Source organism: Pseudomonas sp. G5001, from assembly GCF_013385475.1.
Taxonomy (GTDB): domain Bacteria; phylum Pseudomonadota; class Gammaproteobacteria; order Pseudomonadales; family Pseudomonadaceae; genus Aquipseudomonas.
The window spans coordinates 1-56,363 of the sequence record NZ_JACAPZ010000017.1 but is presented as its reverse complement, the minus strand read 5'-3'; the positions used below and the strand labels follow the sequence as shown (position 1 = coordinate 56,363).

At 62.3% G+C, this 56,363-nt stretch carries 53 protein-coding genes (1 of these 53 running past the window's edge); 20 read left to right on the top strand and 33 right to left on the bottom strand.

Annotated elements, in window-relative coordinates; translation table 11 throughout:
* Positions 1–196, top strand: the 3' end of a protein-coding gene (locus HX805_RS15150) for a glycerate kinase (RefSeq protein WP_134326579.1). 947 nt of this gene lie to the left of the window's left edge; the window shows 196 of its 1,143 coding nt (coding positions 948–1,143); the start codon falls outside the window, past its left edge; the stop codon is at positions 194–196.
* Here HX805_RS15150 and HX805_RS15145 read toward each other — a convergent pair.
* From HX805_RS15145 to HX805_RS15130, 4 genes are all read right to left on the bottom strand, one after another.
* A complete protein-coding gene (locus HX805_RS15145) occupies positions 193–1,305 on the bottom strand; it encodes a class II histone deacetylase (RefSeq protein ID WP_087693886.1) in 1,113 nt (370 codons plus the stop codon). The two genes, HX805_RS15150 and HX805_RS15145, sit on opposite strands and share 4 nt — an antisense overlap.
* Before the next feature lie 13 nt (positions 1,306–1,318).
* The gene (locus tag HX805_RS15140; protein ID WP_177117006.1) at positions 1,319–2,494 is read right to left on the bottom strand and encodes an MFS transporter; all 1,176 of its coding nucleotides are present in this window, start codon (positions 2,492–2,494) and stop codon (positions 1,319–1,321) included.
* Positions 2,495–2,516: 22 nt separating this feature from the next.
* Positions 2,517–3,362 carry a transporter gene (locus HX805_RS15135; protein ID WP_371317077.1) on the bottom strand — a complete coding sequence of 282 codons (846 nt, stop codon included), beginning with the start codon at positions 3,360–3,362 and terminating at the stop codon, positions 2,517–2,519.
* Positions 3,363–3,500: 138 nt separating this feature from the next.
* A complete protein-coding gene (locus HX805_RS15130; protein WP_087693883.1) occupies positions 3,501–4,472 on the bottom strand; it encodes a helix-turn-helix transcriptional regulator in 972 nt (323 codons plus the stop codon).
* A gap of 204 nt (positions 4,473–4,676) precedes the next feature.
* Between HX805_RS15130 and HX805_RS15125 the strand changes: the two genes are divergently transcribed.
* A complete protein-coding gene (locus HX805_RS15125; protein ID WP_177117005.1) occupies positions 4,677–5,189 on the top strand; it encodes a GNAT family N-acetyltransferase in 513 nt (170 codons plus the stop codon).
* Here HX805_RS15125 and HX805_RS15120 read toward each other — a convergent pair.
* Positions 5,186–5,881 carry an aspartate/glutamate racemase family protein gene (locus HX805_RS15120; protein WP_177117004.1) on the bottom strand — a complete coding sequence of 232 codons (696 nt, stop codon included), beginning with the start codon at positions 5,879–5,881 and terminating at the stop codon, positions 5,186–5,188. The two genes, HX805_RS15125 and HX805_RS15120, sit on opposite strands and share 4 nt — an antisense overlap.
* Positions 5,882–6,007: 126 nt before the next feature.
* On the opposite strand from HX805_RS15120, the gene HX805_RS15115 reads away from it, so the two are divergent.
* Positions 6,008–6,502 carry a hypothetical protein gene (locus tag HX805_RS15115; RefSeq protein ID WP_003212554.1) on the top strand — a complete coding sequence of 165 codons (495 nt, stop codon included), beginning with the start codon at positions 6,008–6,010 and terminating at the stop codon, positions 6,500–6,502.
* Positions 6,503–6,612: 110 nt separating this feature from the next.
* Here the strand turns inward: HX805_RS15115 and HX805_RS15110 are convergent, their stop codons facing one another.
* Together HX805_RS15110 and ccoN are read right to left on the bottom strand one after the other, a co-directional pair.
* Positions 6,613–6,834, bottom strand: coding sequence for a CcoQ/FixQ family Cbb3-type cytochrome c oxidase assembly chaperone (locus HX805_RS15110; RefSeq protein ID WP_102369024.1), 222 nt, complete (start codon positions 6,832–6,834; stop codon positions 6,613–6,615).
* On the bottom strand, positions 6,834–8,261 hold the full coding sequence (gene ccoN, locus HX805_RS15105; RefSeq protein ID WP_008432550.1) for a cytochrome-c oxidase, cbb3-type subunit I: 1,428 nt from the start codon (positions 8,259–8,261) through the stop codon (positions 6,834–6,836). Before ccoN ends, HX805_RS15110 begins: the two co-directional genes overlap by 1 nt.
* A gap of 208 nt (positions 8,262–8,469) precedes the next feature.
* On the opposite strand from ccoN, the gene aldA (HX805_RS15100) reads away from it, so the two are divergent.
* The 4 genes from aldA (HX805_RS15100) to HX805_RS15085 all read left to right on the top strand — a co-directional run bounded on the left by aldA (HX805_RS15100) (position 8,470) and on the right by HX805_RS15085 (position 14,138).
* A complete protein-coding gene (aldA, locus tag HX805_RS15100) occupies positions 8,470–9,894 on the top strand; it encodes an aldehyde dehydrogenase (RefSeq protein ID WP_003212551.1) in 1,425 nt (474 codons plus the stop codon).
* A 76-nt stretch (positions 9,895–9,970) separates the two neighbouring features.
* Positions 9,971–11,281, top strand: coding sequence for a nitrate/nitrite transporter (locus HX805_RS15095; RefSeq protein ID WP_177117003.1), 1,311 nt, complete (start codon positions 9,971–9,973; stop codon positions 11,279–11,281).
* Position 11,282: 1 nt separating this feature from the next.
* A complete protein-coding gene (locus HX805_RS15090; RefSeq protein ID WP_008432553.1) occupies positions 11,283–12,500 on the top strand; it encodes a mandelate racemase/muconate lactonizing enzyme family protein in 1,218 nt (405 codons plus the stop codon).
* A gap of 27 nt (positions 12,501–12,527) precedes the next feature.
* Positions 12,528–14,138, top strand: a complete 1,611-nt coding sequence (locus HX805_RS15085; RefSeq protein WP_003212548.1) for a GMC family oxidoreductase — start codon at positions 12,528–12,530, stop codon at positions 14,136–14,138.
* A 114-nt stretch (positions 14,139–14,252) separates the two neighbouring features.
* Here the strand turns inward: HX805_RS15085 and HX805_RS15080 are convergent, their stop codons facing one another.
* From HX805_RS15080 to HX805_RS15070, 3 genes are all read right to left on the bottom strand, one after another.
* Entirely contained in the window at positions 14,253–15,179 is a 927-nt protein-coding gene (locus tag HX805_RS15080) for a pyridoxal-phosphate dependent enzyme (protein WP_177117002.1), read from the bottom strand.
* A 37-nt stretch (positions 15,180–15,216) separates the two neighbouring features.
* A complete protein-coding gene (locus HX805_RS15075; RefSeq protein WP_008432557.1) occupies positions 15,217–16,620 on the bottom strand; it encodes a sodium:solute symporter family protein in 1,404 nt (467 codons plus the stop codon).
* Positions 16,621–17,103: 483 nt separating this feature from the next.
* The gene (locus HX805_RS15070) at positions 17,104–18,213 is read right to left on the bottom strand and encodes a DSD1 family PLP-dependent enzyme (RefSeq protein ID WP_177008511.1); all 1,110 of its coding nucleotides are present in this window, start codon (positions 18,211–18,213) and stop codon (positions 17,104–17,106) included.
* A 57-nt stretch (positions 18,214–18,270) separates the two neighbouring features.
* Here HX805_RS15070 and HX805_RS15065 point away from each other — a divergent pair, with 57 nt between their 5' ends.
* Positions 18,271–18,897, top strand: a complete 627-nt coding sequence (locus tag HX805_RS15065) for a transcriptional regulator (RefSeq protein ID WP_003212543.1) — start codon at positions 18,271–18,273, stop codon at positions 18,895–18,897.
* A 1-nt stretch (position 18,898) separates the two neighbouring features.
* On the opposite strand, the gene HX805_RS15060 is transcribed toward HX805_RS15065, so the two are convergent.
* Positions 18,899–19,276 (bottom strand): RidA family protein, encoded by a 378-nt coding sequence (locus HX805_RS15060; RefSeq protein ID WP_177117001.1) that lies wholly within the window; start codon positions 19,274–19,276, stop codon positions 18,899–18,901.
* Positions 19,273–20,238, bottom strand: coding sequence for a threo-3-hydroxy-L-aspartate ammonia-lyase (locus tag HX805_RS15055; protein WP_177117000.1), 966 nt, complete (start codon positions 20,236–20,238; stop codon positions 19,273–19,275). The genes HX805_RS15060 and HX805_RS15055 overlap by 4 nt, the downstream gene beginning before the upstream one ends.
* 112 nt (positions 20,239–20,350) lie before the next feature.
* Here HX805_RS15055 and HX805_RS15050 point away from each other — a divergent pair, with 112 nt between their 5' ends.
* Positions 20,351–20,962: an LpxA family transferase gene (locus HX805_RS15050; RefSeq protein ID WP_087693858.1), complete on the top strand. Its 612-nt coding sequence runs from the start codon at positions 20,351–20,353 to the stop codon at positions 20,960–20,962.
* A 505-nt stretch (positions 20,963–21,467) separates the two neighbouring features.
* On the opposite strand, the gene HX805_RS15045 is transcribed toward HX805_RS15050, so the two are convergent.
* From HX805_RS15045 to HX805_RS15010, 8 genes are all read right to left on the bottom strand, one after another.
* Positions 21,468–22,238, bottom strand: coding sequence for an SDR family NAD(P)-dependent oxidoreductase (locus HX805_RS15045; protein WP_008431301.1), 771 nt, complete (start codon positions 22,236–22,238; stop codon positions 21,468–21,470).
* Positions 22,239–22,264: 26 nt separating this feature from the next.
* Positions 22,265–23,323, bottom strand: a complete 1,059-nt coding sequence (gene rhaT, locus HX805_RS15040) for an L-rhamnose/proton symporter RhaT (protein ID WP_102605252.1) — start codon at positions 23,321–23,323, stop codon at positions 22,265–22,267.
* A gap of 40 nt (positions 23,324–23,363) precedes the next feature.
* Positions 23,364–23,684, bottom strand: a complete 321-nt coding sequence (rhaM, locus tag HX805_RS15035; protein ID WP_102605251.1) for an L-rhamnose mutarotase — start codon at positions 23,682–23,684, stop codon at positions 23,364–23,366.
* On the bottom strand, positions 23,684–24,565 hold the full coding sequence (locus HX805_RS15030) for an amidohydrolase (RefSeq protein WP_177116999.1): 882 nt from the start codon (positions 24,563–24,565) through the stop codon (positions 23,684–23,686). Before HX805_RS15030 ends, rhaM begins: the two co-directional genes overlap by 1 nt.
* 70 nt (positions 24,566–24,635) lie before the next feature.
* Complete coding sequence (gene aldA, locus HX805_RS15025) at positions 24,636–26,069, bottom strand: aldehyde dehydrogenase (protein ID WP_177116998.1); 1,434 nt, start codon at positions 26,067–26,069, stop codon at positions 24,636–24,638.
* Between the two features lie 10 nt (positions 26,070–26,079).
* Positions 26,080–26,880, bottom strand: a complete 801-nt coding sequence (locus HX805_RS15020; RefSeq protein ID WP_177116997.1) for an HpcH/HpaI aldolase/citrate lyase family protein — start codon at positions 26,878–26,880, stop codon at positions 26,080–26,082.
* 11 nt (positions 26,881–26,891) lie between these two features.
* Positions 26,892–28,076 (bottom strand): L-rhamnonate dehydratase, encoded by a 1,185-nt coding sequence (rhmD, locus tag HX805_RS15015; RefSeq protein ID WP_102605248.1) that lies wholly within the window; start codon positions 28,074–28,076, stop codon positions 26,892–26,894.
* Positions 28,077–28,091: 15 nt separating this feature from the next.
* Complete coding sequence (locus tag HX805_RS15010) at positions 28,092–29,387, bottom strand: MFS transporter (RefSeq protein ID WP_177051389.1); 1,296 nt, start codon at positions 29,385–29,387, stop codon at positions 28,092–28,094.
* A gap of 117 nt (positions 29,388–29,504) precedes the next feature.
* On the opposite strand from HX805_RS15010, the gene HX805_RS15005 reads away from it, so the two are divergent.
* The 3 genes from HX805_RS15005 to HX805_RS14995 all read left to right on the top strand — a co-directional run bounded on the left by HX805_RS15005 (position 29,505) and on the right by HX805_RS14995 (position 31,989).
* On the top strand, positions 29,505–30,446 hold the full coding sequence (locus HX805_RS15005) for a LysR family transcriptional regulator (protein WP_177116996.1): 942 nt from the start codon (positions 29,505–29,507) through the stop codon (positions 30,444–30,446).
* Between the two features lie 92 nt (positions 30,447–30,538).
* The gene (locus HX805_RS15000) at positions 30,539–31,057 is read left to right on the top strand and encodes a sigma-70 family RNA polymerase sigma factor (protein WP_087693848.1); all 519 of its coding nucleotides are present in this window, start codon (positions 30,539–30,541) and stop codon (positions 31,055–31,057) included.
* Positions 31,054–31,989: a FecR domain-containing protein gene (locus HX805_RS14995; RefSeq protein ID WP_177116995.1), complete on the top strand. Its 936-nt coding sequence runs from the start codon at positions 31,054–31,056 to the stop codon at positions 31,987–31,989. Before HX805_RS15000 ends, HX805_RS14995 begins: the two co-directional genes overlap by 4 nt.
* A 163-nt stretch (positions 31,990–32,152) precedes the next feature.
* Here HX805_RS14995 and HX805_RS14990 read toward each other — a convergent pair whose 3' ends face one another.
* Genes HX805_RS14990 through HX805_RS14980 form a run of 3 tightly spaced genes read right to left on the bottom strand, consistent with a single transcriptional unit; the run spans position 32,153 to position 34,684 of the window.
* Positions 32,153–32,866, bottom strand: coding sequence for an ABC transporter ATP-binding protein (locus HX805_RS14990; RefSeq protein WP_177019626.1), 714 nt, complete (start codon positions 32,864–32,866; stop codon positions 32,153–32,155).
* 2 nt (positions 32,867–32,868) lie between these two features.
* Positions 32,869–33,702, bottom strand: coding sequence for an ABC transporter permease (locus HX805_RS14985; protein WP_177116994.1), 834 nt, complete (start codon positions 33,700–33,702; stop codon positions 32,869–32,871).
* Positions 33,703–33,712: 10 nt separating this feature from the next.
* Complete coding sequence (locus HX805_RS14980; RefSeq protein ID WP_087693845.1) at positions 33,713–34,684, bottom strand: aliphatic sulfonate ABC transporter substrate-binding protein; 972 nt, start codon at positions 34,682–34,684, stop codon at positions 33,713–33,715.
* 413 nt (positions 34,685–35,097) lie between these two features.
* On the opposite strand from HX805_RS14980, the gene HX805_RS14975 reads away from it, so the two are divergent.
* Positions 35,098–35,313 (top strand): molybdopterin-binding protein, encoded by a 216-nt coding sequence (locus HX805_RS14975; protein WP_003217010.1) that lies wholly within the window; start codon positions 35,098–35,100, stop codon positions 35,311–35,313.
* A gap of 148 nt (positions 35,314–35,461) precedes the next feature.
* Here HX805_RS14975 and HX805_RS14970 read toward each other — a convergent pair whose 3' ends face one another.
* The 5 genes from HX805_RS14970 to HX805_RS14950 form a co-directional block, all read right to left on the bottom strand.
* Positions 35,462–38,809, bottom strand: a complete 3,348-nt coding sequence (locus HX805_RS14970; RefSeq protein WP_134326606.1) for a hypothetical protein — start codon at positions 38,807–38,809, stop codon at positions 35,462–35,464.
* Positions 38,810–38,903: 94 nt separating this feature from the next.
* The gene (locus HX805_RS14965; RefSeq protein WP_087693843.1) at positions 38,904–40,052 is read right to left on the bottom strand and encodes a MalY/PatB family protein; all 1,149 of its coding nucleotides are present in this window, start codon (positions 40,050–40,052) and stop codon (positions 38,904–38,906) included.
* Between the two features lie 59 nt (positions 40,053–40,111).
* Positions 40,112–40,735, bottom strand: coding sequence for an FMN-dependent NADH-azoreductase (locus HX805_RS14960; protein WP_177027880.1), 624 nt, complete (start codon positions 40,733–40,735; stop codon positions 40,112–40,114).
* Positions 40,732–41,172, bottom strand: a complete 441-nt coding sequence (locus HX805_RS14955; protein WP_177044556.1) for a GNAT family N-acetyltransferase — start codon at positions 41,170–41,172, stop codon at positions 40,732–40,734. Before HX805_RS14955 ends, HX805_RS14960 begins: the two co-directional genes overlap by 4 nt.
* Positions 41,165–41,641 (bottom strand): carboxymuconolactone decarboxylase family protein, encoded by a 477-nt coding sequence (locus HX805_RS14950; RefSeq protein WP_177021461.1) that lies wholly within the window; start codon positions 41,639–41,641, stop codon positions 41,165–41,167. The genes HX805_RS14955 and HX805_RS14950 overlap by 8 nt, the downstream gene beginning before the upstream one ends.
* Before the next feature lie 133 nt (positions 41,642–41,774).
* Between HX805_RS14950 and HX805_RS14945 the strand changes: the two genes are divergently transcribed.
* The 3 genes from HX805_RS14945 (at position 41,775) to HX805_RS14935 (ending at position 46,075) form a co-directional block, all read left to right on the top strand.
* Positions 41,775–43,148, top strand: a complete 1,374-nt coding sequence (locus HX805_RS14945) for a PLP-dependent aminotransferase family protein (protein WP_177116993.1) — start codon at positions 41,775–41,777, stop codon at positions 43,146–43,148.
* Between the two features lie 81 nt (positions 43,149–43,229).
* A complete protein-coding gene (locus tag HX805_RS14940) occupies positions 43,230–45,485 on the top strand; it encodes an arginine/lysine/ornithine decarboxylase (protein WP_177116992.1) in 2,256 nt (751 codons plus the stop codon).
* Between the two features lie 20 nt (positions 45,486–45,505).
* Complete coding sequence (locus HX805_RS14935) at positions 45,506–46,075, top strand: GNAT family N-acetyltransferase (RefSeq protein ID WP_003217028.1); 570 nt, start codon at positions 45,506–45,508, stop codon at positions 46,073–46,075.
* Between the two features lie 474 nt (positions 46,076–46,549).
* Here the strand turns inward: HX805_RS14935 and HX805_RS14930 are convergent, their stop codons facing one another.
* On the bottom strand, positions 46,550–47,452 hold the full coding sequence (locus tag HX805_RS14930; RefSeq protein ID WP_003209251.1) for a LysR substrate-binding domain-containing protein: 903 nt from the start codon (positions 47,450–47,452) through the stop codon (positions 46,550–46,552).
* A gap of 176 nt (positions 47,453–47,628) precedes the next feature.
* Between HX805_RS14930 and gspG the strand changes: the two genes are divergently transcribed.
* Positions 47,629–48,057: a type II secretion system major pseudopilin GspG gene (gspG, locus tag HX805_RS14925; protein ID WP_177116991.1), complete on the top strand. Its 429-nt coding sequence runs from the start codon at positions 47,629–47,631 to the stop codon at positions 48,055–48,057.
* Between the two features lie 4 nt (positions 48,058–48,061).
* On the opposite strand, the gene HX805_RS14920 is transcribed toward gspG, so the two are convergent.
* Positions 48,062–48,298 (bottom strand): hypothetical protein, encoded by a 237-nt coding sequence (locus HX805_RS14920; RefSeq protein WP_003209248.1) that lies wholly within the window; start codon positions 48,296–48,298, stop codon positions 48,062–48,064.
* A gap of 228 nt (positions 48,299–48,526) precedes the next feature.
* Between HX805_RS14920 and HX805_RS14915 the strand changes: the two genes are divergently transcribed.
* Entirely contained in the window at positions 48,527–49,084 is a 558-nt protein-coding gene (locus tag HX805_RS14915) for an NADPH-dependent FMN reductase (RefSeq protein ID WP_177116990.1), read from the top strand.
* 116 nt (positions 49,085–49,200) lie between these two features.
* Here the strand turns inward: HX805_RS14915 and poxB are convergent, their stop codons facing one another.
* Positions 49,201–50,925, bottom strand: a complete 1,725-nt coding sequence (gene poxB / locus HX805_RS14910) for a ubiquinone-dependent pyruvate dehydrogenase (RefSeq protein WP_008431335.1) — start codon at positions 50,923–50,925, stop codon at positions 49,201–49,203.
* A 78-nt stretch (positions 50,926–51,003) separates the two neighbouring features.
* Positions 51,004–52,236 (bottom strand): NADH:flavin oxidoreductase/NADH oxidase family protein, encoded by a 1,233-nt coding sequence (locus HX805_RS14905; RefSeq protein WP_177116989.1) that lies wholly within the window; start codon positions 52,234–52,236, stop codon positions 51,004–51,006.
* Between the two features lie 69 nt (positions 52,237–52,305).
* Between HX805_RS14905 and HX805_RS14900 the strand changes: the two genes are divergently transcribed.
* The gene (locus HX805_RS14900) at positions 52,306–52,728 is read left to right on the top strand and encodes a MerR family transcriptional regulator (RefSeq protein ID WP_087693749.1); all 423 of its coding nucleotides are present in this window, start codon (positions 52,306–52,308) and stop codon (positions 52,726–52,728) included.
* 33 nt (positions 52,729–52,761) lie between these two features.
* On the opposite strand, the gene acnB is transcribed toward HX805_RS14900, so the two are convergent.
* A complete protein-coding gene (acnB, locus tag HX805_RS14895; RefSeq protein ID WP_003209239.1) occupies positions 52,762–55,362 on the bottom strand; it encodes a bifunctional aconitate hydratase 2/2-methylisocitrate dehydratase in 2,601 nt (866 codons plus the stop codon).
* 394 nt (positions 55,363–55,756) lie between these two features.
* On the opposite strand from acnB, the gene HX805_RS14890 reads away from it, so the two are divergent.
* Positions 55,757–56,227 (top strand): DUF1289 domain-containing protein, encoded by a 471-nt coding sequence (locus HX805_RS14890; protein WP_093197112.1) that lies wholly within the window; start codon positions 55,757–55,759, stop codon positions 56,225–56,227.
* Positions 56,228–56,363 lie beyond the last annotated feature (136 nt).

The following is a 56,363-nucleotide window of genomic DNA, read 5'->3' as shown; positions in this document are numbered from 1 at the left end:
CGTGCCGGTGATCGTGATCGCCGGCACCCTGGGGGATGGCTACGAGCAAATGTACGCCCACGGCGTGGATGCCGCGTTCGCCTTGCCGTCCGGCCCGACTACCCTGGAACAGGCCTGCAGCGAGGCACCGCGCCTGTTGCGCGAGCGCGCCTCGGACATTGCCCGGGTTTGGCGTGTGGCCGCCCTGGCGGTCTAAGCCTCAAAGCCCTGCGCCAGTCGGTCGATCCACTGGCGCTGAAATCCCAGCAGTACGTCCTTGGGCTGCTGCAACTGGACAAACTCCAGCATCGGGTCTTCCACCGCCGTGCGCACGCCGGCCAACTCCTCCAGCGCCGCCAGCCCGCAAAACGGCACATAGGCTTCGCTGTAACCACCTTCATGCACCAGCACCAGGCGCCCTTGGCACAGGCGCTCGGCGGCTTGGCGTACTGTGCGGGTCATCAGGCGGAACGACTCGCTGTGCAGCAGCATGCGCGCCAGCGGGTCCACGGCGTTGGCGTCATAGCCGCAGGCGACGATGATCAGTTCCGGCTCGAAGCGCTCCAGGGCCGGTACCACGATGCGCTCCATCGCGTGCAGATAGGCTTCGTGGCCGCTGCCTGGCGGCAACGGGATATTGATATTGGCGCCCAGGCCGGCGCCACGGCCACGGTCCTGTTCACCGCTGTAGCCCGGCGGATAGCAACCGTCCTGGTGCAGGGAGATCGTCAATACATCGCCACGTGTTTCGAAGATGGACTGGGTGCCGTTGCCATGGTGCACGTCCCAGTCGATCACGGCGACCTTGCCCAGCCCGCGGCGCGCCTTGGCGGCCTCGATGGCGATGGCGATATTAGCCAGGAAGCAAAAGCCCATGGCGCCGTCCGCCAGGCAGTGATGCCCCGGGGGCCGCGACAGTGAGTAGGCATTCTCGACCTGCCCGCTCAGCACTGCGTCCACTGCAGCGATGGCCAGCCCGGCGGAGAGTCGGGCGATCTCGTAACTGCCCGGACCGATCGGTGCCTGTGGGCCCAGTTCGCCACCGCCAGCATCGCTCAGGGCCTTGAAGCGTTGCAGGTAGTCGGCACCGTGTACCCGTCGCAAGTCCTCGTCAGTGGCCGGAACTGCGCTGTGCTGTTGCAGGTGACGGCTCAGCCCGGATACGTCCAGCAGGCTTTTCAAGCGCCGCTTGGTCTCCGGCGACTCGGCATGCCCGCTGCTGGCAGGCGGCTGCACCCAACCGCCCACCGGCAAGGTCAGTGCGTGGGCGCCGGCGCTGTGCCAGAGGCTTAGTTCATCAAAGAAAAACGCGGTGGTTCGGTTCATCAGAGTCTCCAGTTCAGCGGGTTAAAACAGCGTCAGGCGTGGCGCGGCTGCCGAGCATCAGCGCCAGGGACAACAGGGTGACGGCGGCGCCGCCCACCAGCAGCGAGGCAAACCCGCCGCTGGCTTCGATGAGCTGCCCGGCAATGGCCGGCCCGATGGCCAGGCCCGCACCGATCACCAGGTTGGAGGTGTTCATCAGCTTGCCGCTGCGGTCGAGGTCGGCGAGGCAGGCGAGAATCAGCGGCAGGATGAAGGTCCAGGTGAATTTGAACAGCAGCGCTGCCAGGGCAAAGCGCAGCAGTGTTGGCGTACCGCTCAGCAACAGCACCGCACCGGCCATCAGGGCGTAGCCCACCAGCAACAGCAGCAGGCGTGGCAGGCGCGTACCGATCAGCGAGGCACAGCCGGCGCCGACGATGCCCATCACGGTGGCCAGGGCCAGCACTTCACCGCTGTGTTGCGCGGAGATTGCGGCGCCACTGCTGATGGCGCCGATAAAGGTCCAGACACCGCCGAGGCTGACGTAGAAGGCCAGGATCCCGGCGATGCCTAGCGCAGCCTTCACCCGGGAGACAGGTATCGGCGCTGCATCGGTTTGCTCGCGCGGCGGGCTGCCGGACGGGAAACACCGGGCGAGTGGCAACAGCAGCGTCATCAGTCCCGCAAGAATCAGGTAGCAGGCGCCGAGGCCATAGCGCGCAAACAGTCCGGGCAGCACGCCAAGGCCGACCGCTCCGACCACCAGTTGCCCCATCACCCACAAGCCGTAGACCCGGCTTGGATTGGCAGTGGCAGCCGCGCTGGCCAGGCAGATGATCATCAACGAACCGCCCGCCAAGGCACTCATAAAACGCAAGGCAAGCAAGGTGGCGTAGGTGTCGGCGAGCATCGACAACAGGTTGGCGGCAATGAATGCCACGGCGGCGACCAGGGCTGCCAGGCGCCAGTCCACCCGTTTCAGCCACCAGAAGGCGGGCAGGGTGGCCAGGCTCATCGCCCCCAGCTCGGTGGAGAACAGGTCGCCGATGTGGGACGGGCTCAACTGCCATTGGCTGGCCAGTTGCGCGGCCACCGCCGGTGCGGTCATCAGGATGGTCGGGGTGATGGCGGCGAACAGAATGATCGCCGCCAGCAACGGCCATGACCGTGCTGAAAGGCCGGCGGTTGCAGCGTGGGTCTGAGTGTTCATGGGCAAGCTCCGGGAAAGTGATTCAGAACACATGGACCAGCCGCAACAGGGCGTCGGTGCCTGCGTAGCCGTTGGATGCCGCGACGTTTTGCGAAAGGCTGAACATCACTTGGTTCTGCCGGTCGAGCCAATGCCCTACCTCGAAACCCACCTGGGTGTAGCGCTTGTGGGTGTCGTCGATGCGCTGGTCGTTGATGCGCAGCTCGCCGCCATCGGCGTGGATCAAACGCAGGGCGCCGTAGGTGGCCGGGCTGAAGTCGTAGGAGGCGAAGGCTTGCAGGCGGTACAGCGGGTCTTGCTTGAGGTCGCTGCCGAAATAGTCGTCATTGGTGCCGTACAACTGGGCTTCGAGGTTGGCTTCCAGCACCCATTTCTCGCCAATGCCCTGGGTGTAGTTGTAAACGAAGGTCGCGCCCCAGCGATTGGCCCCGGGGGACACGTCGGGGTTTTTACTGTGGTACTCGCCCACCGGCACGGTGATCAGGCTCAACAGCCCGCTGTAGGTGCGTGAGGCCGGGTCGTTGATGAAAAACAGCGTGCCGCCCACCTGCGGGTCACCAAAGCCGCTCTCGCCGGTGTGCTGGCTGGCGCCGGGCAAGCGCGCATTGATGTCGGCGAAGGGCAGGATAAATTGCGGGGTGCACAGCGTGCCGCAGACGTCAGTGAAAAACACCTGGCGGTACGCCACGGCGTTGACCTTCAAGTCGGCCTTGCCGGTGGTGTCGGCCGGGCCGTGGAAATCATCGTAGCGCGTCGCCGGCAAGTACAGCACGCCGAGGCTGGTACCGGACGGCGCGCCGAAAAAGTCCCGGGCGTTGAGGTCGGCGGCCTGGCTGTCGAGGCTCAGTAGGGTGCCGCCCAGCAGCATGGCCAGGTGACGCAAGGTGGAGTGATTCATCGCAAGGCATCTCTTATGGAATGTGATGGATGGCAGCGGAAAATGGGCAAAGGGCGCCCGAGGCCGTCAAAACGACAGCGCAAAAAAGCAACGAATTAAGGGGTGAGGTCAGTCGGGCGGGGCGTGCAGCAAGTGCGCGATGCGCGCCTTGTCCTTGACCCCGAGCTTGCTGTAGATGGCGCGGATGTGATGGCGCACGGTGTTCGGCGACAAGCCCAGGTCGCGGGCGACTTCCTTGTAGGTCTTGCCTTCGCCAAAGCCCTGGGCCACGTCGTTCTCTCTGGGACTGAGCTGGGGCAGGGCGCGGTTGAGGCGCGCGGCCAACAGAAACTGATCGCCCACGGCCGAGGCTTCGATATGGATGTGCTTGCCCTCATGCCCGCGCTGATTCAACGGCACCGGCAGGGCGGGGCCGCTCCATTGCGGCCACTCACTGAGCAGCAGGTCGACAAACCCGCGTTCGGCACACTGCAACACCCCGCGCTGGTCGCAGACCGCCAGGGCCAGGTTGCGCGGGCTGGTAAGGGTTTCGCGCATGGCCACCAGGGTGCGGATCTGGTTCGCCGAGACGGCCGCCACCAGGTGCAGCATCAGGTTGTTCAGCAGTTGGCAGTCGTCCTGGTTGAACCGTGGCGCTCCCGGTTTGCGGTACAGGCTCAAGTGGTCACTGAGGCGGGTTTGCGGGTCGACGTGGATCACACACAACAACTCGCCAATGTCATGGCGCTGACCCAACCAATTCTGGCCCGGGCCGTTGGCGGGGTCGAGCATGTCGACAATCACTGCCTGGCCGGGTGCTTCGTGCACCAGCCCGACCGTCACGTCCACATGGCGGATCGACTGCCAGTCGGCCAAGTACGTGTCTGGCAGGTGATGCAGGTAGCTGCTGTGTTCTTCCGGCAGGCCATCGATGATCGCGGCACGCCCCCACCATGCGCTGTCGAAGGGCAGCAGTTGACTGATGCGCGACAGGGCATGGCCATGAAACTGTTCGATGTCCTGATGCTGGGCCAGGCGTTGCAGATCAAGCGTCAGGGTGCTGAAAGCCTGTAACAGGCCGGGGGGATCAAGACGGCTCATGGGCGTTCCTCTGTGGGACTTTTTTATTGTTCTAGTCACAGGGTTTAAAGGCCGAAACGGGGCAGGGCCTGGGTGAAGTATCGGCGCTGCAGGGGCTGATCGCTATCCTACAGATGCATGATGTGCGGCAGGATTTGTACTCGCCAAAAAACCGCCTTGCCGCCTACACTGGTCGGCCACGTGTTTTTCAAAGGACGAAACACCATGCACACACCTGAACCCAAGATCGTTATCACGCGCTTCACCGAGGCCCATCTTGAAGGCGTCACTGCGCTCTACAACGACCCGGCTGTCTGCCGTCAGGTGCTGCAAATGCCTTTCCAGTCAGTCGAGGCCTGGCGCAAACGCCTGGTGCAGGACAACGAGCGGCGGCTACAGCTGGTGGCGCTGCATGCCGGTGAAGTGATCGGCCAGCTGGGTTTGGAACAGTATTTGCGCGTGCGCCAAAGCCACGTCGGCTCATTCGGCATGGGCGTCGCCACCGCCTGGCAGGGCAAGGGCGTGGGCTCCCGGCTGCTGGGCGCGGCGCTGGAGGTGGCGGATAACTGGATGAACCTGCACCGGGTGGAACTCACGGTGTACGCCGACAACGAAGCCGCCCACCGCCTGTACCACAAGTTCGGCTTCGAGACCGAAGGCCGGCTGCGCGACTACGCCGTGCGTGACGGCGCATTCGTCGACACGCTGACCATGGCGCGCATCCGCAAGCCGGCCTAGTCGTCCTGCAACGCAAACGCCACCGCAGCCTGCGCATGCAGCTCGGTGGTGTCCAGCAAGGGCAGGTCGCTGTGCTGCGGCTTGATCAACAGGCTGATTTCCGTACAGCCGAGGATGATGGCCTGGGCGCCACGGGCGGCCAAAGACTCGATCACCCGCTGGTACACCTCGCGCGATGCGTCGCTGATCACCCCGACGCACAACTCTTCGTAAATGATCCGGTGCACGGCCTGGCGCTCTTCAGCGTCCGGCACCAGCACGGCCAGCCCCTGCGCCGCCAGGCGTGACTTGAGAAACTCCTGCTCCATGGTAAATGCGGTACCCAGCAGGCCAACGCTCAGGGTGCCAGCTTCCACGGCCGCCGCGCCGGCAGCGTCTGCAATATGCAGAAACGGTATCGACACCGCCGCTTCAATCTGCGGCGCTACCAAGTGCATGGTGTTGGTACACAGCACGATGCATTCGGCGCCACCGGCTTGCAGGCGGCGGGCGGCGTCTTCGAGGATCAGCGCCGCATCGTCCCAGCGCCCGGCGTGCTGGGCCTGCTCCACCGGGCCGAAGTCGACGCTGTACATCAACAGTTGTGCCGAGCGCAGCGGCCCGAGCTGGTCGCGCACGTTCTGGTTGATGATGCGGTAATACTCGGCGCTGGACTCCCAGCTCATGCCGCCGATAAGGCCGATGGTGCGCATGCGATGCTCCTGAATTGGACGGGCGAGGGCACCACATTACCCGCGCGCTGCGCTTTAGTCATACGCCGGTGTGCGGCATCTGCCATGATCAAGGCTCGCAACATGGGTCACCCAAGGAACACGGCAATGGACGATGTACAACAACTGGGCGAGATGCTGCGTCATTACGCCGACAGCGAAGCCCACAAGAAACAGCAGTTCGAAGTGCAGTCGGCCCATTGGGCGCAGAAGATCGGCGAGTTGTTCGGCCAGATCGAGCAGTGGCTTGCGCCTGTGAAGACGGTCGGTTTGCTGGAAGTGCAGCGCGAGGCGTACGTGGCTTCCGGCCCCAGCGTGCCGGTGGAGACCTCCACCTTCAAGACCGAGAAACTGACCATCCATATCGCCGGCAAACCGGTGGAGTTCGTGCCGGATGTGATGGGCGCCGGCGGTTTGATTTCGCTGTCGGTGATGGGCTTGACCGCCGCCCGCTACGGCAGCATTTCCCTGGTATTGCTGCCGGGGAAAAACGACTGGCTGTGGAAGAAAACCAACGGTTTGAAAGACCCGGATACGTTCGGCTTCGATGCCAACTTCCTGGCGTTGCAGTTGCAGAGCCTGATTCCCCGCGAACGCGGCTAGTCGCTCAATGTGGTGCTTGTGTGGGAGCGGGCTTGCTCGCGAAAGCGGTGTGTCAGTCGCTGTATATGTTGACTGAACCACCGCATTCGCGAGCAAGCCCGCTCCCACAATTAGATCTCTATATTGCCCCAGTCCTGCTTTGTTTCCTCAGGCGCCACCGCGTTGACCCGCTTGCCCGTGGCCAGCTCCACCCGCCGTGCCACTTCCGGGTCATCGGCGAACGGCGTCAGGCTGGCCTCATCCAGGCTCTCCTTCGACTGGCCCCGCAGGCAATACTCCACCGCGCCATACAGGCCGATCACCGCCGCCAGGTTCAGCGCTATCTCCCACATCAGGCGATCTGCGCGTCAAGCTGCGCTACCTTCAAATCCGCCACACGCACGGTGCGCCAGGTGTTGTACGCCATCAGCAACATGCCGCTGAGGAAGAACACCCCGCCGACGAATCGCACCACAAATCCCGGATGGCTGGCCTGTAACGCTTCCACAAACGAGTAGGTGAGGGTGCCGTCATCGTTCACCGCCCGCCACATCAGGCCCTGGGTGATGCCGTTGACCCACATCGACGCGATGTACAGCACCGTGCCGATGGTCGCCAGCCAGAAGTGCATATTGATCAGCCCCACACTGTGCATCTGCGCGCGCCCGAAGATTTTCGGGATCATGTGGTACAGCGAGCCAAACGTGATCATCGCCACCCAGCCCAGGGCGCCGGCGTGGACGTGGCCGATGGTCCAGTCGGTGTAATGGGAGAGGGCGTTGACGGTCTTGATCGCCATCATCGGCCCTTCAAAGGTCGACATCCCGTAGAACGCCAGCGACAGCACCAGGAAGCGCAGGATCGGGTCGGTGCGCAATTTATGCCAGGCCCCGGAAAGCGTCATCATGCCGTTGATCATCCCGCCCCAGCTCGGCGCCAGCAGGATCAGCGACATCGCCATCCCCAGCGACTGCGCCCAGTCCGGCAGCGCGGTGTAGTGCAGGTGGTGCGGACCGGCCCAGATGTACAGGGTGATCAGCGCCCAGAAGTGCACGATGGACAGGCGATAGGAATACACCGGCCGCCCGACCTGCTTCGGCACGAAGTAGTACATCATCCCCAGGAAACCGGTGGTCAGGAAGAACCCCACGGCGTTGTGCCCGTACCACCACTGCACCATCGCGTCGGTGGCCCCGGAATACACCGGGTAGGACTTGAACCAGTCCACCGGGATCGACAGGTGATTGACCACGTGCAGCATCGCGATCACCACGATAAATGCACCGAAGAACCAGTTGCCGACGTAGATGTGCTGGGTCTTGCGCTGCACCACAGTGGTGAAAAACACGATCGCATAGGCCACCCACACCACGGTCATCCACACCGCGCCGCTGAACTCGATCTCGGCGTATTCCTTGGTGGTGGTGTAACCCAGTGGCAGGCTGACCAGCATGATCACGATCACCGACTGCCAGCCCCAAAAGGTAAAGGCAGCGAGCTTGTCCGAGTACAGCCGTACCTGGCAGGTGCGCTGTACTGCGTAGTAGCTGGCGGCGAATTGCGCGCTGCCGGCAAAGCCGAAAATCACCAGGCTGGTGTGCAGCGGGCGCAGGCGCCCGAAGGTGGTCCACGGCAGGTCGAGGTTCATCTCGGGCCACACCAGTTGCGAGGCGATCCACACGCCCATGGCCATGCCGACCACGCCCCAGACGATGGTTGCAATGACGAATTGACGCACGACCTTGTAGTTGTAGGCCTGTGCGGTTGATGGTGGTTGCATGCTTAGTCCTCCCACGGTTCCAAGTGGGCGGCACTGTAGGAAGTATGGGTAGAACAATACAGACTCAGACCCGGGTCATTAATACGGATCAGCCACTAACCTGCATTTTTCGCACGTTACCCCCGTCAATAAATCGTTTGTCCAACCCCCGCCCAATGACAAAACTGCAAGTCACTCGCAAAACAACAACGATTGGGCAAAAAACCATATGCAAATCGAGCGCAACTTTTACAACGGCCACTTCGCCGAACCTGCCAGCACCGCCCAAATCGCGGTCTACAACCCCGCGACCGAGGCCCAGGTAGGCCGGGTGTCCGCCGCCACCCCTGATGAAGCCATTGCGGCCGTCGATGCCGCCGCCAGCGCACAGAAAACCTGGGGCAAGCTCACCAGCATCCAGCGCGCCGAACACCTGCGGGCTTTCGCCGCCGCCCTCGAAACCTGCGCTGAAAGCATAGGCCGGGCGCTGGCCAGCGAATCCGGCAAAAGCCTCGACGACGCCAGCAACGAAGCGCGCTACGCCGCCCAGATCACCCGCTACCACGCCGAATGGGCACGCCGCATCGAAGGCGAAATCATCCCCAGCGACACCCCGGACGAAAACCTGTTCCTGCAACGCGAGCCCATTGGCGTCGTGGCTTGCCTGATTCCGTTCAACTACCCGGTCTATACCCTGCTGCGCAAAATCGCCCCGGCGCTGATTGCCGGCAACACCGTGGTGGTGCGCCCAAGCAACAACACGCCGTTGTCCGCCTTTGAAATCGCCCGTGCCGTCGAGCAGTCGGGCATGCCGGCCGGCGTGATCAACATCCTGACCATGGACCACGCCACCGCCGCCGCCCTGTGCACCCACAAGGCCGTGGGCCTGATCACCCTGACCGGCAGCGTCAACGCCGGGCGCATCGTGCTCGACTACTGCAAGGCCAACATCGCCAAGCCGTCCCTGGAGCTGGGCGGCAAGACCCCGGCGATCATCGAGGCCGACGCCGACCTGGAAAAAGCCGCCAGCGACATCATCGCTTCCAAGACCACCCACTGCGGCCAACTGTGCACGGCCGTCGAGCGGGTGTATGTGCAGGAAAGCGTCTATGACCGATTCCTGGCCCTGCTCAAGGCCAAGATCGGCGCCGTCAAATTCGGTGACCGTGCCACGGATGCGGGCCTGATGGGCCCACTGGTCAACGCCAGCTCCCGGCAGAATATTCACGCCATGGTCGAGCGCGCCATCGCCGACGGTGCTGTACTGGAAACAGGCGGCGTACTCCCCGAAGGTCCGGGCCATTTCTACCCGCCGACGCTGCTCAGCGCCTGCCGCCAGGACATGGAAATCATCCAGGAAGAAATCTTCGGCCCGGTGCTGCCGGTGCTCAAGTACCGCGATATCGACGAAGCGCTGGCCATGGCCAACGATCACCAGTTCGGCCTGTCGTCGGTGCTCTATACCGAGAACTACCGCACGGCCATGAAAGTCGCCAACGCCATCGAGGCCGGCGAGTTGTACGTCAATCGCACCCCGGCCGACCCTTACCAGGGTTTCCACGCCGGCTGGAAACGCTCAGGGCTGGGCGGCGATGACGGCAAGCACGGGATGCTTGAATTCACCCAGACCCGTTTGGTGGTCATGAAGTACTGATTCACCGACCACCGGCTTCACCTCAATAAAAACAATTATCGGGGCACCTGCACAGTGGGTGCCCGAGGTCTACAAGATGTCCAAGCCTGCACCCGTTGCCCAGGGTTTCGATGCCGTGTCCGCGGCTAAAAGCGACAAAGCCAGTCGCTACTTCCAATTGATGTTGCTGGTATTGGCTGCCGGGGCGATCTACCCGATCCTCTACCTGCGCCAGGTCTACCAGACCACCATGCTCGAGGTGTTCCAGATCAACCACAGCCAGCTGGGTTATCTGTACTCGATGCTCGGTACGATCTTCCTGCTCAGCTACCTGCCGAGCGGCTGGTTGGCCGATCGCCTGCCGCCACGCTTCCTGATCTTCTTTTCGTTGGTGGCCACCGGGGCCCTGGGTATCTGGTACTCCACTGTGCCGTCGATGACCGGCCTGATGATCATCTTCGGCTGCTGGGGCCTGACCACCGGCCTGACCTTCTGGGCTTCGGTGCTCAAGCGGGTGAAGATGATCGCCCATCACAGTGAGCAGGGCCGTTTCTTCGGCATCCTCGACGGCGGCCGTGGCCTGGTGGAAGCCTTGCTGGCGACCGTGGCCCTGGGGCTGTTCGCCTACGCCACCGAGACCCGCAGCCAAACTGCGGCCGAAGGCTTCAAGCACGTGGTCTACCTGTATTCGTTCGTGTGTATCGCCATTGGTTGTGTGCTGGTTCTGCTCAAGGACCCCAAGTCCATGGCCGAAACTGCGGCGGTCGAGAAGGGCAAGTTCAACCTGATCGCCGACCTCACCACCCTGGTGAAAATCCCCGAGCTGTGGCTGGTGACCGCCATCGTATTCTGCGGTTACCACATGTTCTGGGCCACCTACAGCTTCTCCGATTACCTGCAAGGCAGCGGCATGACCGCCGTGATGGCCGGCACCATCACCACCATCAAGCTGTGGATGCGGCCCATCGGCGGGATCGGCGGCGGCTGGCTGGGGGACAAGTTTTCGAACATCTCGGTGCTGATCGTCGCGCTGCTGCTGGTGACCCTGGCGATGGTCGGCCTGATCGTGTTCCCGGCCATTGGCAGCCTCGGCTTGCTGATCGGCACGGTGATCTTTATCGGCCTGATGACCTACGCGATTCGCGGCCTGTATTGGGCGATCCTCGACAGCTGCGACATCCCGCTGCGCATCACCGGCCTGGCCATCGGCATCGTCTCGGTGGTGGGTTACCTGCCGGACACCTTTATCCCGCTGATCAATGGCTACCTCACCGACACATACCCGGGGCAGGTCGGCTACAACCTGTACTTCGGCTACATCGCCTTCATCGGCGGGCTCGGGACCCTCGCGGCCCTGACCTTGCGCGCCCGGATCAATCGTAAAAAATTCAACCAGACAGGTGCCTGAGATGAAAATCGTCGCCCTTGAAACCCATATTGTCGCCGTACCACCACCGCACATCGGCGGCATGTACTGGCTGTTCGTCAAACTGAAAACCGACTGCGGCATCGAAGGCGTGGGCGAGATCTACGCCGCCACCTTCGGCCCCAAGGCCATGCTGCCGATCATCGAGGACGTGTTCGAGCGCTACCTGCTCAACCACGACCCGCACCATATCGAGCGCTTCTTCCGCCAGGCGTACTCCAGCGGCTTCACCCAGCGTCCCGACCTGACCATGATGGGCGTGGTCAGCGGCCTGGAAATGGCCTGCTGGGACATCATCGGCAAGGCCGCCAACAAACCGGTCTATGAGTTGCTGGGGGGCAAGGTCAACGAACGCCTGCGTTCCTACACCTACCTGTACCCGGTCAACAGCAAGGGCGAGTACGACTACGACGACCCGGACCTGGCCGCCGAATGCGCGATCGAGAACATGAACAAGGGCTTCACCGCCGTGAAGTTCGACCCGGCAGGCCCGTACACCGCGTACTCCGGCCACCAGATCTCCCTGGAAGTGCTGGAACGCTGCGAAACCTTCTGCCGCAAGATTCGCGAGGCGGTGGGCGACAAGTGCGACCTGCTGTTCGGCACCCACGGGCAGATGGTGCCGTCGTCGGCGATTCGCCTGGCCAAGCGCCTGGAGAAATACGACCCGCTGTGGTTCGAAGAACCGGTGCCACCAGGCCAGGAAGAGGCCATGGCCCAGGTCGCGGCGAAGACCAGCATTCCCATCGCCACCGGCGAGCGCCTGACCACCAAGTACGAGTTCTTCAAGCTCTTGCAGGCCGGTGGTGCATCGATCCTGCAAATGAACGTGGCCCGCTGCGGCGGCCTGCTGGAAGCCAAGAAAATCGCGAGCATGGCCGAGGCCTACTACGCGCAGATCGCCCCGCACCTGTACAACGGACCGATCGGCGCAGCGGCGAGTTTCCAGTTGGCCACGTGCACGCCGAACTTCCTGATCCAGGAAAGCATCATGACCTGGGGCGGCTTCCATGCCGAAGTGCTGACCAAGCCGCTGCAATGGGAGGACGGCTACATCATCCCGTCCACCGAGCCGGGCCTTGGGGTGGAGCTGAACATGGACGTGGTGCGCAAGCACACGCCGTACACCGGCGAGCGGCTGCACCTGCAAATGGCGCCCACGCCTGCTGACGTGAAAGACACTTCGCCCGCCAAGGGCTAAAAAAAACGACTTATGCGGTAACCGTGAATGACATACGACTACATCATCGCCGGCGCCGGCGCCGCAGGTTGCGTCCTGGCCAACCGACTCTCCGCCTCGGGCGAGCATTCGGTATTGCTGCTGGAAGCCGGCGGCAAGGACAGCTCCTGGTGGTTCAAGATCCCGGTCGGTTTCGCCAAGATGTACTACAACCCGACCTTCAACTGGATGTACTACAGCCAGCCGCAAAAACAGCTGGCCGACCGTGCCATCTATGCCCCGCGGGGGAAGGTGCAGGGCGGTTCCGGCTCGATCAACGCCATGATCTACGTGCGCGGCCAGGCCCATGATTTCGATGACTGGGCGGCTAATGGCAACGACGGCTGGGGCTTCAAGGACGTGCTGCCGTACTTCCGCAAGCTGGAAAATCACCCCCTGGGCGACACCGAATACCACGGCAGCAGCGGCCCCATCAGCATCACCCCGATGAAGGGCCAGACTCACGCCATCTGCGATGTATTTCTCAAGGGCTGCGAGCAATTGGGCTATGGCCTGAGCGATGACTTCAACGGGCCGAACTTCGAAGGTGCGGGCCTCTACGACGTCAACACCCGCAACGGTGAGCGCTGCTCCAGCAGCTTTGCGCACCTGCACCCGGCGTTGGGTAGGCCGAACCTGACCGTGGAGTTGCATGCGCTGGTAGACCGCGTGCTGTTCGACGATCAGCAGCGCGCCACCGGCATCAGCGTGACCCAGCACGGCGTGGTTCGCACCTTTACCGCGCGCAAGGAGGTGATCCTGTGCGCCGGGGCGGTGGATACGCCGAAGATCCTGCAACTGTCGGGTGTGGCGGACAAGCAATTGCTCGCCGAACACAACATCCCGCTGGTCAAGGACCTGCCTGCAGTGGGGCAGAACCTGCAGGACCACCTCTGCGCCAGTTATTACTACAAGGCCAATATCCCGACCCTGAACGACCAGCTCAGTTCGCTGTTTGGCCAGTTCAAACTCGGCCTCAAATACCTGCTGACCCGCAAGGGCGCGCTGGCCATGAGCGTCAACCAGGCCGGCGGGTTCTTTCGCGGCAACGAAGGGCAGGCGCACCCCAATCTGCAGCTGTACTTCAACCCGCTGTCGTACCAGATCCCGAAAAACAACAAGGCCAGCCTCAAGCCCGAGCCGTATTCAGGCTTCCTGCTGTGCTTCAACCCGTGCCGGCCTACCAGCCGCGGGACGATCCGCATCGCCTCGAAAAACCCACGGGACGCGGCCTTGATCGACCCCAACTACCTGAGCACCCAAAAGGACATCGACGAGGTGATCCAGGGCAGCCGGCTGATGCGCAAGATCATGCAGGCGCCGGCGCTCAAGGGCGTTACTGTGGCCGAGGTATTGCCGGGGCCGGCGGTGCAAACCGATGAGCAGATGCTGCAGTACTTCCGCGAGAACAGCGGCTCGATCTATCACCTGTGTGGCTCATGCGCCATGGGCTCGGACCCGCTGGTGTCGGTGGTGGACAAGCGCCTGAAGGTGCACGGGATGCAAGGACTGCGGATTGTCGATGCGTCGATTTTCCCCAACGTGACCTCGGGCAATACCCATGCGGCGGTGTTGATGGTGGCGGAGAAGGGCGCGGATCTGATCCTGCAGGATGCCTGAGGCCACCACCGATAAAATGTGGGAGCGGGCTTGCTCGCGAAGGCGGTGTGTCAGGCGCTGGATATGTCGACTGAACCACCGCCTTCGCGAGCAAGCCCGCTCCCACAGGGGGATTTAATTCGGTAGAGAGACCGTGTTCTGCCACTGAGCAACCGTTTCCGCACTGATGCTCACCCCACCACACACAATCACCACCACATCCTCAATCCCGGCAATCGCCCCATGCTCCAGATACGCCACGGCCAACGAAACCCCACATGCCGGTTCCACCAACTGGCGTAAATCATCGGCGTACCGCGCCACGCCCATCATCGCGTCGGCATCACTCAACACCACGCATTGATGGGCAAACCTGCCGATATGCTGCACCGGCCACGCCGCCACCTGGGTCGCGGCCAACGACTTGGCCACGGTATCGATCTTCGCCAGCCGCACGGGCTTTTCAGCCTCTACGGCAGCAGCAAACGAAGCCGCGCCCGCCGTTTCACACGCAATCACCTTGCAGCCGAACCGCCCATGACGCTCCAGGCCCGTCAGAACGCCCGCGAGCAGTCCACCGCCGCCCACCGAGGTCACGATGGCGCCCACCTGAGGGCAGTCCTCAAGAATCTCGTCGATCATGCTGCTGTGGCCTTCCCACAACAGCGGGTGATCAAAGGCCGGCACATACAGTGCCTCAGGTGATTCGGAGAGTTGCAGCGCCAGCTCATTGGATTGATCCCACAGATCACCGTGCACCACCACCTCGGCCCCGGCCTGGCGGATGCGTGCGCGGGTGGCTTCGGGGGTGGTGGTCGGCACCACGATCCGCGCCTGTAACCCCAGGCCGCGCGCCGCGAAGGCCGTGGCCAGCCCGGCATTGCCGCCGGAGGGGCATACCACCGTGGTCTTGCCCTGGCTCGCCGCGTAGGCGCACAGCGTGGTCATGCCGCGCAACTTGAACGAGCCACAGGGTTGCAGGTTCTCGAGCTTCAGCCAGACCCGCCGGGTAGCGGTGGACAAGCCGGGGTGCAGGATCAACGGGGTGCGAATCGGCAGCATTTCACAAGTTCCTTTTGGCTGAGGCTGCCATCCTACCTCAGCTCGTGGCTGCCACCAGGGGTTCGGCCGGTGTCCTGCGGCGCGTCACATGGCTGATGCCCATGATGATCAAAGGCGTGAACAGGGCGATGTAGGCGTTGTCGATGCCCCACGGATTACCGGCGAGGAACCAGCCCACGGTCGCGAGCAACGAGGCAATGATGCTCAGGAATGCCCCGGCCGCCGTGCCGAATTTCGGCGCGTAGAACACCATCAACACCAGCACGGCCAGGGAGGCGCGCAACGCCTTGCCGAGGAAGGCGATCATCAGCACCTTGTCCGAGGTCAGTGCCAGGGCAATCGGCAACAGGCCGACAGCGATGGTCGCCAGGCGCACGAAGCGCAGGGACTTGGCGTCGCTTTTTTCCGGGTTGAACCATGGCTCGTAGAAGTCCCGCAGCAACAACGTCGCCGAGCCCATGCTCACCGCCGAAATGGTGCCGAACAGCGAGCCGGCAAGGCCTGCCACCACCAGCCCGGCCGTCAGTTGGTCCATGCTGGCGATCAGGGTGGGGAAGGCTTGCAGGGAGTCGACATGGGGGAACAGCACCGCGCTGCACATACCGATCAGTGCTGCGCCGATGCCGAACGGCACCATCAGCACCGCCACGTAGAAACAGGCGCGCTGGGCCTTGCCTGCATGGCTGACGGTGTTCACCGCCTGGATTACGTATTGGGTGGAGAAGATCGAACCGATCCCGGCGATCATCCAGGCGATGATCTGGCCCCAACCCACGGCGGTCCAGTCAAACATGCTGGCGGGCAATTGCGCTTGCAGCTGGCCGATGCCGCCCACCTGCTTCAAGCCGAACCACAAGGCCAGGCCGACGCCCAGGTATTTCAGGGCGGCGTGGACGAAGTTGGTGTAGATCACTGAGCGCATGCCGCCGATGCTGACGTATGCCACCGAGACTACGCCGACGATCACGATCGCCAGGGTTCGGTCTACTTGCATCACGCTGGCCAATACGGCGCCGCCGCTGGCGTAGATCGAGACGGCGACGATCTCCAGGGCAAAGATGGTGATGATCGACGTGGCGAAGCGGGTGCGTTGGCCGTAGTTGCGCGCGAGTACGCCGGAGATGGTGTTGTCGCCCAGGTCCTTGTATTTGCGCGCCAGTAGCCAGGCGAAGAGTACGAAGCCCAGGGCCAGGGCGAACAGGTTCCAAGCGGCGGAGATGCCGACCTTGAAGCCGGTTTGGGCGGTGCCGATGCTGACTGCGGTGCCGATAAATTCCGAGAGCATCAGGAAGCCGATCAGGAACGCCGGGAAGTGGCCGCCGCCGGTGGTGTAGTTGTTGGCGCTGCGGGAGTGGCGGCGCACGCCGTAGCTGATCAGTGCCAGGCTGAGCATGTACAGGCCGGTGATGGACAGTACGATCCATGAGGAGTGGGTCGGCATTTTTTATACTCTTTAGGTATTTTTGTAATTGTGGGTAGTTTCCTCTGCTGGTTTTGCTTTCGTCTAATATCGGGTTGGTATGGTTTGATACTCTTTTGGTATGGGTGTATATCCGTTATCTGGGTAACGGCTACCTATGGTTTCGCTCTTACAGCGAGGGCCGCCGCCGCGCAATACCTGCGTTCGGCCTCGAGCTTATTGGGGCAGTCAGATCAAGATCAAAAGCAAGAACACGGCGGCCCGAAAGCCGACCTGAGTGTTAAAAGCCAAGCGCTTTTCTGTAGGAGCTGGCTTGCCGGCGATGCAGACACCTCGGTGCATCAGGCACACCCAGTTGATGCCATCGCCGGCAAGCCAGCTCCTACAGTGGACCGTGCCCGCTTTAGCTTTTGATTTGGCTTTTAACACTCAAGCCGGCTTTCAGGCCGCTGTAAGAGCGGAACCAATATCGGCCATCACCCAAATAACGGATATGCCCCCGATCTACCACCCCCGCAACCGCTCCCAAACCTGCACCTCACCATTCTCCAGCAGCGCGCCATAGCTGCCGAACTGCGTCCCCGTAGCACACGCATGGTTAGGCAAAACCCTCAGCCGCGTCCCCAGCGGAAACCGCTCAACCACATCCACCGCCACCCCGTCGAACCAAGCCACCCCATGCTCCTGATTCGCGCTGCCCACCAGCAACCCCTCAATCACCTCACCACCCTCGGTACACACCTGCCCATAACCAAAATCCCGCTTCTGCGACTGCGTCCCACGATCCCGACTCATCGCCATCCACCCCGCGTCGGTAATGATCCAGCCCTTTTCCACCTGATGCCCGATCACCGTAGTCAGCACACTCAACGCCAGCTCATCAATGCGGCACACCCCAACGTTATGCATCACCAAATCAAAAAACGCATAAACCCCAGCCCGCAGCTCAGTCACACCCTCCAGGCTCACCGCCGACAGCGCCGTGGGCGTCGAACCCACACTCACCTGCAAGCAAGGCAACCCCGCCCCCCGAATCACCTCGGCCGCTGCAACACAGCGCGCCCGTTCCTGCTCGGCAATCGCCCGCAACGCCTCAGGCGTATCCAGCCCGTAACTTTCCCCGGCATGAGTCAACACCCCGGCAAGCATCCCGCCGCCATACAGCAGCCTGGCGATCTCCAGCAACAGCGGATCCTGAGGCTTCACCCCGGACCGGTGCCCATCACAGTCAATCTCAATCAGCACCGCAAAAACCTCACCCTGCAGCGCACCAAACTCGACAATCGCCCGGGCCCCGGCAAGGCTGTCGGTGATCAGCGTCAGCGCACACCCCTGACGACGCAACGCCAACGCCTGAGGCAATTTATGCGGCGCCATCGCCACCGCATACAGAACGTCCCGAATGCCGAGGTCGAAAAAATACTCGGCCTCCTTCAACGTCGAAACCGTAATCCCCGTGGCCCCGGCGGCGATTTGTGCCGCCACCACCTCGGCACATTTATGGGTCTTCACATGGGGCCGCAAGCTCACACCCAAGTCATCGGCACGCTGCTGCATACGCAGGATATTGCGCTGCATCCGGGTCACATCCAGCAAAGCTGTCGGGGTTTCCATCGTGCACACTCCAAAAGGTAAATTGACGGTCTATCCAGTACTGGATATGTTGTCTGAATGAAAAAACACACTCCCGAACAAGCGGCCTTGATCAGCCAACTCGAACAGATTGCCGAAGGCCTGAGCAAGACCTTCAGCCCGTTTTGCGAGGTCGTGCTGCACGACCTGCGCGACCCGCAGCACGCAATCATGGCCATCCACAACAACCTCTCCGGGCGCCAGCCGGGTGACCCGGCCACCGAGCTGGGCCTGGCGCGGATTGCCGATCCCGAGTACCCGCAGGTGATCGCCAACTACCAGAACCAGTTCGCCGACGGGCGTCAGGTCAAGAGCACTTCCATCGGCATCAAGGATTCCACCGGCAAGTACGTGGCGGCCTTGTGCATGAACGTCGACCTCTCGTTGTTCCGTGGCTTGCAGGGCATGCTGGAACAGTTCGGCTCGGTCAGCGGCGACCGGCCCGCCGAGTCTCTCGACCCGTCCGGTGCCGACGCCATTCGTGCACGCATCGACCAGTTCGCCGCACGCCTGGCGACCACCCCACGTGCCCTCAAGGCCGCCGACCGGCGCCTGCTGATGCAAGAGCTGAAAGAAGCCGGCGTGATGGACATCCGGCGTGCCATGGAAACGGTTGCCTCACACCTTGGGGTCTCGCGGGCGGCGGTCTACACCTACGCCAAATGACCTATGCCGAGCGCGCCACGGCTTCGATTTCAATCAGATAGCCGTGGTGCAGTTCCGGCACCGGCACCACCGCGCGGGCGGGGCGGTGATCTCCCAGCGCAGCGGCGTACAAGCCATCAAATTCAGGCCAGTGTTTTACCCCCACCACGTACACCGTGACTTTCACCAGGTCTGCGGGTGAGCCGCCTGCGGCCTTCAAAATCGCCATCAGATTGTCCAGGGCCACTTGAGCCTGTTCGGCAAACGAAGCCTCGAGGTTATGACGCCCGTCAGGGCTCACCGGCAATTGACCGGAGATGTACAGCGTGCCCTGGTGGCTTACGGCCTGGGAGTAGTGACCGGCAGGCGCCGAGGCCGCGGGGGTGTGGATGAAGTTCATTGTGGAGCGCTCAGCAATTGCGCATACGTTTGGAGGTCGACGTTGCCGCCGGTCACGATGACGCCCACGCGCTGGCCCCGGAACTGATGCTTGAGGTTTCGCAGGGCCGCGAGGCCAAGGCCGCCGGTGGGCTCCACGACCATCTTCATGCGCTGCATGAAGAACTTCATCGAGGCCACCAATTCGGCGTCCGAGACAGTGAAAATGTCAGTGACCTGCTCGCGAATGATCGGGAAGGTGTGCTGACCCAAATGCTGGGTCTGGGCGCCGTCGGCGATGGTGACGGGCGTGTCGATGTGCACGATGCTGCCGCTCTGGAAGGAGCGCTGGCCGTCGTTCCCGGCTTCGGGCTCGACCCCGTACACGAGGCAATCGGGCGCCAGCGCACGGGTGGCCAGCGCGGTGCCGGAGAGCATGCCGCCACCACCCAGGCCGACAAACAGCGCGTCCAGCGGGCCGGTGAACTCCAGCAGCTCCTTCGCGGCAGTGCCCTGGCCGGCCAGCACGTCCGGGTGGTCGAAGGAGGGGATCAGGGTCATGCCGTGTTGCTCGGCGAGTGTGCGACCAATCTGCTCGCGGTCTTCGGTGATGCGGTCATAGAACACCACCCTTGCACCGTATTCCCGGGTAGCGGCGACCTTCGCGGCGGGGGCGTCGGTGGGCATCACGATGGTTGCCGGCATCTGCAACAACCGCGCGGCCAGCGCGATGCCTTGCGCATGATTACCCGAGGAAAACGCCACGACGCCAGCCTTGCGCTGCTGCTCATCAAAACGCGACAGCGCATTGAAGGCGCCGCGAAACTTGAACGAGCCGGTGCGTTGCAGGTTTTCGCACTTGATAAACACCTGGGCGCCGGTCTCGGCATCGAGGGTACGCGAGGTGAACACCGGCGTGCGGTGGGCGAAGCCTTCCAGGCGCTCGGCGGCTTTGATTACGTCATGGTAGGAAGACGGTGGCATGGGAGGGACCTCTCGAATGTCGTTAGGTGGATAAAATATCCATATCTATACAAACTGTAAAGTTGCATTTCATGCTAGCGTTTCGGGCTTCTCTGATCTGGAGGGCTCGACGTTGATTCGACTGACCGATTACATCGCTGATTTTTCCCGTTCGCCGCTGGCACCCTGGGTGGATCTTGCGCCGTGGGAGTTGGTGACCCAGGCGCCGGAAATCGTTCGCAAATTGCTGGCGGGGCTTTCTGATGATGACTATGAGATTCATGACGAGATTGCCGTGCACCGTACTGCGGTCGTGGAGGCGGGCGCTGTTTTGAAAGCGCCGCTGATCATCGGCGCCCACTGTTTTATCGCTGCCGGTGCCTACCTTCGCGGCGGTTGCTGGGTGGATGAATATTGCATCTTCGGACCGGGTGCCGAGCTCAAGACGTCCTTTGTCTTCAGCGGCAGCAAGTTGGCGCATTTCAACTTTGTCGGTGATTCGGTATTGGGCCGCGGGGTTAACCTGGAAGCCGGCAGTATCGTGGCCAACTACCGGAACGAGCGTGACGACAAGGAAGTGCAGGTGCGCATTGACGGGCAGTTGCAGCGCACCGGCTGTGACAAGTTTGGCGCGCTGCTTGGGGATCAGTCGCGGGTTGGAGCCAATGGTGTGTTGGCACCGGGAGCGGTGCTTGCGGCGGGTAGTGTGGTTAGGCGTGGGGAGGTTTTCGATTGTGAGGGGTAGGGGGTTTTTGGTGTACATATCCGTTAGTTGAGTAACGGCTGCTTATGGTTTCGCTCTTACAGCGACTCGCTTTGGAAAAGCCGGAATGCCGGCCCAGCCCAAAGTAAGCACAGGGCTCTGCCCCGCCTGTCGGNNCTCGGGCTTATTGGGGCAGTCAGAGCCAGATCAAAATCAAAAGCAAGAGCACAGCGGCCTACAGGCCGGCTTGAGTGGTAGAAGCCAGAGCAAGATCAAGGGCGCACACGGTCCAAATGTGGGAGCGGGCTTGCTCGCGAATGCAGTCTGTCAGTTGATGCATTGGGTGACGGACACACCGCATTCGCGAGCAAGCCCGCTCCCACATTTTTTGACCGTGCTCGCTTTAGATTTTGATTTTGCTCTTCAACACTCAAGTCGGCTTTCAGGCCGCTGTGCTCTTGATCTGAGGCGCCCCGTTAAACCACGCTGGCCGAACGCAGGTAGCACGGGGCAGGGACGCCCCGTCGCGGCGGCCCGCTTCCCAACGCTACTGCAAGTTGACAAACAATCCCCCGTCTACCAACAGCGAAGCTCCGGTCACATACCGCGCCATGTCCGAGGCTAGGAACACGATGGGCCCCGCGACGTCGTCGGGTTCACCCAGGCGCCCCAACGGCGTGCGCGAAGTCATGTACGCCAGCTTCTCCTCGTCGGCCAAGTCTTCCTTGTTGATATCGGTGGCAATCGTTCCCGGCAGCACCGAGTTGCAGCGAATACCATACGGCCCCAACGCAATCGCACAGGACTGCATCAACGAGTGCAGCCCGGCCTTGGTCGGCGTGTAGTGCGTCTGCATCCCGCCACCCACCAGCGCACTGATGGAACTGACGGCGATGATCGCGCCGCCCTTGCCCTGGTTTTTCATCTGGTTTGCCGCCGCTTGCACGGCGAAGTAGGCGCCGTTGAGGTTGGTGTTGACCGTCTTCAGGTACACCTCACGCGGCATGTCGAGAAACGAGTGGAACGGACAGATCCCGGCGTTGTTGACGAACACATCCACACTGCCGAATGCCTTGAGCGCGCCGGCCACCAGTTTGTCGCCGGTGTCCGGATCAGCCGCATCGCCGCCCACCTCCACCGCTTGGCCGCCGAACGCCTTGATTTCCTCGATCAACGAAAACGCCGCTTCAGTGCCTTGGCCGCTACCACTGTGGCCGATGACCACACGGGCACCCTGGCGTGCACATTCCCTGGCGGCGGCGCGGCCGATTCCACGGGAGGCGCCAGTAATAATCACGGTTTTGTCTGCAAGTAACATAAGTGAACTCCTGAAAAAAAGCGGCCTCAGCCGAGATAGTTGCCGTAACCGACCATGGCAATGGCACCGAGAATCACCGCGATACCCGCGGCCAATACGCCTTTGTTGGTGGCGCTGGTGCCCTGCCATTCGCGGAAATACAGGCCCCAGCAGTTGGATACGATGATGATGAAAGACATGTGCAACACCCACGAACTGGCGTCGTTCTGCAGGCGGCTTTCGCCCATGCCGTAGAAGAAAAACTGCAGGAACCACAGGGTGCCGGCACACGCCACCAACAGGTAGTTGCCAAGCAGCGGAGTGCTGCGGTCGGTGTAGTTGTGGAACGTGCGGTTGCGCCAGTTCAGCCACAGGCACCAGAGGCCGTTGGTGGTCAGGCCACCCCACATGATCACCATGAAGGTCACGTTGTTCTGGAACAGGCTGTTGGCGCCATGCTCGACAGCCGCGGCAGCCAGTGGGCGCCCGGCTGAAATACCGTAGCTGAAGCACGCGCTCAGCACCCCGGAGATCACCGCAACCAGCATGCCCTTGGCCACCGAGAACTCGCTGATGCTGGCGAATTTCACCGCTTCCGGCACTTCTCGTTCCTTGATCAGCCCGGCCTTGCCGCACACGGCGATGCCCACCAGCGATACCGCCACGCCCCACAGCACCCAATGCCCGCCCTGGGAGGCGAGCATTGAGGTCAGGGTGCCTTCGGTGGCGTCGGTGAACAGGTCGCGATACAGCGCCGGCATCAAGGCGCCAAGGGCCGAGGTCAGGCCCAGTACCAGCGACATGCCCAGGGACAGCCCGAGGTAGCGCATGGTCAGGCCGAAGGTCAGCCCGCCGATGCCCCAGAGCACGCCGAACAGGTAGGTCCAGAGCAAGGTGCTGCTGTCGGCCTGGCGCAGGATGTCGGCCCAGCCGGGCACGGTCAGTTGCGCGGCAATCAGCGGCACGATCAGCCATGACACCAGGCCGCCGGTGATCCAGTAGCTTTCCCAGGCCCAGCCGCGGACTTTCTTGTAGGGGATGTAGAAGCTGCCGGAGGCGAAGCCGCCGATGAAGTGCAGAATCACACCGAAGAGAATGATTTCCACGTAGTCGAATCCTTTTTTATTGTTGTGGTAGCGCGCTGTTTCAGCCTGGGGTAAGGCTGAACATCGGGATTAAATCCACGCTGACGGGCGAGGCGTCCGGCTGGCTGGGCATGATGTCTTGCATGTACTGCCACCACCGTTGCATAAGCTCGGTGCCCGGCAGTGCGTCGAGCCCGTGCCGCTCTTCGTGGGTCATCACGGCGAACAAGGCGTTGCTGGCCTCGTCGAGGAAGATCCGGTAGTCCACCACGCCGGCATCACGCAGGGCCTGGGCCAGTTCGGGCCAGATCTCATCGTGGCGTCGACGGTACTCGGCGTGCTGACCGGGGTTGAGGTTCATGCGAAAGGCTCGGGTCTGCATTACTTGCCTCCGTGGGGTGGCGTAGGACTGTAGATGCGCACCGCGTTGTGCAGGAAAAACTTGCCCTGTACGTCCTCGGGTTTGCCCGCCATGCAGGCTTTCACCAGGCCCAGGGTGGTGGCGAAACTGGCCAGGTGATCGCTGTTGGGCCAGTCGCTGCCGAAGAAGCAACGGTCTTCGCCAAAGGCTTCCCACAGCACGGCCAGGCGGTCGTTGTAGAACGCCGGGTCAAGGATCAGACCCTGCGGGCCGACCTGGGGGATTTCCGCCAGTTTGGCAAATACATTCGGCCGCTCTGCCAGGCGCATCAGGTCGGCGTGATACGCGGATTCTTCGCCGGCGGGCACGCTGGCATTGGGCAGGTGATCGACGATGATGCGCAGCTCGGGCAAGGCATCGCTCAAATGCAGCAGCCCTTTGATCAAGCGCGGATTGGGGTTGGCGCTGTCCAGGCCACGCCCGTATTCGGCGAGGCGGCGCAGGCCTTCGATAAAGCCGGGGCGCTTCTGGTCGTCTGGCAAATCGCGGTCCCACAGGTTGCCGTAGCGCAAACCGAGGAACAGCGGTTCATGGGCCAAGGCATCGAAGTCTGCCGCAAAGTCGCCGTGCAGCGGGTCAAGGTTGCCGACGAAACCGAGCATGCGCAGGTCGCTGCGCAGGGTCTCCAGCAACCAGCGGTTGTCGTCGCGCCACGGGCTGGCTTCCACGGCAATCGCGCCGATCACGTTATGTTCGCCTGCCAGCGGCCAATAATCCGCCGGCAAATGTGCGGCATACAGCGCGTTTCCCGGCTCGGGCCAGGGAATACCCTGGGGGCGGCGCGGGTCGAACAGGTGCAAATGGCTGTCGATGATCGGCCCGCTGTAAGGGGTAAGGGGCATAGCGCAATCCTTCGGAACAATGGATGGGGAAGGGCCCGCACGCTACCGCGCCAAGGCCCGTTGCACCACTTCAGCTCTGCAAGTACACCGCATGGGTGTGGGTGTACTCGTACAGGCCGTGCTTGCCATCGGCGCCGCCGATCCCGGATTTACGCACGCCGGCATGAAAGCCTTGCATCGCCTCGAAGTTCTCGCGGTTGACGTAGGTTTCGCCGAACGACAATTCGCGCACCGCCTGCATCGCCTTGCCCAGGTCGCGGGTGTAGATCGAAGAGGTCAGGCCGTAGTCGCAGTCGTTGGCCATGGCGATGGCCTCATCCAGGTCGTCGACAATCTGGATCGGCAGCACGGGGCCAAAAATTTCTTCGCGCATGATTTCCATGTCGGCGTGGCAACCGGCCAATACCGTCGGCTGGAAGTGAAAGCCCTGGCCCAGGTCGGCGATCTGTCCACCGGTGACCAGCGATGCACCCTGGCTCAAGGCGGTGCGTACCTTGCGATTGACGCTGTCCAGGCCTTGGCGGTTGATCAGCGGGCCCATCTCCACATCGGCCTGGGCGATGGGATCGCCGTAGCGGGTGGCAGCCATCGCGGCGCTGATGCGCTCGATGAACTGGTCAGCCACCTTGCGCTCCACGTACACCCGTTCGGCGCAGTTGCACACCTGGCCGCTGTTGATGATCCGCGAGTCGCGAATGGCGTTTACCGCGAGGTCCAGGTCGGCATCGGCGAGGACGATGGCAGGTGCCTTGCCACCCAGCTCGAGGTTGAGCTTGGTGATATGGGGGGCGGCGGCAGCCATGATCCGCGAGCCGGTGGCGACGCTGCCGGTGAAGCTGATCATGTCCACGCCCTTATGGGCGGTGAGGGCGCCACCGACGCGGCCATCGCCGCAGACCACATTGAATACCCCGGCCGGCAGGTCGGTCTCGGCCACCAGTTTGGCGAACTCGAAGCAGTTGTTCGGCGTTTCTTCGCTGGGTTTGATCACGATGGTGTTGCCGGTGAGCAACGCCGGGGCCATCTTGCGGGCGATCAAAAAGAACGGGAAGTTCCACGGCAGGATGCCGGCCACCACACCCAGGGGTTTGCGGAACAGGAAGATATTTTCATTGGGGCGGTCGCTGGTGATGATCTCGCCTTCAATGCGGCGCGCCCACTCGGCCATGTAGTCGAGGTAGTCGGCGGTGAAGTTGACTTCCACTTCCGCCAGGCCGCTGACTTTGCCTTGCTCCAGGGTAATGGTGCGCGCCAGGTGGGCGACGTTTTCCCGCAGCTTGGCGGCGATGCGGCGCAAGTGCCCGGCACGTTCGATCGCCGGTTTGCGCGCCCAGTCTTTTTGCGCATGATGTGCGGCAGCCAAGGCTTGGTCGATGTCTTCGGAGGTGGACGCCGGGACCTTCGACAACAGGGCGCCGGTGGCCGGGTTCAATACATCCAGGTGCGCATCGCTGGAGGTAAAGCGGCCGTTGATGAAGTTCTGGTAGACCGGTACGGATGACATGCTTGGCTCCTCAGTAAGTACGTGACGGTGCTTTGGCGTCGGCGGCGGGGCGATAGCGGGCCAGGGTCGACATGGCACCCTGGCGCAGCAGGCTGATGTCGATGGCCACCGCAATGAACTGGCAGCCCCAGGCTTGATAGCGGCGGGCGTCGTCTTCGTTGGGCGCGAGAATGCCGCAGGCCTTGCCGGCCGCCAGCGTGGCATTGACTGCGTACTGGATGCGCTCCTGTACCTCGGGGTGCCCGGGATTGCCGGGGTGACCGAGGCCGATGGACAGGTCGGCGGGGCCGATAAACACCGCGTCCACGCCTTCCACCGCCGCAATCGCCGCGACGTTTTCAACGCCGCGACGCGACTCCACCTGCACGATCAGGCACAGCTGTTCATGGGCGGTGTTGAGGTAATCCGACACGCCGTCCCAGCGGGTGGCGCGGGTCAAGCCGCCACCAACGCCACGAATACCGTGGGGCGGATAACGCATCGCACGCACCAGGGCCTTGGCTTGCTCGGCGGTTTCGACCATCGGGATCATCAGCGTCTGGGCGCCGACGTCCAGCAGTTGCTTGATCAGGTTGGCGTCGCTGCTTACCGCACGCACCACCGGCGCAGTGGCGTAGGGCGCCACGGCCTGGAGCTGGTTGAGCACGCTGGGCACGGTGTTGGGGGCGTGTTCGCCGTCAATCAGCATCCAGTCGTAACCGGTGCTGGCGACGATCTCGGCGGCGTAGGCGGTGGCGAAGCCGGCCCAGATCCCGTATTGCGCAGCGTCTTTACGCAGCGCAGCCTTGAAAGCGTTGTGGGGCATGTTCATGGCAGGAATCCTCAGCGGTTATACGGACGATGCAGTTGGCAATCGGGGTTGAGGTCCACGCCAAACCCGGGCTTGTCGAGCACCGACAGGCGCATGCGGCCATTCACCGGCACCGGCTCACCGAGCAGTTGCGGGTGGAACATCGGCACCACCTCATCGGCCTTGGGCGCCATCATCAGGAACTCGGCGAACGGGCTGTTATGGCGGGTGGCGACGAAGTGGTAGCTGTAGACCGACGAGCCGTGAGGCACCACCAGCGCATTATGGGCGTCGGCCAGGGCGGAGATTTTCACCAGCTCGGTGAGGCCGCCGCACCAGCCCACATCCGGCTGGATAATGTCGCAGCAACCCATCTCCAGCAGCATGCGAAAGCCCCAACGGGTAGCCTCGTGTTCGCCGGTGGTGACCAACATGCCTTTGGGCACGTTGTTGCGCAGGGCGGCATAGCCCCAGTAGTCGTCGGGCGACAGCGCTTCTTCAATCCATTTCAGGCCGTATTCATGGGCGCCGGTTGCCAGTTTGGTGGCGTAGTTCAGGTCCAGGCTCATCCAGCAGTCGAGCATCAGCCAGAAGTCCGGGCCGACCCGTTCGCGCATGGTGGCCAGTTCCTCGAGGTTTTTGCGCAGGCCTTCTTCGCCTTCCGATGGGCTGTAGTGCAAGGGCATCTTGCCGCCGATAAAGCCCATCTTCTGTGCGAGGTCCGGGCGGGCGCCGGTGGCGTAGAACTGCAATTCGTCACGCACCGCGCCGCCGAGCAACTGGTGCACCGGTTCCTGGCGGATTTTGCCGAGCAGGTCCCACAGCGCCAGGTCGACACCGGAGATCGTGTTGATCACCAGGCCCTTGCGGCCGTAGTACAGGGTGGACTGGTACATCTGGTCCCAGATTTTTTCGATATCGGTGACGCGGGCGCCTTCCAGGAAGCGCGCCAGGTGCTTCTCGACGATATAGGCGGCGGGCTCGCCACCGGTGGTCACGGCGAACCCGACGGTGCCGTCGCTGGCCTCGATTTCGACCACGAGCGTGCCGAGTACGTTGATCCCGAAACTGCGGCGACTCTGGCGGTACTCGGGGTATTTGCTCATGGGGGTGCTGATGTGATCGTCGATCCAGTGGCCGTCTGCCTGGTCGTGGTAGTCCGCGCCGCCGCCGCGCAGCACAAAGGCGCGCACGTGCTTGATTGTGAGATTGCCCATGGTGTGACTCCTTGATTAAACAGTGGCCGGCGTGTTCGTCGCTTTATGGCCTGGGGAATGGATACCGAGTACCAGCAAGGCTGCGACTACAGTGGTGGCGGACAGCAGGTAAAGGCCGGCCGCAGGGGAGTGAAAGGCGGTTTCTGCCCAGTTCTTCAGCACCGGGGCGATAAAACCGCCGAGGGCGCCGAAGGAGTTGATCAGGGCGATGCTGGCGGCCGCTGCGCTGCCGGCCAGGTAGCTGGACGGGAAGGTCCAGAACACCGGTTGCACGGCGATAAAGCCCGAGGCGGCAAAGCACAGGGCGAGCATGCCCAGCAGCGGGTTGGCAAAGGTCACCGAGCAGGCGATCCCGGCGGCGGCCATCAACAGGGTCAGGGACGCGGCTTTGCGGCGTTCACCGGTGCGGTCGGAGTAGCCGGGAATCCACCACGCGGCGAACAGCGCGCAGACCCAGGGAATCGCCGAGACCAGGCCCACCATCAAGCCGACCCTGGTCCCCAGCAGCCCACCGACCTGGGTTGGCAAGTAGAACACCACGCCGTAAACGCTGGCCTGGATCAGCATGTACACCAGGCACAGGTACAGCACGCTGGGCTGGCACAGCACAGTGAGCAGGCTACGGCCGTGAGAGGTTTTGTGCTGGTCTTCGCGGTCGAGCAGGTCCTGGATCTGGCGGCGCTCTGCAACGCTCAGCCATTTGGCATCGGCGGGGCGGTTGTCCAGGTACCAGTAGGCCCAGATGCCAACCGCGGTGGCCATCAGGCCTTCCACCGCGAACAGCCATTGCCAGCCGTGCAGCCCAGAGAACCCGTCCAGCTCCAACAACAGGCCCGAGAGCGGGCTGCCGAAGATGAAGGCCAGGGGCGCGCCAAAGTAAAAGAAACCCATGGCCTTGCCGCGCACGGCAGAGGGGAACCAGTAGGTGAGGTAGAGAATCACCCCGGGGAAGAATCCGGCTTCGGCCACGCCCAGCAGGAAGCGCAACAGGTAGAAGCTGGTTTCGTTATGGGCAAACATCATGGCGGCGGACACCAGGCCCCAACTGACCATGATCCGGCACATCCACAGGCGGGCACCGACGCGATGCATGATCAGGTTGCTCGGCACTTCCAGCAGCGCATAGCCGACAAAAAACACCCCGGCGCCAAAGGCGAAGGCGGCATCACTGAGGCCGGTGTCGGCCTGGAAGGCTTGCTTGGCGAACCCGACGTTGGCGCGGTCGAGGAAGGCCATGATGTACATCAACAGCAGAAAGGGCAGCAGCCGCCAGGAAATCTTGGCGAGCAAGGACGCAGGCAGGGTCTTCATTGTTCAGTCCAGTTGTTTTGTTCTTATGGGAAGGACTGTACGGCGCTCCATCTATACGCTACAAATCGAATCTCGCTTACAACTGATAACCTCAGGGTATCGATAACAAGGAAAAAAATGAGTAGTCCCGCAATCTCCCGCAGCCTGTTCAACCGCCTGCGCTACAAGCATCTGCATATGCTGGTGGCCTTGAGTTCCAGCCAGAACCTGCACCGTGCGTCCCAAAGCCTGAACATGTCGCAGCCGGCGGCGACGCGCATGTTGCGCGAGATCGAGGATATGTTTGCCTGTGACCTGTTCGAGCGCCTGCCCCGGGGCATGCGCCCGACGGCACTGGGAAAGGAATTGATCCGCTTTGCCGAGTCGGCGCTGAGTGGCCTCGACCGCTGCGCCGAGGAACTGATGATGCGCCAGCAGGGCGGCTACGGGTATTTGTCGATCGGCACCATCATGGGCGCGGCGCCGGACCTTGTGATGGACTCCATTGCGCAGATCAAAACCCTCAACCCGCAGATGCGCATTCGCATCATGGGCGATACCAGCGACCAGGTGATCCAGTTGCTGGAGCAAGGCCGCATCGACCTGGCCATCGCCCGGCGCAACGCCGCCACCGACAGTGAGCATTACACCTTTGAGCCCCTGGGCAACGAACGCATGCTGGTGGTGGTGCACGCCGGCCACACCCTGGCCCAGCGCGAGCATCTGCCGCTGGCGGAACTGGTCAGTGACTGGCCGTGGATTCTGCAACCGCAAACCAGCCCGGCGCGCATTGGTTTTGATGAAGCATTGCAACACCTGGCCTTGCCGCAGCCGGCGGACATTATCGAGTGCAGTTCGGTGTATTCCATGCAGCAACTGATTCAACTCACCGACGCGATCATGGTGCTCTCGGAAAGCGCCCTGCGGGATTACTTGAAAATGGGCCTCGTGGTGGCCTTGCCGGTGGTGCTGGAGGTGCAACTGGCACCGTTCGGGATGCTGCTGCGCAAGGGCGACCCGGTGAGCCGCGAGTTGGGGTTGTTTATCGACATGCTCAGGCAAAAGGCCGCAATGCTTTAAACATCGTGTGCAAAAGAACGTGGTACGCCGGCAGGTTATTAAATAGAATGAATCTCATTTGAGACTGACTCGCGCCGCGCAGGTTACTTGCCATGAATGATGCTGTAGTGCCGACGCACCTCGCTGAACCCAGCCTTCACACGTTGTACCGCGACCACCGCAGCTGGCTCGAAAGCTGGCTGCGGCGCCGCTTGGGCAACGCCTGGGATGCGGCCGACCTGAGCCAGGACACGTTCCTGCGGGTGCTGGCCAGCGCGCAGCCGATTGCGCAATTGCAGGAGCCCCGGGCCTATCTGGTGACGGTGGGCAAGCGCTTGCTGGTGAATTTTCACCAGCGGCGCAGTCTGGAACAGGCGTATCTCAATGCGTTGATGCAGTTGCCGGAGGCTTGCGTGCCGTCGCCGGAGCAACGCTGGTTGCTGCTGGAAACCCTGCAAGCCCTGGATGAATTGCTCGACGGTTTGCCGGCGGTGGTGCGCCGCGCGTTTCTCTGGAGCCAGCTGGAAGGACTCGGCTATCGGGAGATTGCCGAGCGGCTCAAGGTGTCCGAGCGTACGGTCAAGCGCTACATGGCCCAGGCTTACGAGCATTGCCTGCTGGTGGAACTGTGAGCCGTACTGCGCCGGATCTCGCCCGGGCGGCGGCGCAATGGCTGGCGTTGCTGGAATCCGGCAGCGCCACCGAACGTGATCACGCCCGCCTGCAGCAGTGGCGTGACAGCCATCCCCAGCATGAGCAGATCTGGCAAAAAGCCCAGTCGCTGCGCCAACGGTTTACCGACTTGCCGCCAGCGTTGGCCATGGCCAGCCTTGATCGTCCGCAACCGGGACGGCGTGCAGTACTCAAGCGTGCCTTGGGCGTCGCCGCGTTGTTGCCAACCGCGTGGTTGCTCAGCCGGCAATTGCCTATCGACGTGTGGCGCGCCGACCTGCACACCGCTACTGGCGAACGCAAGCGAGTGCCGCTGGTGGATGGCAGCAGCCTGCAACTGAATACCGCGAGCGCGGTGGACGTGGATACGGCCCGGCGCCGTGTGACGCTGGTGGAAGGGGAGATGGCGTTGACGGTGCCGGGGGCTGGTGCGCTGACGGTGCAGACGCGTTATGGCCAGGTGATCGTCAGCCAGGCTGAAGTGTGTGTGCGGCAGTTGTCTTCCGGGTGTTTGGTGTCGGTGTTGAAGGGCGCGGTGCAGGTGCAGGACCTGCGTGGGCAAGTGGCGACATTGCAGGGGGGGCAGCAGGCACGGTTGCAGGCGTCGGGGATGGGCGCTGCGGTGGGGTTTGATGCGTTGCAATTGGGTTGGCGCGACGGTGTGCTGACTGCGCAGAACCAGCTGTTGGGTGATTTTTTGCGGGAGCTGGAGCGGTATCGGCCAGGGGTGATGCGTTGGGACTCGAGCCTGGAAACGCTGCGGGTGACCGGGAGTTTTCAGTTGGCCGATACCGATCGAATTCTTGTGTTGCTGGCGTCGACGATGGCGCTGGATGTGCAGTTTCGTACGCGGTATTGGGTGACGTTGACGCCACGTAAATCGGCTGCTTGATGCGATCCTTGTGGGAGCGGGCTTGCTCGCGAAAAACCTGAGAGCGCCGCGTTGAATCAGGATGCCCGCGTCATCGTTAACGACCTTCGCGAGCAAGCCCGCTCCCACATTTGAACCGTGCCCGCTTCAGCTTTTGATTTTGGGCGGACTCAACACGTGCCTTTCAGATCACATGCGCCCGCTGCAGCTCAGTCAACGCCAGTGCCTTGAGCCGCGCCAACAGCGGATCCCGCCGATCCCGCGGATGCACCAGCTCCACCGCCAGCTCCTGGCGAATACTGCTCGGCCGGTTATCCATCACCAACACCCGGTCACTCAGGTACAGCGCCTCGTCCACATCGTGAGTCACCAGCAGCAGGGCGATCCCGTGGTGCTCGGCCAATTGCAGCAGCAGGTCCTGCAGCTTCATGCGGGTAAACGCATCCACCGCGCTGAACGGTTCGTCCAGCAACAGCACCTGCGGCCGTGAATACAGCCCGCGAGCAATCGCCACCCGTTGCGCCATCCCGCCAGACAACGCCTTGGGCAACGCCTGGCCAAAACCCGTAAGCCCAACCTCATCGATCAACTGCGCGACCCAGGCCTTGTCATAGCCAACGTCATCGCTGAAACCAATGTTTTGCTCCACCGTCAGCCACGGCATCAGGCGTGGCTCCTGGAACACAAACGCGACCTCACCACCACCTTGCAACAGTTCCCCCTGATAGTCCTTTTCCAGCCCGGCGACGATCCGCAGCAAGGTGCTTTTGCCGCAGCCACTGGGGCCCAGCAAACTGACGGCTTCCCGCGGCTGCAAGGCCAAATGGACGTTGGTCAGCACCGTCGTCGCGCCGAAGTTTTTCCGCTCGACGCGAATGTCCAGTAGCGCTTCACTCATGCTCAATTCTCCGGGCCTTGGCCGTTGAAGGTATCGCGCCAGGCCAGGCAGCGTTTTTCCAGGGCCGCCAACAGGCCGTCGCTGATCTTGCCCAGCAGCGCCAGCACGATGATCGCCGCCAGCACAATGTCGGGCCGTGAGGTTTCCCGGCCATCGCTGAGCAGGTAACCCAGGCCCTTGGTCGCGGCGATCAACTCGGCCGCCACCAGGAACATCCACGCCAGGCTCAGGCCGCTGCGCAAGCCGGTGAACAGGCCGGGCAGGGCGGCAGGCAACAGGATGCGACGCACCAGGCGCGTGCGGCTGAAGGCATACATCTGCCCGACTTCCACCAGCTTGCGGTCGATGTCGCGAATGGCCGCGACGCCATTGAGGTACACCGGGAAGAACGCGCCGATGGCAATCAGCACGATCTTCGAGGTCTCATCAATGCCCAGCCACAGCAGCAACAGCGGCACCCAGGCCAGGCTCGGGATCGAGCGCAGGCCGGCGAAGGTTGGTTCCAGGTACGCCTCGGCCTCGCGGCTCAAGCCGACCCAGGCGGCAAACACCAGGGCCAGGCCGGCGCCGATGGTGAACCCCAGCAGCACCCGCAACAGGCTGGCGCTGATGTGTTTCCACAGCGCGCCTTCGGCGAGGTCGGTGAGGGTCACGGCGATCTCGCTGGGCGCCGGCATCTGGTAGGACGGCAGCCAGCCGATGCGCACCACCACTTCAAGGATCACCAGGATCAACACTGGCAACGCCAGGCCCTTGAGCCGCCGCGGCCAGGCGCTGCGCTGCACGGTGAGCGTTGGCGCGAGTGCGACGGGCAGGGTTTCGCTTTTGCTGCTCATGACGCTCCCCTTATGGACGAGGCAAAGCCTGGCCAAAGCTTGGGTCGATCAACTGGTCGATCACCTGATCCACATTCACCCCACGGCGCACCAGTTCTTCCGACACCAGGATCGGCGCGGCCGCCTTGGACGACACCACGTCCTGGGCAGTGAGCAATGGGCTGCTCAAGTCGGTACGCGACAATTGCAGCTTGGCCACGTCCAGAGGCAGGCCGGATTCGTCGGCCAGCAGCTTGGCGAATTCGTCGGGGTGTTTCACCGCCCAGTTGCGGGCTTTTTCATAGGCACCGAGCACCTTGGCGATGGTCTGTGGATGCTCCTTGGCGTATTTGTCGGTCACGCTGACCACGCCGTAGCTGTTGAAGTCCTTGTTGCGGTACAGCAGGCGCGAACCCGCCTGGATTTCGCTGGCGGCCATGTGCGGGTCGAGACCGGCCCAGGCGTCCACATCACCTTTCTCCAGGGCGGTACGGCCGTCCGGGTGCTGCAGGTGCACCAGCTCCACGTCGTCCTTGCTCAGGCCGGCTTTCTGCAGGCTGCGCAGGGTGAACAGGTACGGGTCGGTGCCTTTGGTGGCGGCGATTTTCTTGCCCTTGAGGTCGCTGACGCTGTTGAACGTCGAGTCCTTGCGCACCACCAGTGCAGTCCACTCGGCGCGGCTGTACACATACACCGACTTGATCGGGCTGCCATTGGCCCGGCTGAGCACCGCCGACAGGCTGGCGGACGAGGCGAAGTCGACGCCGCCGCTGTTGAGGTATTCCAGGGAACGGTTGCTGCCCTGGCTCAACACCCAGCCGACCTTGGTTTGCGGCAGCGCTTCTTCAAGCCAGCCGAAGTGCTTGAGCACCAGGCTCACCGGGGAGTAGTAGGCGTAGTCCAGGTTGACTTGCGCAGGGTCGGTTTCCGCTGCATGGGCCAGGGGTTGCAGGCTGAGGGCCAGGGCGCAGGCGCCCAACAGGGTATTGAAGAAGGGTTTCATGGAACAGCTCCGGACAAGGCGGGAAAAGAGAAGGCTTTTCTTATATTCAGAAAATTCATATGGCATGTTCCATCATGCGTTATAGGAATATGCAGTCTCTGTGCCAGCGTCTTTGCAGGGCAGGGCAGCACCCTGGCGTAGCAGCTGTCGAGCCCAAGCGAGGCTGCGTTCGCGGTGTGTCAGACAGACCGCTGACGCAGTCTCGCTTGGGCTTGACAGCTGCTACGTGGGGAGTGGTTGGGAGTGGGGAGGCGGGCACTTTGTTGAATCACTGTTGGCTGTGCAACAGCTTTCATATGTTTTTATGGAATAAATAAAGAGTTATATATTCCTTTTGTTGGTTTCACGAATAGGGCACTTTGAGTGCCTGCGCATTCGTGCGGATTGACCCAACAGACCAAAGGAAAGCCGACATGACCATTAAAGCGATCAACGTGCGCAACCAGTTCAAAGGCGTGATCAAGGAAATCCTGATCGGCGAAGTGGTGTCCGAGATCGACGTGCAAACCGCGTCGGGGATCGTGACGTCGGTGATTACCACACGCTCGGTGCGTGACCTGGAGTTGAAGGTGGGCAGCGAAGTGATTGCCTTTGTGAAGTCGACTGAAGTGTCGATCGCCAAGCTGTAAACCCGAGTCCAGTTGTGAACCCAATCCAAATGTGGGAGCGGGCTTGCTCGCGAAGGCGGTGTGACAGTCGACATCTACAATGACTGATCCAGCGCTTTCGCGAGCAAGCCCGCTCCCACATTTTGTTTTGCATACAGCCGTTGGAGGGTTAGTTGAGCCGAGGCCCGCCGCCCGATGGCCGGGATCCTGGCTTCTCATCCGACGCATCCGGCAGTGCCTTGGGCGTTTCACTAGGGTCCTTGTAGTCCTTGTGCAAATCCCCATCCAGCCGGTTGCTCGACGAGCCGCCGCTTTGTGGTGTGGAGTCGAAATGCTCCCACTCCGATTGCTGGAAGCGGAACAGGCTGTCATCGGTCGGCGTGTCGCGGCCGTGGTAGTGGTGGATCTCGTAGTGGGCGTATTCGACCTTGTCCGCCCAGTTGTCCTGCAACAAGCCGTCGCCGGCCAGGTCGCGGTACCAGTCGTTTTCCTTCTCGGTGGCCTTCTGTTTTTTGTTGTGGTCGACGAAGTAACCGATGATCCCGCCCACCACCGCCAACACCACGCCCACCAGGAACAGCGGCCCGGTCAGCGCCGCCGCCGTGCCCGCGCCAAACAGCGCCGCCGCACCCAATACCCCGGCCGACGCGCCGAACGCACCGCCCGCCACTTGCAAGCCACCTGCGGCCTGAGCCAACGGGTCTTTGCTGTCCACGCCGCTTTTGATCGCCAGGGCGCCGAGCACAATGTCGGCAAAACCACCGGCAATGTCCGTCGCCGGGCCCAACACCTTGATCACGGAACCGGCGATCTTCGCCGATTGGGAGGCGCCAAGCTTGGCCGCACCGGCTGCCTTGAGGCCGTCATCCAGGTGAGTGGCGAGGCCTTCGGTGGCTTCGGTTACCGCCTTGTCGCCCTCGCCAAACAGCTTGGCCACGCCGTCGTACTGGCTGTCGGGAACCGCGTCCAGGGCCGCAGCGATTTCCTTGCTGACCTTTGAGTCGATCTCGGTGGGCTTGCTGAAGTCGATGACTTTGCCGGCCGCACCTTCCTTGCCCCAGATTTCCGGCAGGGTCTTGTCCAGGCCGAGGAAGTCCACCAGGCCGCCCTTGCCCAGGGCTTCGCCGATCTTGTCACCGAGCTTGACGAAGTGGCTGGCGCCGCCGGCAAAACTCAGGAAGTCCTTGGCGATGGTCATGCGTTGGGCCGGGGTTTCGCCGAGCTTGCCGCCTTTGCCCACCAGTTGGTAAATCCCCGAGAACAGGCTGACGCCGGCGCCCATCGAACCGAGGATGCCTTTGCTGTTGAGGGTGTTGAACACTTCGCCGAGCATGCCGCGATCCGCCACCGGGATATACGGTTTGCTCAGGGCGGTTTTCACGTCGGCTTCGCTGATGGTGCCGCTGTTCTTGTAGACGTCGCCGAGCTCTTCCAGGGCCTTGGTCACGGCCGAGGATTTCTCCTTGCCTTCCAGGCCCTCGTTGAGGAATTTCTCCAGCACTTCCTGGCTGCGGCGCGGCAGGTCCAGCAGGTTGCCCTTGAGCACGCCCTTGAGCAGGCCGAACAGGTCCTTGGTGGCCAGTTCCTTGTTGTCGTCGGAGATCTTGCTCGGGTCCGAGAGAATCTCGTTGAGATCGGTGGTGAGGCCATCGGCCTGGATATTCTGCGCGGCCTTGGTGGCGGCTTCCGGGTCGAACAGCGACAGCGAGGTCAGGGTGTTGCTCAGGTCTTGCTGGGCTTCGTGGCTCTTGCCCTGTTTTTGCAGGTCCTTGAGGTACAGCACATAGTCGGGGTTGCTGGTCAGGTCGAGAAGCTTCTGCTTGATCTCGTCCTTGTTGGGCAGGTGACTGATGGCGTCGTCCATCTTGGTCTTGTAGTCGGCCTGCACCGTCGGGTCCTTGAACAACTCGCCGATCTGCTCCTGCACCGCCTTGCCGTCGATGATGTCGTGCATGTCGGCGGAAGTGAGCTCGGTCTGCTTGTCATCGAACTCGCGCCAGGTGGTGTTGAACGGGCGCTTGGATTCTTCGTAGCCGGTGATGCCATGGCCGTTCTGGTAAGCGGCCTGGGCTTCCAGGGCACGGACCAGTTTGGCCCGTGGGTCGTCTTTGGGAATCGAGCCGTCCTTGACGCCGGCGCGGTAGGTGTCGATCAGTTCGGTGGTGGCCAGTTCGCTGACGCTCTGGGTCGGCGACTTGTCGTCGTCCTTGTCGGCATGCACGCCGGTGTCGAGGTTGAGCACGTCGAGCTCATCGTTGCTCGGCAGGTTGTACTTGGCGCGGGTCTCGTCGACGGTGCCGGCGCTCCAGGCTTCCCATTTCGCCACCACTTCGTCGTAGAGCTGCGGGCTGAGCTCCTTGGAGACGATGACCTTGCCTTCGCTGGTTTCATAGCGGATCAGGCCGTCCCCCAGCTCGTCGGGAGAACCGAAGGTGATCTCGGTGTTCTTCAGGAAGTCATTCGGCCCGGCCAGCTTGTAGCCGGCGTCTTCACTGGAGTGGATCTTGCTCCAGGTGTCCTGGGCGGTGGCCACGCTCTTGAACAGTTCCGGGCTGACGTCGGCCGATACGACGACCTTGGTGCCGTCGTGGGTTTCATAGGTCAGCACATTGCCTTGCTGGCCTTCGATCCAGCCGAAGCCCTTGTAGTCGTTCAGCTCCGGCGCCTTGGTATTGGCGTCTGCCAGGGTCGAGCCGTCGTTGAGCGCGGACTCTACGGCGGCCTTTTTGTCGGGGTTGGTGTAGACCTCGTGCAGGCCTGCCAGGTAGTCGAACAGCTTGGGGTTGTCGTCGCGGGCCACGACCATTTTCTGGCCGTTGCTTTCAAAGCGGATCAGGCCGGGGCCGACTTCATCCTTGGGGCCGACGGTGGTGCCGGCGTAGGGCGGCCACACTTCGTTGTCGCTGGCGCGCTTGTAGCCGGCGTCTTCGCTGCTGCCCAGGCCGGTGAAGCTTTCATAGGCTTCCTTGGCTTTCTGGAAGGCCTCCGGGTTGTCGCGCTGGCTGATGACGAACTTGTTGCCGTCCTGGGTCTCGTAGCGAATCACGCCGGGGCCGGTTTCGTCGGGCGGGCCGAGGGATTTGTAATCACCGAGCTTTTCCGGGGCCGTGGCGTCGCCGCCCAGGCGCTGGTAGCCGGCAGCTTCGCTGGCGTTGACGCCGGAGAGTGCCTTGAAGTCGGCGCTGACTTGCTTGAACAGCTCGGGGCTGTCTTTTTCGCTGACGATGACTTTCTTGCCGTCCTGGGTTTCATAGCGGATCAGGCCGGGGCCGACTTCGTCCGCCGGGCCGATGGCCTTGTAATCCCCCAGGGTGGTGGGCGGCGCGGCGTCCTTGGCGGCCAGTTCATAGCCTTGTTCCTTGCTGGCAGCGAGCCCTTGCGCGGTTTTGTCGCCGGCCTCCACCTTCTTGTTGTTGGCGCTGTTCTTGAGCAGCACGTGGAACGCCGCGCCGGACTTGGGCGGTGTGAGAGGAAGGGCTTTGGGGTCGGTCGAGCGGTTGAGCGGCTGGGTCGTCATGCCATGGAACTCCTGCTGTTACCGGTGGGACGAATCGGCAAAAACAGTAACAGCAGGGGTTCGGCGGTCGTTGCGAAAAGTTGTGAATTGCGCCTTAACGGTGACGCAGGCTACGTTCCAGGCGGGCGATGCCTTCTTCCAGCATGGCCCGTGGGCAGCCGAAGTTCAGGCGCACGAATTGCTGGCTGTCATCGCCGAATTCAATCCCGGCGCTCAAGCCGACCCTGGCCTGTTCGAGGAAGAACCGTTGCGGGTCGTCCAGGCCCAGGGCGCTGCAATCCAGCCAGGCCAGGTAGGTGCCTTGAGGCGCATGCATGACCACGCCGGGCAGGCGGGTTTGCACGGCGTTCAGCAGGTAATCGCGGTTGGCTTGCAGGTAGGCCACCAGCGCCTGCAGCCAGTCGCCGCAGTCGCTGTAGGCCGCACGCGTGGCTTCCAGGCCCAGGGGGCTGACGCTGTCGACCATGCCGCAGCGGGCTTGGTTGAAGCGCTCGCGGATCTCGGGATTCTGGATCACCGCGAAGCAGGTCTTCAACCCGGCGACGTTATACGCCTTGCTCGCCGACATCAGGGTGATGGTGCGCTGGGCAATCTCGGGGCTGAGGCTGGCGGTGGGAATATGCCGGCGGCCGTCAAAGCACAGCTCGGCGTGGATTTCATCGGAGACGATCAGCGCACCCTGGTCCAGGCAGGCGCTGGCCACGGCCAGCAGTTCCTCACGGGGGAAGACCTTGCCCATCGGGTTGTGCGGGTTGCTCAACAGCAGCGCCCCGGCGCCGGTGAGGGCTTCACGCATTGCCGGCAACGGCGTGAGGTACTCGCCTTCGGCGCTCAGCTCAAATGGCACTTCGATCTTCGGCAGGTTCCAGTGGCCGGGCGCCAGGCGGATCGGGCGATAGTTGGGGGTTTGCAACACCACCGGTTGGCCGGGCTGCACAAATGCGTGCAGCGCCATGTTGAAACCAGGCTCGACCCCCGGCAGGAACAGCAACTCATCCGGCTGTACGCGCCAGGCGTACTTGGCCCACAGGTCGGCGACGATCGCCTCGCGCACGCCATCGCAGGCCACGCTGTAGCCGAGGATCTGCTGACCCAGTCGCTCGTGCAACGCTTGAAGCACGGCCGGTGGGGCAGCGATGTCCATGTCGGCAATCCACATCGGCAGAACGTCTTGCGGGTAACGACTCCACTTGGTGCTGCCGGTGCCGAGGCGGGAGTGGATCGTGTCGAAATCAAAGCTCATGGGTGGCTCGTATCAGGGAGGCGGGCGTAGAAATGGCGCTGATTCTAGCGCCATTAATTTTACGCGCCAGCGCTGATTGCCGCCCGGGCGCCCGCTTGCCGGTCAAATGCCTCGGCCAACTGCGTGTGGGCCTGTTCCAGGCTGCGCTGCACGGCGGCTTCGCCACGCACCATGGCCCCCAGATAGACGAAATCCACCGCGTGAATGCCCACGGTTCCAAGGATCGCCTGCAGGTAGGGCGTGAGGAAGTCGGGCTCGCGGTTTTTTCGCGAACTGCCGGAGCTGACCAGTACAAAGGTGCGCCGGTCCTTGAGCAAGCCGACTTTCTCAAACTGCGGATTCACCGTGAAACTGCGGTGGATGCGCACCACATGGTCGATCCAGCACTTGAGGGCCGCCGGCACCGTGAAATTGTGCACGGGGGTGCAGATGATCAACAGGTCACAGGCTTCCAGCTCGACAATCAGTTGCTCGGAGCGCTCGGTTGCCGGGCCGCTCAGGCCGCCGGGCGTGGTCAGGGCGTTGGCGTATTCCCGGGTCAGCGCCGGCAGGGCCTGGCCGCCGTAGTCTCGTTCGACCACTTCGGCCTCGGGTGCCTGTTCGCGGAGCAGGGCGCGGGCCAGGCGGAAGGTCTGGGCGGCCTTGCCGTGGGGGCTGAAGCTCAGTAGCAGGGCGCGGGTCATTGGCCGAGGTCCTGTGAAAAGTGCATCCCCAGTGGCAGCAGGCCCTGGCGAAAATAGAAGCGTTGGGCCAGGGCCATGTGCATGCCGGTGTCCAGCACCAGGTAGCGATAGCCCAGGCGGCGGGTGTGCTGGCGTACCTCGTCCAGCAGGCGCGCACCCAGGCGTCGGCGTTGCAGGGAGGCGTCCACCACCAGGTCATCGACGTAGATAAAGCGCCCATACAGCAGGTTTTCCGTCAGGCGATAACCGGCCAGGCCCAGCACCTGGCCGTTTTCCCGGGCGGCCAGCAGGCGGTAGCCGGTTTCGCGCTGGCGCTGGATCTGCTGGACGAAGGCGTGCGGGTCTTCGAGCTTTGGCCGCAGTTGCTGCATGACGGCAAAGCAGGCCAGGCAGTCGGCGTCGCTTTCGATGTGCACAAACTCAACAGCGTCATTCATGGTTGCCGTGCTCCATGTGCGCTTTTACGGCGGCAGGGACTTTGCGAAAGCTGATGGCGACGCGGTTCAGGGCGTTCATCAGGGCGATAGCCAGGGTCAGGTCGGCAATTTCCTTGTCATCGAAGAGGGCCTTGGCCTCGGCATAGTGTTCGTCCGGCACCTCGGTTTGTGCGACCTGGGTGACCGACTCGGCCCAAGCTAACGCGGCGCGTTCACGCGGGCTGAACAACGGCAACGCTTCGCGCCAGGCGGCCAGCAGCATCAGCTTTTCCAGGCTCACGCCCTGTTTGAGCAGGTCGCGTGAATGTGAGTCCAGGCAGTAGGCGCAGCCGTTGAGTTGCGAGACCCGCAGGTACACCAGGTCAATCAATTCCTTCTCCAGGTCGCAGCCGTGGATGTAGCTGTGCACCGAGCCAAGGGCCTTGTAGCCGACGGGCGCCGCCAGGGCGTAGTCGAGACGGTGTTGCATGGGGTGCTCCTTGTTTCGTGAAGTGATGCCGTCAGTGTGGCGGCCGGGTCGCCGGCTCAATAGGGCCAAGAATGGACAAGCGGGTTGGGACAAGATCAGACTTCAGGGCTGATTCACTGTGAGCCGGATAACGATGTCGTCACTGCCCAAATACCAGGAGATCTACCGGCGCTTTCGCCAGGCCATCGACCAGGGCCAACTGCGCCCCGGTGAGCGGGTGCCGTCGGTGCGCAGCCTGGCCCAGGAACTGAAGGTGGCCCGGGGCACGGTGGAGACGGCCTACCAGTTGCTGGTGAGCGAAGGGTTCTTCCTGGCGCGGGGCCAGGCGGGAACAGTGGTGGCCGAGGCGTTGCCGCAGCGCTCGATCAAGTCGTTGCCGGTTGAACCCGAACCTGTGGCGCCGGCGTCGGCCCCGCGCCTGTTGCAGTTGGGCTTGCCGGCGCTCGACAGCTTTCCGCGCAAGCTGTGGGCGCGGCTGGTCACCCGGCAAGTGCGCCGAGCCGATGTGAACAGCCTGACCATGGGCGATGTGCGTGGCGCCCGCTCGCTGCGTGTGGCGATCGCGCAATACCTGGCGCTGTACCGGGGCGTGGAGTGTTCGCCGGAGCAGGTGTTCGTGTGTGCCGGTTACTCGGCGTGCCTCGCGCTGGTGTGTGATGCGCTGCAGATGGCCGGCCAGCCATGCTGGTTCGAAGACCCGGGCTACCTGCATGCGCGGCAACTGCTGCTGCACCTGGGGGTGCAGTTGGTCCCGGTGCCGGTGGACCACGACGGGCTTGATGTGGAGGAGGGCGTACGGCGTGCGCCCGGCGCCCGGCTGGCGATTGTCACCCCGGCCCACCAGAGCCCGCTGGGGGTCGCCCTCGGTACTGCGCGGCGCCATCGCTTGCTCGATTGGGCACAGGCCCACGGCGGCTGGGTGGTGGAAGACGACTACGACAGTGAGTTTCGCTACAAGGGCCAGCCCCTGGCCGCGCTCAAGAGCCAGGACACGGCCGATCGGGTGATCTACTCCGGCAGTTTCAGCAAGATGCTCTTCCCGGGGCTGCGCCTGGGTTATCTGGTGGTGCCTCGGGCGCTGCTCCCGGCCTTTGAGGCCAGCGCCGGCGTGCTGCAAAACCGCAGCGCCGAATTGCTGCAAGCCACCACGGCGGACTTTCTCGACCAGGGCCATTTCACCCGTCACCTGAAAAAAATGCGCCAGCTCTACACCGCGCGGCGCGGCTTTCTGGTGGAGGCACTGGCCAGTCATTGCGGGGCGCTTTTGCAGGTGGATGAGCAGTCCGGCGGGATCAACCTGCTGGCGCGGCTGCGGGTGGACGTCTGCGATCAGGCCGTCGCTGCGGCCGCCGCACGTGCCGGGCTGGGGATACAGGCCGTGTCGGGCTGGAGCATCGAGCCCGGCGGTCAGCAAGGCCTGTTGATGGGCTTCACCAACCTGGCGACTCGCCAGCAAGCGGTGCAAGCGGCGCTGGTGTTGCGCGAGGTCATCGACGGCGCTTTATGAACACCGGTTGAACATCTTCATTCGCCACATCGGCCCCGAGCTTCTACCCTGAAGGCATAGCCCTCAGGACGCCAAGCGCTCATGTACAAAGACCTGAAGTTCCCGGTTCTGATCGTACACCGCGACATCAAGGCCGACACCGTTGCCGGCGACCGCGTCCGGGGCATCGCCCGGGAGCTTGAGCAGGAGGGCTTCAGTATCTTTTCGGCGGTGGACTACGCCGAGGGTCGCCTGGTGGCTTCGACCCATCACGGCCTGGCCTGCATGCTGATTGCCGCCGAGGGAGCCGGGGAAAATACCCATCTGATGCAAAACATGGTGGAGCTGATCCGCCTGGCGCGGGTGCGGGCGCCAAACCTGCCGATCTTCGCCCTCGGTGAGCAGGTCACCCTGGAAAACGCCCCGGCCGATGCCATGAGCGAGCTGAACCAGTTGCGGGGCATTCTTTATCTGTTTGAAGACACCGTGCCGTTTCTTGCCCGGCAAGTGGCCCGTGCGGCCCGCGCCTACCTGGATGGCCTGTTGCCGCCATTCTTCAAGGCCTTGGTGCAGCACACGGCGGATTCCAATTATTCCTGGCACACCCCCGGTCACGGCGGCGGCGTGGCCTATCGCAAGAGCCCGGTGGGGCAGGCGTTTCATCAGTTCTTCGGGGAAAATACCCTGCGTTCGGACTTGTCGGTGTCGGTGCCGGAGCTCGGCTCGCTGCTGGACCACACCGGCCCGTTGGCCGAAGCCGAGGCCCGGGCAGCGCGCAACTTCGGCGCCGATCACACCTACTTCGTGATCAATGGCACCTCCACCGCCAACAAGATCGTCTGGCACTCGATGGTGGGCCGGGATGACCTGGTGCTGGTGGACCGCAACTGTCACAAGTCGGTGTTGCATTCGATCATCATGACCGGCGCCATCCCGCTGTACCTGTGCCCGGAGCGCAATGAACTGGGGATCATCGGGCCGATTCCCCTGAGCGAGTTCAGCCCCGAGTCGATCCGCGCCAAGATCGACGCCAGCCCGCTGACCCGAGGCCGACCGGCCAGGGTCAAGCTGGCGGTGGTCACCAACTCCACCTATGACGGCCTGTGCTACAACGCCGAACTGATCAAGCAGCAACTGGGCAACAGTGTCGAGGTGCTGCACTTTGACGAGGCGTGGTATGCCTACGCGGCGTTTCATGAGTTCTTCGCCGGGCGCTATGGCATGGGCACTTCGCGCACGGCCGACAGCCCGCTGGTGTTCACCACGCACTCCACGCACAAGCTGCTGGCGGCGTTCAGCCAGGCGTCGATGATCCATGTGCAGGATGGCGGCGTGCGCAAGCTGGACCGCGACCGCTTCAACGAAGCGTTCATGATGCATATTTCCACCTCGCCGCAGTACAGCATCATCGCCTCCCTGGATGTGGCGTCCGCAATGATGGAAGGGCCGGCGGGGCGGTCGTTGCTGCAAGAGATGTTTGACGAGGCCCTGAGCTTTCGTCGCGCCCTGGCCAACCTGCGCCAGCATATCGCCGCTGAAGACTGGTGGTTTTCCATCTGGCAGCCGCCGCTGGTGGCGGGCATTGACCGGGTGGTGACGGCGGACTGGTTGCTGCAACCCCAGGCCGACTGGCATGGCTTTGGCGATATCGCCGAAGACTACGTGCTGCTGGACCCGATAAAAGTCACCCTGGTGATGCCTGGCCTGAATGCCGGCGGGGCTTTGAGCGAGTGCGGAATTCCCGCTGCGGTGGTCAGTAAATTCCTCTGGGAACGTGGGCTGGTGGTGGAAAAGACCGGGCTGTATTCGTTCCTCGTGCTGTTTTCCATGGGCATCACCAAAGGCAAGTGGAGTACCCTGCTCACCGAACTGCTGGAATTCAAGCGCAGTTATGACGCCAACGTGAGCCTTGCTGTCTGTTTGCCATCGGTGTTTCAGCAGGGCCCGGCGCGGTATCAGGGATTGGGTTTAAAGGATCTGTGCGACCAGTTGCACAGCTGTTACCGCAGCAACGCCACGGCCAAGCACCTGAAGCGGATGTACACGGTACTGCCGGAAATCGCGATGAAACCGGCCGACGCCTACGACCTGTTGGTCAAGGGCGAAGTCGAGGCGGTGTCCATCGACGCTTTGCCAGGTCGGGTCGCAGCGGTCATGCTGGTGCCTTACCCGCCGGGCATTCCGTTGATCATGCCGGGTGAGCGCTTTACCGAATCGACTCGCTCGATCATTGATTACCTGGCGTTTGCCAGGACGTTCGATAGCAGTTTCCCCGGCTTTGTTGCCGATGTTCATGGACTGCAACACGAAGATGACGGCAATGGTCGTTGTTACACCGTCGACTGCATCAAGGGTTAAGGATGTTTATGCAAGCTGTAATGAACCCGAAGTACCCGGGCCTCAGTGTCCGGGTGGCTGACGAAGGATTTGACGCCTACGTGTGGGGGAACGACTTCAGCTTTGAAGTCAACGCCTACGGCAAGCCGGAAATGGGCAAGCGCGTCGACCAGTGGGCGGTGGAGCGTATCGTGCCGTACCGCAAATGCTACGGCATCGACCCCGAGGAGTTCGCCAGCTTCCGTGACGCGGCCGACAGTGCGGTGTTCATGGCCTACCTCGATGACCGGCCCGTGGGGCATATCGTGGTCAGCACCAACTGGAACGGCTTTGCCCACGTGGATGAACTGGCGGTGGTCTTGCCCGCGCGGCGCCACGGGGTGGCCAAGGCGTTGCTGGACGTGGCGCAGTTCTGGAGCCGCAAGAAGAACCTGCCGGGGATGATGCTGGAGACCCAGAACAACAACCTTGGTGCCTGCCGGCTGTATGAGCGCTGCGGGTATGTGATGGGCGGGATCGACCACCTGCGCTATCGCGGGATTGATCCGCAGACGCGCGAAGTGGCGATTTTCTGGTATCGGTTGTTCAAGACAGAATTGGAAGCAGTCTGAGCTGCACCGATCGACTGTGGGAGCCGTCGAGCCCCAGCGAGGCCGCGATAGCGGTAGGTCAGGCAACCTCTTTATCGACTGTGCCGCCGTCTTCGCAGCCTCGCTGAAGCTCGACAGCTCCTACATTCGATTTGCGCAACCCAAGTACTTGCGACCGAGCACACAACTCCCAGACTTCCCCCGATCCCCTGTGGGAGTCGTCGAGCCCCAGCGAGGCCGCGATGGCGGTGTGTCAGGCAACCTCTTTATCGACTGTGCCGCCGCCTTCGCAGCCTCGCTGAAGCTCGACAGCTCCCACATTCGATTTGCGCAACCCAAGTACTTGCGACCGAGCACTCAACTGCCAGACTTCCCCCGACCCCCTGTGGGAGCCGTCGAGCCCCAGCGAGGCCGCGATGGCGGTGTGTCAGGCAACGTCTTTATCGACTGTGCCGCCGCCTTCGCAGTCTCGCCAAGGCCCGACAGCTCCCACATTCACGGCAATGTGCTTGTCAGCAGGCTTTCAGCCTTCTCGGTGACAATCTCCAGCAGCGCATTCAAGGCGGGCGATGGCTCGCTGCCCTTCAGGGTCAACGCATACAAGGTCACCACAATCGGCGGTGACAATGGGCACGCATCCAGCCCGGCTTCCCGTGCTCCGCTGGCGGTGAACGGGTCGACAATCGCCAGGCCTTCCCCGGCTTCTACCATGCTGCGCATCATCTGGTACGTCTGCACCCGCGTTTGCACCACCGGCAGCGGGCGCAGGGCTTGCAGCTTGCTGTCCAGCAGGCGACTCAGCGGGTCCTGGCCTTCAAGGCCGATCATCGACTGCCCGGCCAGTTCCTGTAGCGCAATGTACTTCTGCCGAGGCTTCAGCCAGCCATGGGGCGCGAGCAATTGCAGCTTGCCGTGGGCCAGTGGTTGGCTGTGGATTTGCGGGTGTTCCGGGTCGTGCAGGCTCAGGCCGAGGTCGGCTTCGTGCAGCAGCAGGCTTTTGACGATGTCCCGGGTGGAATGGCTGGAGAGGTTGCACGGCGTGTCTTGGAAACGTCGGCGCAGCACGGCGATCGCCTGGGGCAGCAGTTGATTGGCCAGCGGCGGGGTGCACAGTGCGCGCAAGGGCGGGGCATGATGGTGCTTAAGGCTGCTGGCCAGGCGTTGCACCGGCTCAAGGGCTGCATAGAGGTGGGCGATTTCGGCCTGCAGCTCAAGGGTTTCCCGGGTGGCCTGCAAGCGTCCGCGCACGCTGGCGAACAGCATGAAGCCCAACTGCAGTTCGGCATCCTTGAGGGTTGCGTCCACATCGGCCACGGGCAGTTGCAACCATTCGGCGGCGGTGCCGAGGTGTCCGGTCTGTAAAATCGCTTGAATGACTTCGATATGACGTAAACGCATGGCCGGAGTCTATGTTCAGCGCGACGTGGATTCAATGGCTCAGGCCCGGGCGTGGAAAAAAGACCCGCCACGGCAGCGCCCCAACTAGACTTGCACGATCAAGTCCCTTGGCGCCTGCAACCAGCAGGTCATACAAAGGGCGTATCAACCAGAGGATCCACGGGGGAGCCTTATCGATGCTCGGTAAAACAGACACGCGCGGGTTTTCGTTTTGGGACCTGCTGGTGGTGGTGCTGATTGTCGGCGTGTTGGCGATTGCGGTGGGGCCGCGGATCTTCGGCGACGTGACCCAATCGGAAATCGCCACGGCCAAGGTCCAGTTGAAAGAGCTGGGCAAGGCGGTCGTGCAGTTTCATCAGGATGTAGGGCGTTATCCTACCGACGACGAGGGTCTGGCGGTGTTGACGGTTCAGCCAGCGGGAGAAGGGAAGTGGCGGGGCCCCTATCTCAAGGATCAGGACATGCTGACGGACCCATGGGGCGTGGCCTATCAGTACCACTATCCTCCCAGCCAGGCCAAAACCAACTTTGATCTGTTCTCGTTCGGCAAGGACCGGACACTGGGAGGCGTCGGCGATAATGTTGATATCGCCTATGGGGAATAACGTTTTATGAAGCGTGGATCGTGGCGGATTCGCGGGTGATGATAGTGCCCGACTGAATCAGCCTGAACTCATCGCCATCCAGTTTTTCTACGCGGTCGCCAATGGCCAGCTTGTAGGTGGTGGTGGGCGCCGAGCCAGCCAGGCCGTCGAGGGGCGGGTTGGATTCCTGGAACTCATGCACCGAATAAACGCGACCTTCCGCGTCTCTGGCATGGAACTGTCCGACAAGTACTGCTGCCATCTGTTTAGAACCTCTGGAGATAAACACTCGATTTGCGGTTCTGTAGACCGTAGGAGAGCGGGGTAGTTTACCTATTGAAAAAAAATACTATTCGTTGACTTTTTCAGACATTACTTACAAATCCATCTGCGGTGTAAACGTCCCTGGGGATTGCAAAAACGCGCTGGTGATAGCGTCGCGCAGGCTCTATAACTACAAACTCCTTAAGTCAGAAATCGGGAAACCCCAATGAGCAAGGTCTACACGATTGCCGTACTGGTCGGCAGCTTGAGAAAAGCGTCGATCAACCGCAAGGTCGCCCTGGCACTGGCCGAGTTGGCGCCCGCCAACCTCAAGTTGAACATTGTCGAAATTGGCGATTTGCCGCTCTACAACGAGGACATCGACGGTGCTGCACCGCCGGCAGCCTACAGTACTTTCCGTCAACACGTGCGTTCATCCGACGCGGTGCTGTTTGTGACCCCCGAATACAACCGCTCCGTGCCGGGTGTATTGAAGAATGCGATTGACGTTGGTTCACGTCCTTATGGCCAGAGTGTCTTCAGCGGCAAGCCGGGTGCGGTGATCAGTGTGTCTCCCGGCGCCATCGGCGGTTTTGGGGCCAATCACCATTTGCGCCAGTCGCTTGTGTTCCTCGATGTGCCGTGCATGCAGCAGCCGGAAGCCTATCTGGGCGGTGCGGGCAGCGTGTTCGATGAGTCGGGCAAGGTCTCGGAAAAGACCAAGCCGTTTTTGCAGGCGTTTATTGATGCCTACGGCAAGTGGGTGGAAAAGCAAAGCGCATAAGTAACCTGTAGGAGCGAGCTTGCTCGCGAAGAACGTCCAGGCGACGCGAGCTTTCAAATAGCCCGCGTCATCGTTAACGATCTTCGCGAGCAAGCTCGCTCCTACAGTGGCGGGACTTATCTGAGCCAGTTGGTTTTCGCCAACTCGATCACCTCATCACCACGCCCGCTCATCACCGCCTTGAGCATGTACAGGCTGAAGCCCTTGGCCTGTTCCAGCTTGATGCTGGGCGGCATCACCAGTTCCTGAGTGGCGGTGACTACGTCCACCAGCACCGGGCCGTCATGGGCCAGGGCGCGGCGCAGGGCCGGTTCCAGGTCTTCGGACTGCTCTACGCGAATACCGAGGATGCCCATGGCGTTGGACATGGCGGCAAAGTCCGGGTTTTTCAGCTCGGTGCCGGTATCCAGGTAGCCCGCCGCTTTCATCTCCATGGCGACGAAGCCCAAAGAAGAGTTGTTGAACACCACCAGCTTCACCGGCAGGTTCAGCTGCGCCAGGCTGATGAAATCACCCATCAGCATGGTGAACCCACCGTCGCCGGACATCGAAATCACTTGGCGCCCGGGAAACGCGGCTTGCGCACCGATGGCCTGGGGCATGGCGTTGGCCATCGAGCCATGGTTGAACGAGCCGATCAACCGGCGCTTGCCGTTCATTTTCAAGTAACGCGCCGCCCAGACTGTCGGCGAGCCAACGTCGGCGGTGAAGATTGCGTCGTCGTCCGCCAGTTCGCTGAGCAGGCGCGCAACGTATTGCGGGTGAATTGGCCGGCCGGCCTTTGACGGTTCCGCCAGGTCATCCAACCCTTGGCGGGCTTTTTCATAATGCTTGAGCGAGGTTTCGAGGAAGCTGCGGTCCGTCTTGCGGGTCAGGCGCGGCAGCAGCGCCTGGATGGTCTCGCTGACGTCAGCTGCAATGCCCAGGTCCAGCGTGGCACGTCGGCCCAGTGCCTGCGGGTTGCGGTCGACCTGGATGATCTTCGCGTCGGTCGGGTAGAACTGGCGATACGGGAAGTCGGTGCCGAGCATGATCAGCGTGTCGCAGTTGAGCATGGCGTGGTAGCCGGAGCTGAAGCCGATCAGGCCGGTCATGCCGACGTCGAACGGGTTGTCCCACTCCACATGTTCCTTGCCGCGCAGGGCATGCACCACGGGCGCGCCGAGGGCGTCGGCCAGGGCCACCACCTCATCATGGGCGCCGGCACAGCCGCTGCCACACAGCAGGGTGACTTTGCCGCTGTGTTCGAGGATGTCGGTGAGGCGTTGCAGGTCCTGTTCCGCCGGCAACGTGCGCGGTGCCAGCAGGGCCGGCCACGGTTTGAATTTATCTTCTACTTCCAACAGTGACACATCCCCCGGAATCACCACCACCGCTACGCCGCGGTTGAGGATCGCCGAGCGCATGGCACGGTGCAGCACGTGAGGCATCTGCTCGGGGTTGGTCACCAGCTCGATAAAGTGGCTGCACTCCTTGAACAGTTCCTGGGGATGGGTTTCCTGGAAGTAGTTCAGGCCGATCTCGGAGGAGGGGATCTGTGCGGCAATGGCCAGCACCGGCACGTGGTTGCGATGGCAATCGAACAGGCCATTGATCAAGTGCAGGTTGCCGGGGCCGCAGCTGCCGGCGCATACGGTCAGCTCGCCGGTGGCGGCGGCTTCGGCACCGGCGGCAAACGCGGCCACTTCTTCGTGGCGCACATGCATCCACTCGATGCTGTCCATGGTGCGCAGGGAGTCGGTCAGGCCGTTGAGGCTGTCGCCGGTCAGGCCCCAGATGCGCTTGATGCCCGCCTGTTCAAGGGTGGTCGCCAATTGCTGGGCCAGGGTGATTTTCGCCATGAAGAACTCCAATCGTCAGTGAGGGTAAAAAGCTGCTGATCAGTTAAGGACAGTTCCATGGCGCTGAATGCTCCCCGCTCAATGTGAAGAATTGGTCATCGCAGCGCGATATTGCCGAGTGCGGCGGGCGATAAACAGTTGGTCTTTTATCAACGCCAGCAGCGGCGTCACCCCGGGTTTCGGCTGGCGGCCACGGCTCAGGCGGCGAAGCTGATAGCGCACCACTGCCATGCTCGCCAGGCTGGCCAGGGGTTTGCGCTTCCAGCGGATCGGCGGCAATTGCGGGTTGAGATCGCGGCCGGCGCGCCATTGCTTGATCAGGTGCGGCTCCAGGGTCAGGGCAGTGGCGATTCCGGCCATGGCGATGCCGCTGTCCAGGACTTGCTGCACGATCGGCAAGCGCCGGATGCCGCCGGTGACCATCACCGGCATGTTGGCGCCTTTCGCCAGGTCGCTGGCCATTTCGATGAAATAGGCTTCGCGGGCCAGGGTGCGCCCATCGCGAGCCTCGCCTTGCATGGCCGGGGCTTCGTAGCTGCCGCCGGACAGTTCCAGCAGGTCGATGGCCAGCGGGTTGAGCAGCTCGACCACGGCATGGGCGTCGGCGGCGTCGAAGCCACCGCGCTGGAAGTCGGCGGAATTGAGTTTCACCGCCACGCAGAAATCCGCGCTCACGGCGGCGCGCACGGCCTTGATCACCTCCAGCAGCAGCCGCGCACGGTTTTCCAGGCTGCCGCCCCAGCGGTCTGTGCGCTGGTTGCTCAAGGGCGAGAGAAACTGGCTGAGCAGGTAGCCGTGGGCCGCGTGAATCTGCGCGCCGCTGAAGCCGGCCTTTTCGGCGAGACGCGCGCTGGTGGCGAAGCGCGTGATGACGTCCTGGATATCTTCTTCGGTCATCGCCTTGGGTTGGGCGAACATCTTCGAAAAGCCGCCGAGATCGAGGGCCACCGCCGAAGGTGCCAGGGCCTGCTGGCCGAGGTTGGCCATGGTCTGACGGCCCGGGTGGTTGAGCTGCACCCAGAACTGCGCGCCCTTGGCCCGGCCAATCGCGGCCCATTGGCGAAACTTGTCCAGGTGACGTTCGTCTTCCAGCACCACGCCGCCGGGGCCGGTCATGGCGTGGCGGTCGATCATCACGTTGCCGGTCAGGATCAGGCCGGGCTCGCCGTCGGCCCAGGCTTGATACAAGCGCATCAGGGCCTCGGAAGGCGCCTGGTTCGCATCCGCCATGTTCTCTTCCATCGCCGCCTTGGCGATGCGGTTACTGATGAGCTGGCCGTTGGGCAATTGCAACGCTTCAAAGGGCGACATGCTTGACTCCTCACATTGGGAGCGCTCAGGCTAAGCTTAAAGGTCACTTTAAGGTCAATGGGGTTGGCGATGAATATTGGTGAACTGGCGGAACGCAGCGGCTTGGCAGCCTCGAAGATTCGTTTTTACGAAGCCCAGGGGCTGATCCAGGTCGAGCGACAAGGTAATGGCTATCGCCGTTATCCCATGCAGACGTTGCAGACGCTGCAATTGATCCAGGGCGCTCAGCGCGCCGGTTTCAGCTTGCAGGAGTTGAAGGCGCTGATGCCCGACGATTCGCCGAGCGAGGCGAAACGCGCCGATATCATCTTGAGGCTTGAGCGCAGGATTGCGCAGATAGAAGAGCTTCAAGCCCGAATGGACCAGAGCAAGGCAGAGTTACGCGCGGTGATCGCCACGATCCAGGCGCACCCGGAAGGCACGCCGTGCACCCAGGCGCAGGACAAGGTCTGGGCCTCAATCGAGGCGCATAAAAAAACGCCGCGCATCTGACGATACGCGGCGTTCGTTTACAGCAACAAAACCTTAGGCTTGAACCACAGGGATGTTGGCGCTTGCAGCAATTTCACGGAACTCGGCGATCTGGTCAAAACTCAGGTAGCGATACACGTCGCTGGCCATGGTGTTGATCTTCGCGGCGTATTCCATGTACTCCTCGACGGTCGGCAGGCGACCCAGGATGGAAGCCACCGACGCCAGCTCGGCCGAAGCCAGGTAGACGTTTGCGCCGTCACCCAGACGGTTCGGGAAGTTACGGGTCGACGTCGACACAACGGTCGAGTTCGGCTCTACACGTGCCTGGTTACCCATGCACAGCGAGCAGCCCGGCATTTCCATGCGCGCGCCAGCCTTGCCGTAGATGCCGTAGTAGCCTTCTTCGGTCAGTTGGTGAGCGTCCATCTTGGTCGGCGGCGACAGCCACAGACGGGTTGGCAGCTGACCCTTGACCTGATCCAGCAGTTTACCGGCAGCGCGGAAGTGACCGATGTTGGTCATGCACGAACCGATGAACACTTCGTCGATCTTCTCGCCAGCAACGCTGGACAGCAGACGGGCGTCGTCCGGATCGTTTGGCGCGCAGAGCACAGGCTCCTTGATGTCGGCCAGGTCGATCTCGATGATTTCCGCGTATTCGGCGTCAGCATCGGCAACCATCAGCTCAGGGTTGGCAACCCAGGCTTCCATCGCTTGGGCACGACGTTCCAGGGTACGCGCATCGCCGTAGCCTTCACCGATCATCCAGCGCAGCAGGGTGATGTTGGAGTTCAGGTACTCGGTGATGGATTCTTTCGACAGCTTGATGGTGCAACCGGCAGCCGAACGTTCAGCCGAGGCGTCGGACAGCTCGAAGGCTTGTTCGATGCTCAGGTTGTCCAGGCCTTCGATTTCCAGGATGCGGCCGGAGAAAGCGTTCTTCTTGCCTTTCTTCTCTACGGTCAGCAGGCCAGCCTGGATCGCGTAGTAAGGAATGGCGTGAACCAGGTCACGCAGGGTGATACCAGGCTGCATTTCACCTTTGAAGCGCACCAGGATCGATTCCGGCATGTCCAGCGGCATGACGCCGGTGGCGGCGGCGAACGCTACCAGGCCGGAACCGGCCGGGAACGAAATGCCCATCGGGAAACGGGTGTGGGAGTCACCACCGGTACCGACGGTGTCTGGCAGCAGCATGCGGTTCAGCCAGCTGTGGATGATGCCGTCGCCCGGACGCAGCGATACGCCGCCACGGGTCATGATGAAGTCAGGCAGGGTGTGGTGGGTGGTCACGTCGATCGGCTTTGGATAGGCCGCGGTATGGCAGAACGACTGCATTACCAGATCGGTGGAGAAGCCCAGGCACGCCAGGTCTTTCAGTTCGTCACGGGTCATGGGACCGGTGGTGTCCTGGGAGCCGACGGTGGTCATCTTCGGTTCGCAGTAGGTGCCTGGACGAACGCCAGCCACGCCGCAGGCCTTGCCGACCATTTTCTGCGCCAGGGTGTAGCCCTTGTCGCTTTCAGCCGGGGCTTCCGGCAGCTTGAACAGGGTCGAAGGTGGCAGACCCAGCTCGGCGCGAGCCTTCTCGGTCAGGCCGCGGCCGATGATCAGCGGGATACGACCGCCGGCACGGACTTCGTCCAACAGGACCGGGGTCTTCATTTCGAAGGTGGTCAGGACTTCATCGCTGTTGTGCTTGGTGACTTTGCCAGCATGCGGGTACAGGTCGATCACGTCGCCCATGTTCATGTTGGTAACGTCGAACTCGATTGGCAGTGCGCCGGCATCTTCCATGGTGTTGTAGAAGATTGGAGCGATCTTGCTGCCGAAGCAGAAGCCGCCAGCGCGCTTGTTCGGCACGTAAGGCACGTCGTCGCCGAAGAACCACAGTACCGAGTTGGTGGCCGATTTACGCGACGAACCGGTACCGACCACGTCACCGACGTAGGCGATCGGGAAGCCCTGGCCGCGCATTTCTTCGATCTGCTTCATCGGGCCGGTCTTGCCTTGCTCATCCGGCACGATGCCTTCACGGGCCATTTTCAGCATGGCCAGGGCGTGCAGCGGGATGTCAGGACGGGACCAGGCGTCCGGGGCAGGGGACAGGTCGTCGGTGTTGGTTTCGCCGGTGACCTTGAACACGCGCAGGCTGATCTTGTCGGCCAGGGTCGGGCGGTTCTTGAACCACTCGCCGTCGGCCCAGGACTGGATCACGGCTTTGGCGTGTTCGTTGCCGTTCCTGGCTTTTTCCGCGACGTCGTGGAAAGCATCGAACATCAGCAGGGTGTGCTTGAGTTGGGCGGCAGCGACGGGGGCCAGGGTGGCGTCGTCCAGCAGCTCGACCAGGGTCACGATGTTGTAGCCGCCTTGCATGGTGCCGAGCAGTTCAACAGCGCGCTTCTTGTCGATCAGGGGAGAAGTGGCTTCGCCCTTGGCCAGGGCGGACAGGAAACCGGCCTTGACGTAGGCAGCTTCGTCAACGCCTGGTGGAATGCGGTTGGTGATCAGGTCAACGAGGAATTCTTCTTCGCCAGCCGGGGGATTTTTCAGCAGCTCGACCAGGCCTGCGGTTTGTTCGGCGTTAAGCGGCTGGGGAACGATACCCAGGGCTGCACGCTCTTCGATATGTTTGCGGTAGGCTTCAAGCACAGTTATTACCCTCATCAGTGGTCCCACGGGACGCTCATCCAGAAATGCACGGCACGCATGCGCTCAGGGGCTTTTTGGGCCGTAGAGCCAGCGCTGCCGGCAATCCTCACAGAAGCTGCTTTCAAAGTTTTACGCCTGCAGAACGGAGCTGATGAGGGTTGGCGCTGGCTATTTACCGTGTAAATAACCATCGCCAACACCGTTCTTTAGGAACGACTGTGCTCGTGACGCTTTGAAAACAGCTTCCAACGGATTATTGGCGCCTTACAAGGCCGGATGATTCTACGGCAAAAAAATTCTAAACGTAAGTTGCCGCGCCAAGTTTGCAGGGTGATCAACCTTAGACAAAGGGCTAACATGTGCAACTGTTTCGCTGATTTGTGCGTTGTCGACCATGTCTAACCAAACCATCAAGACCCCCTGCGTTGGCCTGTGCTCCACGGTTTACGGCGATCTTGTGTGCCGGGGGTGCAAGCGGTTTCACCATGAGGTGATTCAGTGGAACGGGTATAACGAGGAAGAAAAACGTGCGGTTTGGCTGCGGCTGGAGCAGTTGTTGGTGCAGGTGATGGCCGGGAAGCTTGAGGTGTTTGACCCTAAAATGCTGCGGGGGCAGCTGGAGCAGCGCAAGATTCGGTTTGTGCCGCATCAGTCGGAGTACTGCTGGGCGTATCAGTTGATTGCTCGGGGGGCTCGGGTGATCAGTAATCTTGAGGCTTACGGGATGGTGTTGATGCCGGAGTTTCGGGATTGGGGGTTGCCTGAGTTGCGGGATGCGATTGATCGGGAGTTTTTTATTTTGTCCGAGGCGCATTATCAGCGGTATATCGCTCCGGGGTTTCTCAGGGATGCGTTTGGGGGGTGATTGAGTACATATCCGTTATTTGGGTAACGACCGCTTATGGTTCCGCTCTTACAGCGGCTCACTTTGGAAAAGCCCCAAAGTAAGCAAAGGGCTCTGCCCCGCCTGTCGGCGCCTCGCCGTGGCTCGGCGTTCCCTC

Bases quoted from the DNA above. Each gene is read 5' to 3' on its own strand.
- HX805_RS15145 (WP_087693886.1), bottom strand. From the start codon at position 1,305: ATGAACCGAACCACCGCGTTTTTCTTTGATGAACTAAGCCTCTGGCAC.
- HX805_RS15140 (WP_177117006.1), bottom strand. From the start codon at position 2,494: ATGAACACTCAGACCCACGCTGCAACCGCCGGCCTTTCAGCACGGTCA.
- HX805_RS15135 (WP_371317077.1), bottom strand. From the start codon at position 3,362: ATGCTGCTGGGCGGCACCCTACTGAGCCTCGACAGCCAGGCCGCCGAC.
- HX805_RS15130 (WP_087693883.1), bottom strand. From the start codon at position 4,472: ATGAGCCGTCTTGATCCCCCCGGCCTGTTACAGGCTTTCAGCACCCTG.
- HX805_RS15125 (WP_177117005.1), top strand. From the start codon at position 4,677: ATGCACACACCTGAACCCAAGATCGTTATCACGCGCTTCACCGAGGCC.
- HX805_RS15120 (WP_177117004.1), bottom strand. From the start codon at position 5,881: ATGCGCACCATCGGCCTTATCGGCGGCATGAGCTGGGAGTCCAGCGCC.
- HX805_RS15115 (WP_003212554.1), top strand. From the start codon at position 6,008: ATGGACGATGTACAACAACTGGGCGAGATGCTGCGTCATTACGCCGAC.
- HX805_RS15110 (WP_102369024.1), bottom strand. From the start codon at position 6,834: ATGTGGGAGATAGCGCTGAACCTGGCGGCGGTGATCGGCCTGTATGGC.
- ccoN (WP_008432550.1), bottom strand. From the start codon at position 8,261: ATGCAACCACCATCAACCGCACAGGCCTACAACTACAAGGTCGTGCGT.
- aldA (WP_003212551.1), top strand. From the start codon at position 8,470: ATGCAAATCGAGCGCAACTTTTACAACGGCCACTTCGCCGAACCTGCC.
- HX805_RS15095 (WP_177117003.1), top strand. From the start codon at position 9,971: ATGTCCAAGCCTGCACCCGTTGCCCAGGGTTTCGATGCCGTGTCCGCG.
- HX805_RS15090 (WP_008432553.1), top strand. From the start codon at position 11,283: ATGAAAATCGTCGCCCTTGAAACCCATATTGTCGCCGTACCACCACCG.
- HX805_RS15085 (WP_003212548.1), top strand. From the start codon at position 12,528: ATGACATACGACTACATCATCGCCGGCGCCGGCGCCGCAGGTTGCGTC.
- HX805_RS15080 (WP_177117002.1), bottom strand. From the start codon at position 15,179: ATGCTGCCGATTCGCACCCCGTTGATCCTGCACCCCGGCTTGTCCACC.
- HX805_RS15075 (WP_008432557.1), bottom strand. From the start codon at position 16,620: ATGCCGACCCACTCCTCATGGATCGTACTGTCCATCACCGGCCTGTAC.
- HX805_RS15070 (WP_177008511.1), bottom strand. From the start codon at position 18,213: ATGGAAACCCCGACAGCTTTGCTGGATGTGACCCGGATGCAGCGCAAT.
- HX805_RS15065 (WP_003212543.1), top strand. From the start codon at position 18,271: ATGAAAAAACACACTCCCGAACAAGCGGCCTTGATCAGCCAACTCGAA.
- HX805_RS15060 (WP_177117001.1), bottom strand. From the start codon at position 19,276: ATGAACTTCATCCACACCCCCGCGGCCTCGGCGCCTGCCGGTCACTAC.
- HX805_RS15055 (WP_177117000.1), bottom strand. From the start codon at position 20,238: ATGCCACCGTCTTCCTACCATGACGTAATCAAAGCCGCCGAGCGCCTG.
- HX805_RS15045 (WP_008431301.1), bottom strand. From the start codon at position 22,238: ATGTTACTTGCAGACAAAACCGTGATTATTACTGGCGCCTCCCGTGGA.
- rhaM (WP_102605251.1), bottom strand. From the start codon at position 23,684: ATGCAGACCCGAGCCTTTCGCATGAACCTCAACCCCGGTCAGCACGCC.
- HX805_RS15030 (WP_177116999.1), bottom strand. From the start codon at position 24,565: ATGCCCCTTACCCCTTACAGCGGGCCGATCATCGACAGCCATTTGCAC.
- aldA (WP_177116998.1), bottom strand. From the start codon at position 26,069: ATGTCATCCGTACCGGTCTACCAGAACTTCATCAACGGCCGCTTTACC.
- HX805_RS15020 (WP_177116997.1), bottom strand. From the start codon at position 26,880: ATGAACATGCCCCACAACGCTTTCAAGGCTGCGCTGCGTAAAGACGCT.
- rhmD (WP_102605248.1), bottom strand. From the start codon at position 28,076: ATGGGCAATCTCACAATCAAGCACGTGCGCGCCTTTGTGCTGCGCGGC.
- HX805_RS15010 (WP_177051389.1), bottom strand. From the start codon at position 29,387: ATGAAGACCCTGCCTGCGTCCTTGCTCGCCAAGATTTCCTGGCGGCTG.
- HX805_RS15005 (WP_177116996.1), top strand. From the start codon at position 29,505: ATGAGTAGTCCCGCAATCTCCCGCAGCCTGTTCAACCGCCTGCGCTAC.
- HX805_RS15000 (WP_087693848.1), top strand. From the start codon at position 30,539: ATGAATGATGCTGTAGTGCCGACGCACCTCGCTGAACCCAGCCTTCAC.
- HX805_RS14990 (WP_177019626.1), bottom strand. From the start codon at position 32,866: ATGAGTGAAGCGCTACTGGACATTCGCGTCGAGCGGAAAAACTTCGGC.
- HX805_RS14985 (WP_177116994.1), bottom strand. From the start codon at position 33,702: ATGAGCAGCAAAAGCGAAACCCTGCCCGTCGCACTCGCGCCAACGCTC.
- HX805_RS14980 (WP_087693845.1), bottom strand. From the start codon at position 34,684: ATGAAACCCTTCTTCAATACCCTGTTGGGCGCCTGCGCCCTGGCCCTC.
- HX805_RS14975 (WP_003217010.1), top strand. From the start codon at position 35,098: ATGACCATTAAAGCGATCAACGTGCGCAACCAGTTCAAAGGCGTGATC.
- HX805_RS14970 (WP_134326606.1), bottom strand. From the start codon at position 38,809: ATGACGACCCAGCCGCTCAACCGCTCGACCGACCCCAAAGCCCTTCCT.
- HX805_RS14965 (WP_087693843.1), bottom strand. From the start codon at position 40,052: ATGAGCTTTGATTTCGACACGATCCACTCCCGCCTCGGCACCGGCAGC.
- HX805_RS14960 (WP_177027880.1), bottom strand. From the start codon at position 40,735: ATGACCCGCGCCCTGCTACTGAGCTTCAGCCCCCACGGCAAGGCCGCC.
- HX805_RS14955 (WP_177044556.1), bottom strand. From the start codon at position 41,172: ATGAATGACGCTGTTGAGTTTGTGCACATCGAAAGCGACGCCGACTGC.
- HX805_RS14950 (WP_177021461.1), bottom strand. From the start codon at position 41,641: ATGCAACACCGTCTCGACTACGCCCTGGCGGCGCCCGTCGGCTACAAG.
- HX805_RS14945 (WP_177116993.1), top strand. From the start codon at position 41,775: ATGTCGTCACTGCCCAAATACCAGGAGATCTACCGGCGCTTTCGCCAG.
- HX805_RS14940 (WP_177116992.1), top strand. From the start codon at position 43,230: ATGTACAAAGACCTGAAGTTCCCGGTTCTGATCGTACACCGCGACATC.
- HX805_RS14935 (WP_003217028.1), top strand. From the start codon at position 45,506: ATGAACCCGAAGTACCCGGGCCTCAGTGTCCGGGTGGCTGACGAAGGA.
- HX805_RS14930 (WP_003209251.1), bottom strand. From the start codon at position 47,452: ATGCGTTTACGTCATATCGAAGTCATTCAAGCGATTTTACAGACCGGA.
- gspG (WP_177116991.1), top strand. From the start codon at position 47,629: ATGCTCGGTAAAACAGACACGCGCGGGTTTTCGTTTTGGGACCTGCTG.
- HX805_RS14920 (WP_003209248.1), bottom strand. From the start codon at position 48,298: ATGGCAGCAGTACTTGTCGGACAGTTCCATGCCAGAGACGCGGAAGGT.
- HX805_RS14915 (WP_177116990.1), top strand. From the start codon at position 48,527: ATGAGCAAGGTCTACACGATTGCCGTACTGGTCGGCAGCTTGAGAAAA.
- poxB (WP_008431335.1), bottom strand. From the start codon at position 50,925: ATGGCGAAAATCACCCTGGCCCAGCAATTGGCGACCACCCTTGAACAG.
- HX805_RS14905 (WP_177116989.1), bottom strand. From the start codon at position 52,236: ATGTCGCCCTTTGAAGCGTTGCAATTGCCCAACGGCCAGCTCATCAGT.
- HX805_RS14900 (WP_087693749.1), top strand. From the start codon at position 52,306: ATGAATATTGGTGAACTGGCGGAACGCAGCGGCTTGGCAGCCTCGAAG.
- HX805_RS14890 (WP_093197112.1), top strand. From the start codon at position 55,757: ATGTCTAACCAAACCATCAAGACCCCCTGCGTTGGCCTGTGCTCCACG.